Genomic DNA, 57,671 nt, shown 5'->3' on the forward strand with positions numbered 1-57,671 from the left:
GTTCACCAGGTAGCCGGGCGTCTTGTGCTCGGATTCGTCGTCACCGCGGCCGCGCGCCCCGGCGCCGGGCATCATGCCGGCACCTGCCGCGCCCGGGCGTGCCCCCGCCGCGCCCGAGCCCGATGTCGTGGCCGCGGTCGCACCCGTTCCGCCTGCGGCACCGGATCCCGCTCCGGAACCGATTCCGCCACTGACGATTCCACCGGATCCGTAGCCGCCGAGAGAACCTGCACCCGATCCGCCTCCTCCCCCGGATCCCAGTCCGCCGGCGCCGGCGGAGTAGCCGCCGATTCCCGATCCCGACGTTCCGAGACCGGACTGGCCGAGTCGGGTGCCGTCACCGCCCGACGCCGCCGCGGGCGCAGTCCAGGCGGAGGCGGGCGTGGTTACGGCGTCGGTCTGGTTGGGGTTGGGCGCGAACCGGTCGCTCGCGCCGGGCTCAGCGCCGGCTGCCGCGGGGTCGAACGCACCGACTCCTCCGGGAGCTGACCCGGCGCCCGGGGTTCCGCCGAGCAGCGGGGCACCCGGCATCGGTGTCGGGTTGTGCGGTGATCCCGAGTTCGGTCCTGCGTGCGGCGCATACGGGTTCGATCCGCCGCTGCCGGGTGCGCCGCCACCGGGTTGGGTTCCGTCGAGGTCGGTGGGGCCGTCGCCGATTCGGGGTGGTTCGGGGAGCCTCGGGACGTTGGTGTCGGCCTGCTGCATCACGGGTGTGTAGACGGTGCGCATGATCTCGATCGCCTGCTGGTGCGCCTCGTCCTGCTCGTGGAGGACTCGTTTGAGGATCCCGACGCTGGGCAGCACCCGGTTCAACGCGGATTCGAGGATGCCGCGCTCGGCGACCGGCGGCAAGGTGGCCTTCACCTGGTCGACACCGGTAGCCGCTTCCGTGATCTTGGTGCCGATGAGGGTTCCGGCCTCTGCCAGCTTCCCCGACTCCGTGACGTATCTATTCGTCGCGGCGACGGCGGAGTCTTTCGCGATTCCTTCCCACTTGCCTTCGGTCTCGTGGGTGATGAAGTCGCGGAAGTCATTGAGTGCCTGCGTTAGTGACTCGCCGATCTTCGTCCAGCCTTCGGCACTGGCGCGGAGCGAGCCGCCGTTCATCGCGTCGACGGCGGCCTTGATGTCCTCGTGCGACATAGTCTCGAACGCTTCGGGCGATCCGAGCGCGGGGGCATCGAACTCTCCACCGAACCGGCCGTACAGCCCGGCCTGCTGCAGGTAAATCTCGTCACGCTCGGCATTGCCGGCCGCCTGCTCGTCGCGGACGCGGTCGCGTTCGTTCAGGTCGTAACCCGTCACGAGATCGACCAGAGCATTGCCCGGATCGCGGACGAGCCCGTACGCCTCCTTGCCCAGGTTGCCTATGAAGTCGGTGAATCCCATCTGCTTCCCCCCTCCGCTAGTCCCGGCGTCAGAAGCCGGCGTCCACGTTCGTCAGTGATTGCTGATTGGCATCCTCGGCCGCCTGGTACTGGGCGCCGATTCGCTGAAACACCATTTGCATCTCACGCACCACCTCGATGTGGTCGGAGATGGCCTGTTCCAAGGGATAGTCACCACCCGATGCCTTGAGACCGAACTTGCGAGCGAGCGCGATACCGGACGGCAGTTGGTCGCCAAAACCCTCGACAACAGACAGACCCGCAGCTCTGGCCCGAACCTCAGACAGCGCGGCCATCAGATCTTCGCATCGGCCCGCGCACGCGTCAGCCACGCCGGGTTCCAGGTACAACGTACCGCCGTCGACGGCTGACACGAGCTCCTGCCAGGCCGACCTTTGACCATCAGACATGTCTACTCCCCTGGTTCACGCAGGTACGTGAGAAGCGATGGTGCCCGCCGCGCGGGTCGCTACCTCACACGGTTCCTGCTGATCTCTGGGCTTGGTCTTGCCATAGAAGCCAGCCTGCACGATGACTGCGCCGCCGTCCGAACTCAACGCGACGTCACAGCGCTCCCTGTTCCGGTCGGACACCTGCCGATACAGGACGCCCGGCCGCCCTTCCACATCGACTTCAGCGAACTCTTCGTTGTTCGCGTTCGAACGGACATCGTCGAGCGTGTACGTGGTCGCAAGCACGGTGACGTGGAAGGCCGGACCCCGCCACATACAGATATTCCATCCGGGTTGCTTGACGTCGTAGATGTCTTGCCCTTCGGTTGCCGGGTCTACCCCGACGGCACGCAGTGTGTCATCCGGAATGTCGTCGCACGGACTGAACGCGGGCTCCCCCGACGCGACTGCCTCCGGGTCAGCCGTCCCCGACACGGTTCCCGAACCACACCCCGCGAGCGCCAGTCCGGCACCGATCAACCCCACCGCAGCAACCCAACGCACCTGGCACCCCTCCCTCAACGCAGACCCGCTCCACCCTAAGCAGACGCACCACACCCGCGTTCGGTTCCATACCGATGGCGAATCGGATCCGATCGCTGTCAGAAACCGCCACCCGCGGTGGTCAAGGCCTGCTGGTTCGCGTCCTCGGTCGCCTGATACTGGGCGCCTATCTTGGCGAAGAGATCTCGCATCTGCTCGACTTGGGCGATGTGATCGGCAAGCGCTCTGTCCAGTGAATAATCGCCGCCTGAAGCTTTGCGTCCGAACTTCGCTGCCAGCGCGACGGCGGACGGGAGTTGGTCACCGAAGCCATCGATAGTCGAGAGTTCGCGGGCACCGTCCTTGACTGTCCGAAGCTCACTAATCAGCTGCTCACACCTCTCGGCACAACGCTGGGCCACGTCTCGGTCGAGAACCAGTTCTCCAGCGTCTGCGGACGACGCGAGCGAGTGCCACTGACTTTCGGACATCTAAGTGCCTCTCCCCTGCAAGCTCCTAGTTTCGCGAATCAACCTGGAATCACTGGTTCCAGCGTCGTTGCTGTCTGAATCGCCAACTGACATGGATCTCCCGATTGTTGGTTCACCTCGAACAGCCCGATGCGGACGATCGTTGTGCCCTCACCCGCGCGGAAGGCGACATCGCAGGTTTCGCGGCGAGAATCGGTGGCTTCGCGGTACGTGAAAGATTCGCGTCCGCCGATGCGTTGATCGACGAAGTCGACGTTCCTTGTATTCGCACGGACCTCTTCGACCGTTCGGGTGGTCGCCAGAACCGTGACTGAGTGATCACTCCCAGGCCATCGGCAGAGCTTCCATCCTGGCTGTGCCACCCCAAGGATGTCGCGCGACTCGGTCGCGGGGTCCAGCCCGAGTTTTGTCAGCAAGCCATCCGGAATTTCATCGCACGGGCTGAACACCGGTTCCCCCGCGGCGACGCCCTCGGTTTCAGCGTCGCCCGACACAGCCTCCGAGCCGCATCCTGCCAGTACCAGTCCCGCACTGATCAGCCCCACGACCGTCACCAAACGCACCCGGCATCCCTCCCTCGATCCAGACCCGCTCCACCCTAAACAGACGCACTGAAGTCGCGTTCGGTTCCACCTCTAGCGAACTGTCCCATTCCACCAACGCGTGGTAGCGGCAACCCCTCACACCAGCGACGACAGTGAACCGTCGGGGAGGTGTATCCAGCCCTCACGCTCGGCGGGATCCCGGTCGGCCGGCGCAGGCAATCGTGTCCGCCCGATCGCGGCTGCCCTCGCGATCACCGCCGCCGCCACGGCGTCGAATGCGTCGTCCGACTTCACGCACAGTGCGTGGAACTCGCCAAGTTCGAGCCCCGGCAGCGCTTCCTCGAACCGTCCGACCAGCTCCTCGAGTCTCGCTCGATTGGCCACACCCTTGTATCCGCGAAACGGCAGACCCCAACGCTGCAGCGCAGCCGCCGGATAGACCTCGACCACCGTCCCGTCGACGCGGTTCACGTCGACCCCCGACGCCGCGAGCTGGGCCAACAGGCCCGCGCACCGCAACGCCACGTGCGCGATCAGGTCCGCCGAGACACTCAGCGGCACGATGCCGGTCACCTGGTGGACGACGCGGTCGGTACGCCGCCGCACGAGCGGCAACCGGCCGGCCCGGCTGTTGAGCTCGAGTTCGCGCGACGACTCCCGTCGATGGTGTGCGACCACGAACTCGACGAACGCGTCCGGCCACCCGAACGGAGCGTCGATGCCGCACTTGTCGGCGCCCGCCACGGCCTCGATCAGTTGATCGTCGGTTGCACCGAGTCGCAGATCGACCACCCGCGCAGTCTCACCCTCCCAAACCACGCTCGCGACTGCGGTTTTCGACGGTTCGGCGGCCAGATCGATGCCGACGGTTCTCATACCGTCACGGTAGCGGCCACGTCACCGCATCACCGGCAGCACCTGACCGTTCGACCGCCCCGATGCCGCCTCGATGAACGCGCGCGGATCCGGCACCGCCGCCAGCACGTCGCGGGTGCGCTCGAGCGCCTCCGTCTCCGGTGCCGGACCGCCGACCGCGTCGATGACGTCGAGCAGATGCACCGTCGCCTCGAGGATCGCCATGTCCATGAACGCGCCCAACGACACCGAGCCGAGGATCGGGTGCGGGATGACGGTCTCGCGGGTCAGTCCGGTCAGCCGCGCGAACGCGTCGGGCAGTTCGACGTCGAACCGCTCGACCAGCGTCTCCCGTCGGGCGTCGGCCGCCAGCTCGCGGACCATCTCGGCGAGCTGCGCGTGCATCGGTTCCGCGACGACCGGGTCAGCATTGAAGACGCGGAGCATCTGCGCCGCACTCGTCACCTCCGCGACACCGTCCGACCCGGGCGCGGCGAGCATCGCAATCATGACATCGGGCGTGACGTGGACGTAGAGATCGCGCACGGTCCAGCCGGGCAGTCGGGTCTCGGTCGTCCACTGCTCGTCGGACAGCTCGCCGGCGCGCTTCGCCCACGCCCGCCACAGTCGGATCAGCAGATCCCGGTCCCCGTCGAAGCTCGATGCCACAGCGTTCCCCCTCTGTTCGGTTTGGTTTCCGTGTCCGACGCTAACGGCAGCGGATCGCCTCCGGTCGAAAACCGGGCATCCGGGGGATGATGGATTCATGACGACGGTCGATCCCGCTCTGCTGGACGAACTCATCGACGCACTGCCCGACGGTTCGGTGCTCACCGACCCGGACATGATCGCGGGCTATCGCCAGGACTGGGCCGCGGACCCCAACGCCGGCACCCCGATCGCCGTGGTCCGCGCGACCTGCACCGAGGACGTGCAGGCAACGATGCGGTGGGCGTCGGCCCACCGGGTGCCGGTGGTGCCGCGCGGGGCGGGGTCCGGGTTGTCGGGCGGGTCGAGTGCCGTCGACCGCGGCATCGTGCTCAGCACCGAACGGATGCGGGAGATCACCGTCGACCCGGTCACCCGCGTCGCCGTCACCCAGCCCGGCCTGCTCAACGCCGAGGTCAAGCAGGCCGCCGCCGAGCATGGGCTCTGGTATCCGCCGGACCCGTCGTCGTTCGAGATCTGCTCCATCGGCGGCAACGCGGCCACCAACGCGGGCGGCCTGTGCTGTGTGAAGTACGGCGTGACCACCGACTACGTGCTCGGCATGCAGGTGGTGCTCGCGGACGGCACCGCGGTGCGCCTGGGTGGGCCGCTCCTCAAGGACGTCGCCGGGCTGTCGCTGACGAAGTTGTTCGTCGGCAGCGAGGGCACGCTCGGCATCATCACCGAACTGACGCTGCGCCTGATCCCGGCGCAGCCGCCGGCGTCGACGGTCGTCGCCTCGTTCGACTCGGTCGAGTCGGCGGCCGACGCCGTCCTCGCAATCACCCGCGAGCTCCGGCCGGCGATGCTCGAGTTCATGGACCACGCGAGCATCAACGCCGTCGAGGATTCCGTCCGCATGGGCCTGGACCGCAACGCCCGCGCGCTGCTGCTGGCGCAGTCCGACGCGCCCGGCGCCGCCGGCACGCAGGAGATCGCGACCATCGTCGCCGCCTGCGAGAAGCACGGCGCCACCGAGGTGTTCGCGACCGACGATCCCGCCGAGGGCGAGGCCTTCACCGTCGCACGACGATCCGTGTTCCCTGCCGTGCAGGCGATGGGCAGCCTGCTGCTCGAGGACGTGGGCGTCCCGATGCAGGAGCTGCCGCGGCTGATCACCGGGGTCGAGGCGATCGCCGAGGACTGCGACGTCCTGATCTGCACCGTCGCCCACGCCGGCGACGGCAACACCCACCCCCTGATCGTCTTCGACCCCACCGACCCCGACATGACCGACCGGGCGCGCACCGCCTTCGCCCGCGTCATGGAGTTGGCAATTGCCCTGGGCGGCACCATCTCCGGTGAGCATGGCGTCGGACGGCTCAAGCGTGACTGGCTACCCGGCCAGCTCGGCGAGGACGTCATGGAGCTGAACCGGCGGGTCAAGACCGCGCTCGATCCGCTGGGGATCCTCAATCCGGGTGCAGTGCTGTCCTGATCCCGGGTCCTACAGCGGTGCCCCGAACGTCGAGCGTTGCGCGAGAGCAAGGTCGACGACCCGCTCCGCCAGATTCACCCGCTCGGACAGCGGACCGGTGAGCAGCACCCAGGACCGCCCGGTCGCCGTCAGCGCGTCCTCGAACCACCGCGTCATCTCGGCCCGCACGTGCTCGCCGTCGCGGATGCCGTCCTGCACGAAGGGCACGTCGATGTGATCGGTGAGCAGGTAGAGCGCCCGCCGGTCGGCCACGCCTTCCCAGGCGCGCCCGCTGTCGGTTCCGAGGTAGCGCCGCTCCCAGACGGTGGTTGCGAAGGCGTCGGTGTCACAGATCAGCACCGGCGAGCCGGTTCGGGCGGCGCTCTCTTCCATCCGTGTCTGTTCAACGGCGATGTGCGCGAAATCGTCACCGGTCCAGGTCAGCTCCTCCACCGCGACATCGGGGCGCACCGCGCGCAGTTGCGCAAGTTTGTCGTGGGTGGCCTGCCGCCCGTATTCGGGCACCCATCCGGTCCGCGACCATACGCCGCCGCGGTCCCGATAGCGGTTCGCCAGGGCTCGGCTGACTGTCGTCGTGCCGGTCGACTCGGCGCCGAGCACCACAATGCGGGTCGTCAGTCCGGCGCGGGCAGGTTCCTCGAGCTGGTCCCACTGGCCGGCGAGGTCGGCGCGGCACCCGGTCCCTGACACGCGGTGCGCGACCCGTTCGGGGTCGATGCAGACGTGGGTGGCCGAGAACCACCGCGCCAACTCGTCGCCGTACTTCTCGCTCGACACCACCGCGTCGATCGGTGTGGCGTCGACCTGCCGCACGGCCGCACGCATGCAGGCAACCTGGGCCGCCCACACCGCGGTCGATTCGAGATCCATCGGTGCGTCGCAGGCGATTCCGGTCACCCGCACCGCCGGATCGCTCGCGTGCGTCTGCCGCATCCAGGACACCCGGTCGGCGAGCGGGATCGACTCCGCCGCCGACGCCATCACCACGACCGTCACGCGATCCGCGGTCCGCGCGGCCGACCGGACCAGGTGGTGGTGTCCGCGGTGCGGCGGATAGAACTTGCCGATCACCAACGCGTGCCGGTACATCGGGGTCATCACGCCACCGCCGGCACGAGTTCGGTCGCGCGACTGCGTCGCCAGGCGAGCAGGCCGCGAATGCACAGCAGCAGGAATCCGGCGTAGAGCAGGGCGGTCAGCGTCAGTTCCTTGTGCAGGTACAGCGGGATGTAGATCAGGTCGGCGGCGATCCACAGCAACCACGACTCCCACCGCTTGGTTGCCTGCCCCCACGTCGCGAGCAGCGACAGGACCGTGGTGACGGCGTCCCAGAACGGGACCGTCGACGACGTCGCAGTCCCGAGGAGCACCGTCAACGCGGCGGTTCCGGCGATCCCCGCGGACGCGAGCCAGACCCATTCGGTCCCGGTGGTGCCGGTGACGGGCAGAGTGTCCCCCGCGCGCCCCTGCACCCAATTGCGCCATCCCCACACCGCGAGCGCGATGTAGACCACCTGCAGCCCCGAGTCCGCGAAAAGCCCTGCGGTGGCGAACAACAGGATCCATACCAGGTTGTTGGCGATGCCGATCGGCCAGTTCCATATCGACTGACGACCCACCAACCACACGCACCAGGCTCCGGTCACGAAGCCCAGCGCCTCCGCCCAACTCGTCGGCGCACCGAACGCGGTGAACGCCGTTGAGTTCAGAAAATCGATCATCACCCCTCCTTGGATCTGCACTGCCCGAACATTAGCGCACATCTGCGCTAACTCGGCATCCGGGTAAATGGATGGTCCGCGAACCTCGTTCGATACGACCCCCGCGCCGAACTGAACCAACGACGATTCGCGACTGCCCGTCGTTCCCCGGGCTGTCGAGCGTCCTGCTCGTAGACGACGCGAGGGCGCTCGTCTGGACGCGGCGCTCCCACCTGCTGCGCGGACACGACCGCGCAGCGATCAGTACGTTCTCTCACAGGGCGAATCCGATTCTGGGCCGCTCCGCCACTCGCTTCAGCTGATCCAGAAAGATGGCGTGCCCGCCCCGGTCCGTCACATCACGTTCTCTCGATGCCGGGAGAGTTCACGAGCAAGCACATCAAACCGTGGATGCCGCGACCAGGCATCACGGTCCCCGATGACGTACAGCCGCTTCTTCGCCCGGCTGACCGCAACGTTGACCAGATTCGGTTTCGATGCGGCCCACCGTTTGGCTCGACGCTCGTCACCGAGGTCGCGTCGGTCCACGGCGGCGCTCCCCGGGTCGTGGGACGCTCGATTCCCTGGACGATCGTCGTCGAACCGGGATCCGCACCCGTCAAGCCGGGACAGCCGCCGATCTCCCAATCGTGGATCGACTTCGGTGCGCCCGACTCGCCGCTGGTCGCACGACAGAGCCCCGACGCTCCGGCGGTGCTAGATCTGTCCGCCGCCCGGCCGATGCTGCTGCTGAACAGCGCGATTCCCGGGTTCCAGGATCTGTTGTCGTCGGAGACGGCGAAACTCGAGCGCCGGCGGACGAGGGAGCTCCTCGGTTCGCAGATCGCGAGATACACCCTGGCGACGCTGTTCCGTGCCGCGGCAGTGGAGATCGCGAGCGAGGACGACGAGCCGTCGCCGCCCTCCGACCCGCTGTTCCGCCAGGTTTGCGAGGCGGTCGCCGACACGATCCCCCACTTCGCTTCCGTCGACGAGCTGTATCAGCGGCTGCACGACTCGCACGGCAAGCGTGCCGAATCCGCGGAGTTGTGGACCCATATCGACGTCGCGATCGACGTCCTCGCGGGTGTACCGAACACCCTGGCGATGGTGACCGAGGAGATCCGCCGTGGCTGACCACGAAACCCTGCGACGCTATGTCCGCCGCCTCGACCCCGCTACCCGATCCCAGCTCATCGTGGACAACGCGTGGCTCAGCGATTCCGAAACCGTCGCGCGACGTGGTGGGGCCGCGATCGGGATCGGCGTCCTCGCCGGACTCATGGAAGAGTTCTCTGCACGTCTCGACACGTGGCGTGATCCGTCGACCAGTGACGGATGGCTGGCGCCGCGACTGCACTACGCCCTGCGTCTGACGCGGGCTGAAGCGTCCGATCCCGACGTGTGGACCTGGCTGGCGGTCCGATTCCACTGGTACGTCGAGTGGCGTTGGGATGGCCGTAAGGGCATCGTCGAGAACCGTTGGCGCGGCGAGATTCACAAGCAGGCGTTCGCACTACTGTGGTGGGGCGCCGAACTGTTCCGCAACGGCGCCGACTACGGTCCCGTCGTACGCGCGTTCATTCGCCAGGATCTGCCCAACAGCTACCTCCATCGCCCACTGGTCCGGTGTCGTTCGCTCGCTCTCGCCCTCGTCGACGTGATCTTGCCTAGGGACGGAGAGACCGCGCTATCAGCCGATGACGTGAACGACCTTGCCCGCGTGCTCAATCTCGTCACAGCTGGCTCGCTACCGGAGGTTCAGACGAACTTTCAGCGCGACGATTCCCGCAACCTTCAGACTTGGGTGCGCAACGGGGCGTCGGCGGCCGACTGGGACGAACTGCCCGTGGGTCCCCCGTGCGCCGACACAACAAGCGAATCACTCGCTGGTGGGCGAATGCTTGCTGAGCGGGGGCGGGAATTCGCCCACGAAGCGGCAGAACGTCTCAACACTCGATCCGCGAAGCGTCGAGCCACAGCGACTCGGTGAGATGCCGAACCCGTGGCTCCTGTCCGACATTCTCAGGCGTCAAGCATCCGACCGTCACACGCTTGATAAGTTCGTCCGGTCTTGAGTGAGATTCGCGAAAGGAACTGATCAGGGTGGGGACTCCAACCGACGACGAGTTGCGGGAACGATTTGCAGGCAAGGCGGCCGATCCTGTCATCACGGAGATTCGCTTCCCCCGATACAAAGCGTTGGCGCCGAACCTCACAATCACCTTCACTTTCCCGATCACCGCGCTTGTCGGCCCAAACGGCTCGAACAAGTCGTCGATTCTTCACGCGCTGTATGGCGCTCCGAGCGGGAAGAGCCTGTCTGACTTCTGGTTCTCAACAGCTGTCGACGACATCGACAGTCGCACTCGCGCCAATGAGAGCACGCTGCAACGCTTCATCTACAAATTCCGCACACACGTGAAGGATCGATCGATCATCGGCGAGTGCCGGAAGGCACGAGGCAAGAAGCCGTATCGCCAAGTCGAGGTTCCGAAAGCACTCGCAACGAAGAAGGACCCGGACTACTGGGAGTCTACGAAGCGGGTGGCGGTCGACCACATGGCCGACATCCCTGTTGATGATCCTGAAGTCGCGCACCTGCTCTCCGACACGAAGGTTCGTTGGAATCCAGTCCCGAAAGATGTCGAGTATCTGGACTTTCGGTCTGAGCTCTCTGCATACGACAAGTACCTCTACCATGCAGCGGAGGATCAGTGGACCAAGATGGCCAACGGCAAGAAGTTTCGCGTACTCGACAGAGCCGAAGGCCTCGCACGGGCCTTCGAACAGCGAGCACGAGCAAAGGACAATGAAAGGATCCTGGAGCCCGTCCGTCATCTTTCCGATAGCGTGGTCAGCGACATCTCACACATCCTCGGGAAGAAATTCGCATCCATCAAGATCGTCAAACACAAGTTTTATTCTTCGACCGGCTACTCCGCGAAACTCCGCCTCGCCGATGGCGAGTATTCCGAAGCGCACGCCGGCAGCGGCGAGTTCGCGATCGTGCGGCTTGTCGACGCAATATCCGAGATGGACAACAACGGGCTTCTCCTCCTCGACGAACCCGAGGTATCGCTGCACCCGGGCGCCCAGAAGCGCCTCGTCAACTTCCTGAAACGACAAGTAGTCCGTAAAGGCACACAGGTCGTCCTGTCGACCCACTCCCCTTCCATCGTTGAGGAACTCCCAGCCGAAGCGATCAAGCTGCTGAGCGCGGACCCAGAGACCGGTGAGGTCTCCCTGATCTCGGATGAGACGCACCCGAGTCAAGCCTTCTTTCACATCGGACATACGACAGGGCTGAAGAACAAGCGAATCATGGTCGAGGACGCACTCGCCGCTGAGATCGTCTCCCGCGCAATCACTGTCCACTGCGACGATCTCCGCGGCATTATCGCGCCCGTGATTTTCCCTGGGGGTGCAGGAAACCTTGTCACGCATTCCCTTCCTGCACTCGCACTCGCCAAGGCCACTGACGTCGTGATGCTCCTCGACGGCGATCAGCGTACTGACAGCGCCGACTGGACGGAATGTGACCGAATTCCTGCCACAGCGCAGAACCGCGAGCTTTGGCAAGAGTTGGCAAAGAAGCTCCTCGGATGCGTACCAAAGCACTTCGCGAACACCAAAGGGCAGGAGGTTGACGACGAAAGCGTCGTGAAGAACCTTCGCGACATCCTGTTGTGGGGCCGTGACAACATCTACTACCTCGACGGCAAGGTTCCAGAAGCCGCGGTCCTGGCTGAAACCGAGGACTGGGATCCCGAGTCAAAGACCCGGGAGTCCAAGGCCCGATTTGTTGAGATCGCCAGAGAGACCTTCGGACACTCCGCGTCTGCTCGCGTGTCGTCCACCGACATCCTCAGCGCTCAGCGCATTCGACTGAGCAAGCTCGACGAGTCGAGCCCACTGATCAAGTCCGCTTACGCCGCGATCGACGCAGTGCGCTAGGTCTACAGGGAGGTGGTGGCGAGCGTGGACAGCTCCTCCGTCCACACCACCGCCAGTCTCTCCCGAGCCCGCGAGCCCGCGACGTAGAGGACGTTCCGCAGCTTGCTCTCTTCCAGCTCTCGCGCCGGGCCGGTCATCTTCTGCACATAGTAGGGAGGGAACGAGTCGGCGCCGAGCCGAGCCAGCATGACTGCGCGGAACTCCAGGCCCTTCGCACGGTGCATGGTCATCACGCGGACCGCGTCGCCGAGCTTGTCCTCGTCGGACTTGTCGGTGACGACGACGCTGCCGATCCCGCTGGCCTCCAGCGATTCGGCGATCTCGCCGACGGCCTTGTTGTCGAAGGCGAAGACGGCGACGTCGGACGGCGCGATTCCTTCCTTGATCCACTCGTTGATCTGCGCGGCGATGCCCTTGTCCTCGTCGCCCTGGCTCTTGAACTGCTCGGTCTCCGGATCCGGCCCACCGAACACCGATCGCGCCCCGGCGAGGGTATCGGAGGCGAGGTCGAGATCATCCACGTCCTGATCGACGACCTGCAGGCACCACTGCAGGATCTCCCTCGAGGTCCGATAGTTGACAGTGAGCCGGCGTGAACGACCGCGCGTCTCGATCCCGTAGCGGGACAACGGCGCCGGGCGCCCGTAGATGCGCTGGTGTGCGTCGCCGACGATGAACAGGTCGTCGGTTGCCGGCGCGATGAGGGCGCGCAGCAGCTTCCAGTGCGCGGGGTGCAGATCCTGCGCCTCGTCGATCACCGCGTGGCGGTAGCCGATCTGGTCCCGCAGCGCCGGGTCGGCGACCAGCATCGCGGCCGCCTGTGAGGCGAGCTGGGTGAAGGTCATCAGCCCCTGCGATCGCATCAGGCGTTCGAACTGCTCGATCACCTGCCACACATCTGCACGCTGAGGCCGGGTCAGGCGCTGACTGCGGCCGCTGCGGGTGACGCGGAGGTAGCCGGCCTCGTCCACAATCGCGTTGCCGAGAACGACCTGCGACCACTCGTCCGAGAGGAACGTCGTGTCCCACTGGCCGACCGCGACCAGCGCCGCGCTCGACCAGAGGTCCCGCACCTCGTCGGAGTCGGCCGCGACGAACTTGACGGAACTGACGGCCTTGCGGCGCGCGTCCGAAGCGGTGACCACGCGGCGAGCGAGCGAGTCGATGTTGACGACGTCGACCCGATCGACGATCTTCGGCCCCGCCAGCTGCTTCAGCTGGGACTCGATCGCGCGGGACAGGTTCTTGGTGAAGGTCGTGAACAGCACCTTCTGCGTGGACGAGTCCGCGTCGAGCCGACGAGCGAGATGGCGCGCCCGATGGATCGCGGTCACCGTCTTTCCGGTGCCCGCTCCGCCGGTCACGCGGAACGGCCCGTTCCAACCAGAGTGCTGGGCGAGCTTGCGCTGCAACGGATGCAGCCACACCCGCCACTTCGCGAAGTCACCCTCGAGGACGGCGCGGAGCTCTTCCTCGTTCTCACCCTCGTACCTGGTGAAGCTCAGCCGCGAGAGTGGACGCTGCAGCGCCGCCTCGATGTCGTCGACGTCGACCTCGCCCGGATCCTCGATCACCAGGTCGGCCCACACCTCGTCGGGGCTCTTGCCGTAGGCGAGGTCGAGGACAGCGTTGCCCTGCGAGGACGGCAACGCGTCGGCGATCGCCATGAGGTCGTCCTCGTCGGTCACCTTCTTGAGCTGCTCGGCTATCTCGGGATCGACACCGAACCGTTCGAGGTCCTTCTGCCTGACCTTCGCGGGAATGATCGGCTTCGCGGACGGTTCCGCCGCCTCCGCGCTACGCGCCTTGCCGACCGCCTCCTCGAGCGCGATGGCGTCGAAGAGCTCGGCGGCGCCGGTCTTGGCGTTGACCTGGAGGGTGAGCTTGCTCGCGTAGTCGTAGGCGGCGTCGTGCTTCTTGACCGCCACGAGGTACAGGATGCTGGTGCCGTCGTCCTCACCCGCCGCGACCAGCACGGCGCGGTAGTGGTCGGTCACGCGTGCCGTGCGCACCCGGTTGTTCTGCGCAAGCTTCGGGATCTTGAAGTCGAGTCCGGGAGCCTCCGGATCTCGCTGGATCTTCATGATGAAGTCCACCACGCGCTGCTTGACGCTGCCCTCGAGCCGGTCGTACGAGCTGTCGAACAGGTCGTGCATCCGCACTTCGGCCTTCACTGCGTACTCCCCTTCACCGCATCCTCGATCTCGCGTGCAAGAGTATCCGGCTCGAACGCCCCCTCCGCGGAGGCCACCGTCCACCCGTGCTTCTCGAGCCACTCGTCACGGTCGGCATCGATGTCGACGACGACCGCGACCCTCGTGTCCGGCCACGCCAGCTCGACCTGCCACACGGACTCGTCGGGTCCGACCTCGGCGCCCGCCTCGGGCACGTCGACGCCCTCCCGAGCCATGATCGCGATGAGCTGCGAGAGAACAGGGTCGGTGTAGTCGCGCACGAGCGACCACTCGGGACCCAGCTCGAGCCCCGCGTCCTCCGACTTGCCGAGCACCGAGCCCGCCAACGGGATCAGCGTGCCCGCGAATGGGTCGTCCGACCGCCGGGTCCAGATCTCGACCATGCGCATCGGCAGTTCGTGCCCGAACCGGGGGCGTGTGAGGAACTGCAGAACGTTCGACCACCGCAGCCAGTCACGCCAGTGCGCGACGTGCGACGGGCCACCGACCTCGGACGGACGGTCGTCGAGCACGCACAGCATGCCGAGGGTCGAGACATGATCGTTGGGGTCCGCGACGATCACGAGCGGCAGCCCACTCAGACCGGCACGAGGCACCACCATCACCGACCCGGCGGGATCGGATGCGGGCGTCTCGCCCACCACGAAGGAACTCAGGCCGGCCACGAGTGAGCTGGGCGCGAGCATGATCGGCGGCTCGAACCCGTGCTTGCCCGGGTTGACGATAGACAGCACGGTTCCGTCCGCACCGGCTCCCCACACGTCGGCATCGGGATCGGCAAGATACTCGATAAGGAAGTCGATCGGGTTGCCCCACAACGCCTTCAAGTGCGGATCGTCGATACCGACGCTCGCCGTGTTCTGCGCCTGCTGGTGGAGCAGATCGGGCACCGCCGCCTTGAGCGACTTCGACACGAACGACTGGACGTCGTCCCAGGCGATCGACCACACCCTGCGACCGTCGCGGCGCAACGCGTCCCGCTTCCGCGCGTCGTCGTCGGTGATGTTGTGCTCGACACTTGCGTGGTACTTCTGGCCGTCGAGGTAGACCGCGACATCGCATCCCTGCGCATCACTGCGTGTGAACAGGAAGTCGGGCTGCGTGGTGATCGAGCCGGCCGTGAGGTCCACCAACGGGCGCATCCGCCAACGCCGCGGCTCGCCGCCGGCGTTCGCGAGCCGCAGGTCGAGTTCCTCGCCCTTCGACCCGACGGCGGTCTCCACGGACCAACCCTCGCGGCTCGCGATGCGTTCCTTAAGCGCCTCCCGGAACTGCAGCTCGAGCTCGCTCAGCTGCACCTTCGCGATGTCGACGGTGCTGACCGTCGGGATGGTCTCCACCTCCCAGCCACCGAGGAACTCGTCGAGCAACTTGAGCGCGGATTCGCGGGAGGCGTGGGGCATTTCGCGGGAGGACAGGACGCCGTAGAGGCAGCGGTGGCACGCGGCGCGTCCTTCGAGTCGGCACGGGCACGTGGCGAGCAAGTCGCGGGCGAGCGTGAGGATGCCGCGCAACCGGTCGGGCTGGCCGAACCGATCGAGGTATCCGGTGCCGCCGGGGACGGTGTCGTGAAGGACCAGAAACCGGCGCACCGATCCGGAACCGTCGCTCATGCTCGACGCGACGACGTCGAGATGTTGCGGGTCGCCGCCGAAGTCGCGGCGCAGCCCAAGCAGCAACGCGCCCTTGAACGACGTCATCGTCGTCTCGAAGTGCAGCAGCGACACCGGCAGCAGCAACCGGACGGCCTGGGTGCGCAGCTCGTGGGAGAGCAGCAGGCGCTCCCACTTCTCGGCGGTGCCGCGGCGGGTGGCGCAGTAGCCCCGGTGGCGGGTGCGGTCCTTCTCCGTCGGCCGTGTTGTGACGACACCGCAGTGCGAGCAGGTGGTGAAGCCAGCGGCGGCGACCGTCTCCCCCGCGATGATCGCCTCGCTGCCGGGAGCGTCGCCGGGCCCGACGTTGAGCGAGCGGATGACCGCGGAGCGCGCGTACTCCGCCCCGAATACCGTCGCCTTCAGTTTCCACGCGTCGACGATGTCGGCGGGGTCGATGTCGACGCCGGTGACCTTCGTGAAGAACGTGCGGGTGCGGTCGTCTGCGTCGTCGTCGATGAGGACGTCGTCGAGCCGGTGCACCGCCGAAACCTTCTGCAGCGGAAGCACCTTGTGGACGGCACCGGAGTCGGTGACCGCACTGCTGTGACAGCGCGGGCAGGACGCAAGCGAAGCCTCGACGTTGGTGGTGCCCCATCCGCAGGACGGGCAGAGCCGGGTCCGGGACCACAGCGGCTGGGACAGCGGCCCGACGTCGACGGCGTCGACCTGGACGCGCTTACCGTTCGCATAGAAGTAGGCGCCGGGCGCGAGTTCGGTGAGGGCGGCACTGCTGCTGCGCTCGTACGTGAGGTCGAGGGCCTGCGGCTCGGGCGACTGGCCGCCCTCGTTCGCGGTCCACCACAGGTGCACGTCCAGGGTGGTGGCGTCGTCGAGGAGGTTGTAGTTGGGAAGCAGGCCGACGCCGCTGAGCCCGGTCAGGGTCTCCTGGCGACCGCGTTCGCGCAGTTGGTCGCCGAGTGCCCGCGACTCCCCCATGCAGCGCTTGCGGTCGTCCTTCTGCTGGTCGTCGAGGTGACCGTGCTTATCGAGTTCGGAAACGGTCTGGGCGAGCTCGTTGAGCCGCTTGCGGATCTCGTCGGTCTCGGTCTGCCACGTCAGCGCCACGCGTGCGGCCTCGTCCCGCAGGCCGGTTGCCGCGAAAGCACGGACCGCCTGCTGCGCCTCGGGAACAAGGTTGTTGCCGAACAGCGTGAGGAACTCAGCGCTCAGCGCATCCGCGTCTGTGGTGACCGCGTCGACCACGGATCGGAGCCACGCCCCGTCTTCCATGCCTCCGCCGAGTGCCGTACCGAGCTTGGACGGCATCGCCGGGAGCGTGCCGAGCCCACCGGCAGCGAGGCGGTCGAGCGCGAACGCGAAGAACTGACGGTGCAGCAACTCAGTGGCGTTGAGGTAGGCGCCGGGCGGCAGCACCTCACCGGCCAACAGGTGGGTCGGCTCCGCGAAGTAGTAGAGGTCCCGCGGCGAGCTGGGTACGGCCGCAAGGACGAACGCGTTGCCGGTGGAACGGCCGGCGCGGCCGATCCGCTGGAGGTAGTTCGCAGTGGACCGCGGCAACGATGCGAGCGCGACGGTGCTCAAATCACCGATGTCGATACCGAGTTCGAGGGTGGGCGTGCAGGCGAGGATGTTCGGGTCGACGGGCGAGCCACCCATCTTGAAGCGTGCCTCGACTTCCTCCCGCTCCTCACGGTCGAGCAGGCCGGTGTGCTCCTCGCTGACGATGCGTCGGATGCGGCCCTGCTGGTACATGGTCCGGTAGAAGTTCGTCGGCTCGATCTCGACCGGCGCCAGGGTTCCGGGGCAGCGCATCCGTGGGCAGGGCGCGCCGTCCCAGAGGGTGGAGCGGTTCGAGGCGGCGGGTTGCACGTGGTGGCAAACCGGACACTGAAGCCGTTCGATGCCGTTGGGATCGAGGATGACGTGCTCGGCCGTGAGCCCGTAGATCTTGGATCCCTTTTCGCCGCTGCGGCGTTCGAGCGGGCCGTCGTCGCCCGCGAGGACGTCGACGACGTCGGCGAGGAGGGCGCGGGCCTCAGGCGCAGTGACGCCGAGGCACCGGCGGGTCCAGTCGGTCAGCCGCGATTCGCCGCGTGGGCCCAGCGCGATGAAGTCGGTGTCGCCGGCGGCGCCGGTGGTGAGGAAGCCGGGGGCGGGGCGCCCGGCGGGGAACTTCGGCATGCCCTCGGCGCTACCGCCCCAGATGGACCACCGTTTGCCTTCGTCGCGGATGTACCGCGCGAGCCACCGGTGGTGAATGCCACCCGTCGTACGCAGCTGCTCGAGCAGTCCAAGGATCCAGATGTCGTACTGGGGGTTGGGATGCGCGCCACCCAGGTCGAGGCTGAGTTGCGGCAGGTTCTGGTGGATGTCGCGGGCTATAGACGCGAAGTGGCCCAGATCGATGTCGACGTCGACCGCGACCGCCCCGGTCAGTTCGAGCGTGCGGCCCATGCGGGCGTTCAGGCCGGTTTCGAGATGCGCCTGGAACGCGATGCGCACGTCGAGCAGATCGCGTAGCCATCCGTCGGAGTCGTGGTCGAGCCAGGCGCCTTCGACGCCGGTGCGGCGCACGAAGTCGGGTGGGGTGATCGAGTACAGCTGCGCGACCGGGGTATCGGAGAACAGGCGCTGGGACGCGGCCTGGAGCGTGGTGCGTTCGCCGCGGGTGGCTGCGAGTAGCGCGGAACGAAAGTTGAACTGGAAGGCGCGGCCCTCGATGAACGCGGCGCGGTGGGCCGCATCCTGCACGGAGTCGGTGAAAACGAGGGTCTTCTTCTCGTCGTCCGCCAGCAGTGGGGAGCCGAATTCGCTGGTGAGGCCGACGCTGAGGAGAGTGGCGACACTGGATCCGAGGAAGCGGATCGCATTGCGCGCACCGCACGCGGGGCACGTCTGCTCGGCCGCCTGCTCCTCGTCCGGAGTGCCGTGCACCGCGATGGTGTTCTCGTTCGGAGTGGAGGCGGTCTCGAGGGTGTCCGCGTCGACGAAGGCGACGCCCTGGTCGGCGGCGTCGGCCAGGAGCAACGTGCGGGTCTTGCGCCGATCGGCGAGGCGCGCGCTGTCGCGCCAGATCGCCTGCGGGTCGTGCGCGAAGGAGTCGCCGAGTTCGGTAGTGGAGGTCATCCACCCCGAATGCCCGCACACCCGGCAGTGCACCGCGGGCAGGTAGGTGCCGTCGGCGGGTGGGCCGTCGTGCCACCAGTCGAAGCTCGGCTCTCGGGACACCTGGCGCAGCATCCGGGTCAACTCCCGCACCCACAGCTGCACCTGCACGTTGAGCAGGGGACGGAGCGAGCCGTGGTCGTCACGGATGCGGGCGACGGACAGGAGTGCGAGGAACTTCAGCAGCGCCTGCTGCACCTCGGCGGGTCGGCCGGCGTTGTGCACGCCCCACGGCAGGACGCCGGCCTGGGTGATGCGGGTGACGGCCTCGGCCGGGGTGACGGGTTCACCGCTGAGGGCGTCGATGACGGCGCGGGTGAGGAAGTGGGTGCGCAGCGCGTTGCCGATCTCGACGGGGTCGGCGTAGTCGATGTCCGCGGCATGGGCGCCCGATTCGGTGGCGGGCTCCAGCACTGCGCGCGCCAGCGGCTCCCATGATCCCTCCGCCGCCGCATCCGGCGTCGGAGCTTCGAGAATGACCTCGACCGGCGGAATGTCGAGGGTGAAGTCGACGTGCGGGACGACGTCGGCGGCGGTGAGAGACGTCTCGGTGACGAGGGATTCGGGTGGGAACGCGGTCCCGAAGATGGTCGCGGCGAACTCGCGCAGCTCAGGCGAGCGGCTTCCTCCGCCGAGTGTCGCGGAGGTGGCGACGGGGGTGACGCGGCCCAGCGGGCGGCCGGTCTCGGCGACGCCGATGCGCGCGCCGAGCCGGCGGATGAGCATGGCGACGTCGGTGCCCTGTGCACCGTCGTAGGTGTGGAACTCGTCGAGAACGAGGTACTGGAGGCTCGATGCAGTGTTGTCCCACAACGGGTTGTCGCCTGAGCGGAGGAGCAGCAGGTCGAGCATCTTGTAGTTGGTGAGCAGGATGTCGGGCGGGTTCTTGCGCAGCTCGTCACGGTTGTCGACGAGCTGGTTGCGCGTCGGGGTGCGGCGCCGGCCCTGTCCGCCGATGTAGACGCCGGCCGTGACGTCATTCAGCTGCGGGTCGTCGTGCAGGTAGTTCGCGAGGCGACGGGCCTGGTCGGTGACGAGCGCGTTCATCGGGTACAGGATGATCGCCTTGATCCCCTGTTCGCCGCGCGCGGCGGCCCTGCGTGCGTGGTCGAGGAGCGGGACGAGGAAGGATTCGGTCTTACCCGAGCCGGTTCCGGTGGTCACGATCGTCGGCTGTGCCGCACCGTCCCGCGTCGAGAGGCGTTCGAACGCAGTCGCCTGGTGTTGAAAGGGATGGAACCCCTTGGGCATCCATTCCAGTGGCGACGTCCACTTCGCTGGCACCTGCTGGTAGGGCGTGCGCACCTTCAGGTACGGGCCACGGAAGATCCCTGTTTCCGGGTGCCGCAGGAACTCGCCGAGGGCTGCGCCGGCGTTCGGATCGGCCAGCGCGAAGGTGGTGGCAAGGTACTCGGTGATCGAGTCCTTCGTTTCCTCGGCGAGCAGGGACGGGAAGGTCGGCGCCGCGATGTCACCCATTCAGACCGAGCCTCCGCTCGAACTCTGCGTAGGCCGTACGCATTTCGGCCTCACGGTCGGGCTTGTAGAACCACGGCGTGTCATGGTTCGCGTCGAGCGGGAACGGCGTGTAGCGGTCGAGCAGATCGCCGCAGTCTTCGCCTTCGAGGTAGGCCTGCAGGAGCTTGTAGTCGTCCTTCTGCTGCTTGACTCCCTGCGCATGGTGGTCCTTGGCGATCTTGCGGCCGTTCGCGTCAAAGTACATCTCGTATTCGTACTTGCGGAGAACCGGGAACTGCGCCCGGAACATTAGAGCCAGGTGATCGGCCGTAAGCCCGAGCATCAGCGCGGCGAGAGCGTCGATCTCCACCAAGGCAGCGCGGCGCTCGAGCTCAGTCCGCAGCGGAGTGCTCATCGACCAGGCCCGCTCTCCGACGCCGAGATCAGCGAGAGATCCAAACGCCTGTGTCCATGTGTCGCGTGCGTACGAGTCCTGATGCAACCCCTCCCACAGAGGTGAGTAATCGCGGGTCAGGCAGTTCATCCGGAGTGTACGAAGAAGGAGGTACTGCCCCGCCGGGTGGTTGATCGGTGCAGGGAACCGGTCGACCAGATCAGCGTGCACATCAGACTTGCCACTGACCTTGACCAGGTAGTCAAATGGCAGCGATGCCCACAGTCCCGCGACCAGTGCCGTGTTTCGCGAGTCCTCGGCTCGAATCGACAGGTTCGAGCCGGTATGGACGGGTGCAGCACACGTCGATACCGCGCACGTGTGCACGGTATGGACGTGTGCTGCACCGGGTGGAATCAACGCCGCGTGCAGTGAGCGCTCCAGCCCGGGCTGCGTCATCCGCCGCCATGCGATGCGCCAGTAGTCCGTCGCGGGACGCTCATCCCATTGTGGGAGGCCCGCGTTGTAATCTCCACGCTCAGAAGCACGCTGGTAGTTGGTGCGTGGAATCACAGACTCAGGAATCTCCTCCAGATCCCACGTAGTGTAGTCACCCTTGCTTTTGCATTCCTCGTTCGGCTCCTTTGCGAACGGGCTTGCCACGGTGAAGTGCGGTCCCTGATAGACAACGTCGTTCCAGCCACTCGGATACTCGGTTCGCCACTCGATATATCCGTCCCGCTTCGCACCCTTTTCGTGCCAAAGACTCGACCAGCGGTAGCCCACGTCGCCCAGCCGGGTGTCGTGTTTCGCAATCACCCTTAGCAGCTCAACATGCTCACGGGTCAGTGGCCGCAGAAGCCTCGCCCGTGTAGCCGGCGTTCCTTCCGGATCGAAAAGCTGCACCCAATCATCAAGTACGCCTCGATCGATCACAGCGATTCGAGACGCATGCGGACGCAAATCCCAACCACCCCATTCATACTGAAGACCCGGAACCTCACCGTCGGAATCATTTCCCCCGATCGAGCCATCGACAATGGCCGGATGCACGAGGTTACTTGAGTTGAGGAAGCAAATATCGGCCTTTGGTCCATAAACGGAAATACCGAAGTAGGTTACAGCCGCAACCTCCTCGAACAACGCAAGGTGATTCGAGAACTGCCAATGACGTCGAAGGCGCAGATACAGTTGCTCCCGCAAACGCCCCGCCTTTGGATCCGTGAAGTGACTCTCAGGGTGTATCAACCCGGAAACACCATCGACGCAGGCATTCCGCCATGCTCGCTCGATGAAGTTGGTATACAGATTCGTCTGCACACCGGCGAGGACAGGATGCTCGACTGCCGACCCCAGGTGCTCCGCGGTACCCGCCCACGCGTTTAGATCACCAAGGTATCTAGCCTTGACTGGATCAACTTCGAGCACTGCACTTCTCCGCGCGTTGAATGTCTTTTCGGGAATCTTCTCCTGCAGGATGAAGTACGGATCGTGCTCGGCGAGTGCGATATCGTCCTTCCACACCGGCCGCACCCACGGCGGATTACCCACCTGCAGGTCGAATCCGCCGCGCTCGAAGATCTGCGCGAAGTCAAGTTCCCAGTGGAAGAACCCCTGCTCCTCGGCGATACCTCGCGTTGTACCGAGCCACTGGTGCTTCGTCACAAGATTCGCCACGGACTGCATGCCATAGAAGCCCCGCTCGAGCTCGTCCACCTTGGCCAGTTCGTCAAGACTCTCGACAGTCTCGTGGAACATCGCTTGGTCGGCCTCAACCTGGCGAATTCCATCAGCACCGAGGAGCCCTTCCATGGTCGCGAGCCACTCGTCGAAGCTTGGCGGCCCCGGATGTCCGTCTTTGTCTTTGGGGTACGAGATCTTCAGCGGCCCCGTCAGCGGCCAGAACCACATGGCACACCAAGTGTCCATTGCAAGCCGCAAGCGCATATACGGCCCCTCTGGATCAAGGAGCTCCGATTCGACTCGTTCACGAGAAACCGCCGATTCGACCGCGGGGACGACTGCTTGCCACACGTCAATCTGACGCGCGACCTCACGTTCGCTGATCTCGAGGCGCCGCAGCGTCAGCTCCCACAGGCGCTCGACTCGTCGAGAAAGCGCACGCAGCTGTTGGAGCTGCTTCTTGTCCGGCTTCTTCGACACCTCATTGCGCCATTCCTTTAGCGCCTTAGCCGCTTCCGGCATCAACTCCTTGGCATGCTTCGCATCGGCGACAGCGGCCCAACCGCTGGCTGGCAGGAGGAAGTGATGGATCTCGCCGTCACCGATCGGGCCCGCGGCCAGTGGCCGGTCGGTCGGCGGGGTCGTGAGCCAGCTCTTCTTTGCCTTGCCGAGCGACGTGAAGTCGTAGGTGGCACGCCGGGCACCGATCAGCGAGTTGCCCCGTCGCAGGTGCAGACCGAACCACGGGGCCTGCAGGCCACGATGCATCACGTTGAGCCACAGGGACACCTCGGCCAGTTCTACGGCGGTGGCGTTGAGGTCCACGCCGTAGGCGCGGTGCAGGGCCAGGTAGGCCTTCACCTTCTGCAGTTCGGTGGTGTACTGCTCGGGCTCAATCCGCTCCCCCAGCTCGTTCTGCCGACGGACCAGGTACTCCGTGGCGAGCTGGTTGATCGCCTCGTTGAGGAAGGCGCCGCTGCCGAGCGCCGGCTCGCAGATGCGGTACTCGAGAATGTCGGCTGCGGTCGTCTCGTCGGTGATGAGTTCCGCGAGGGCGTGCTTGACGACGGTCTTGGTAAGCACCTCGGGCGTGTAGTAGGAGGCGCTGCGCTGGCGGTCGCGGCCGGAGAGCCGGAACACGAAGCTGCCCTTGGCATGCCGCACGATGTCCTTGCGGCCGGTTAGCCGATCCTCGCGCCACACGATGTCCTCGGCTGCGTAGTCGCCCGACTTAATGGACGGCACCAGCCACGAGCCCTTGTCGGCGTTGCCGTCCTTTGCAACCTCGACCATGTCGTCGTCGGCGATCAGGCCGGAGTACGACATCAAACCCTCGTACACGGCACCGAGCTGGTTGATGCCGAGCTGGGCATACGAGATGTAGCCGCGCTGCTTGTTCTTGTTCTTCGACGGCTTCGACAGCAGCAGGAGGGTGAGTACCTCCTGCAGCACCCGGTTGCTGATCTTGACATCGTCAATCAACGGGGTGCGGGCTGGATCGAACAGATCCGAGCGCATCGCCTCGAACACCAGCCCGTCGCCATCCTCGACTCCGGCGCCATGGCCGTCGTTCACGAGCCGGAACAGCAGATCCAGCGACTCGTGCAGGTGATGGCCGTCCGCGGAGCGTCCGGTCAATGGAACCTGGATGATCTCGCGGAGCCGGTCCAGCCCGTACCCGGACCCGTACTCGGGCGCGCCGACGGGAAGGATACCCAGTTCCGGGCGAGCTTCGGCGAAGAGCAGAAACAGAATTCGGTACAGGAATCGCAGCGACTGGATCGTCAGATCCTTGGGGAGTTCCTGGATACCCTCGACAGGCAAGCCGGCCTCACGGCGCTGTGCGAGCACCTCGTTGGCGAGCTTCTCGATCGAGATCCGCAGGCCCTCGCGGAGATCCTCGCTGACACCGACAGCGTGCTTCTCGGAATCCTCACTGAACGCGTCGAGGGTCGCCTTGCCGTCGTCATTGGGCAGCAGCACATCCGCGGACCAGAGGCCGGCGTGATGGGCGAGCTCACCAGCGGCCTTCTCGTCGCGGCGGTCCAGGGCGGTCGCGACGTCGAAGGCGAGATAGCGGCCCTCCGACCACCGGGCGGCGTCAGTGAGCAGCACCGTGCCGCCGGCGAGCAGCAGGAGATATCTAGGCGCGTGGTCGCTGACGAACAGCTGGGTGATCGCCTTGGACACCGACACGAGCTCTTCGGTCTTCTCACTGGTGATCGTCAACTGCAGCGGGTGCAGCAACTCGGCGTCGACGGAGAACAGGGAGTCGGCGTCGGTCGCCGGCACCGCCTGCAAGATGTGCAACGCGTCGGTGTCTGACGCGCCGGAGAATCGCGCGATCAGCGGGACAGCGATCGGCGTCTCCCCCTGGAAGGTCTCCAGGATCGTCTCGCTCGTCTCGAAGCCCACCGCGCGCAACAGATCCCGATGCGCTTCGCTGACGACCGTGGGGTAGTCCGGATGCTCCGGGGCGGGAAGCTCGCCGAGCGCACGGAGGTAGCTGCCGCTGACCGCCACCAGCCCCTTGAGCGGGGTCTCCTTGCCCTGGGTCGCGCGCTCCTTCCAGTCCTTGCCGAGATCCTTGAGCTTGGTGGGAAAAACCTCCGCGAGCCAGTGCTCCGACAGGTAGTCGTTGACGTTGGAGATGGAGTCGAACATGGCTCAGCTACCTGCTTTCGGCACGATCACGGCGACGACGCGAACGAAGGGATCGCTGCTGGCGGCGAGGGCATCGATGAGAGCGGTCGACTGGTCGACGGTCGCCTCGATCTCGAGCCTCGACCCGGTGCGGCGGCCGCTGTCGGTCACGATGCCGAGAGCGGTTTGCTCCCAGCCCTTCAGCCCGCGGCGGTACTCGTCGATCCGTCGGAGCAGATCGGCTTCGAAGTCGTCGCGACATTCACGAATGTGTTCGGTCGCGGCGTCCACCGCGGCGCCCACCCGGTACTGCAGCGCGTCGAGGTCGACGTCGGCGAAACCGGCGTTCGATGCACCCTCCCGGATGCCGGCCTGGTCGAGCGTCTCGTCGAAGTCCCCGACCTCCGGGTGATCGGGAAGCCCCCGCACCGCACCCCAGTGCGCAATCGCGGGCTGGCCAAGCGAGTTCGACCACACCGCCTGGGTGAGGAACACAGGCTCGCTCACGTTGCCGGACAGGACCGGAATCTCGTTGCGCCCGAAGCGCGAGACGGATCGGTCCGCTGCCCAGTCCAACACCGGGTGAATGGGGGCGAGGAAGTGCACGTCCGGCCATGCGCTGTCCGTCGACTTCCGCGCCTTGTCCAGACGCTCCTCCGAGAACTCGTTGCTCCCGGACAGCCGCAGCCGCTCGGCGATCTTCTGCTCGTCGAGGTACTCCGACGGCAGGTCGCGGAACCGCGGCACCAGATCCGACGGCGGGTTGAACGCGATCATGTCCTTGTCGTCGTCCCGGGAGACCTCCAGGGCATGCCCACCGGGCTCGGCGGCGACGTCCGCGAGCGCGTCGGCGAGGTAGTTGTCGTCGTCCTTGAACAGCGACCGCCGCGGCACCTCCTCCGGCGTCGGGTCACCCTCGTGGCCGCCGGCCGTGACCTGTAGGCGGGCGAACGGGTTGTTCAGGGCTGCCGGCGTCGGCTCCGGGACCACCGCATCGAGATCCTTGCCGTCGCGGATGGCCTTCATCACCGTCTGCTCTTCGATCTCCGCGTCATGCACATCGAGGAGAACGCCCGCGTCGCCGAGCGCCTGGTTGGCCTCGTGCTCCTTCTGCAGCAGCTTGGTGACCACCCGCAGATCGCTGGGTACGTCATCGACGTCGCTGGTCAGCGCCAGGGCCGCGATCTGGGGTTCGTGAAGCTGTCCGTAGCGGTCGATGCGGCCGTTGCGTTGCTGGATCCGGATGAATGACCACGGCAGGTCGTAGTGGACCAGCTGATGGCATTCCTTGTGCAGGTTCAGCCCCTCGGAGGCCATGTCGGACGCGAGCAGGATGCGGATGTCCGAGCTTGCCTGCCCGAAACTCTCCACCACGGCCTGCACCTTCTCGTCCGGCAGCCCGGCGTGGAGCACCTGCACCGCCTTGGCCGGCAGCTTGAGCCGCTTGGCCACCTCCGCCCCGAGCCAGGTGAGGGTGTCGATCCGCTCGGAGAAGACTACTGCGCGGGTGGGTGAGCCCTTGCCGACCCCCATCTCGGTGAGGTGGTCGATCAACTTCACCAGTTTGGAGGGCGTCTTCGCGTCCGCCGCCTCGGCGAGCTCGTCGAGCCGCAGCAGCGCCTTGGCCTCCGGGGACGTCGTGGAGTCGAGGGTCTTGAGGCGGCGTTCGACGCTCGCGCGCAGCGCCTTCGGCGACGACAGGAAGGCCTTGAACAGCGTCCACGGAAAGAGCTGACGCCCCTGGCCCGTCACCACCGAGCCGCCGTCGGGATGCAGCCAGGTGTCCTCGAGCTCCCGCAGCACCGCGATCTCCGCGGCGTTGGGCACCACCTCGACCACCTTCGGGGTCCGGCGCTGCTTCCACTTGTGCGCGACGTCGAGCTTGACGTCGGGCGAGTTCCGGTGCCGACGGACGTAGAGGTGTTCGATGTCCTTGGCCGTGTACTCGGTCCGGTCGGCGATGGCGGTCGGGTCGAGCAGGTTCACCAGCTCCGCGAACGACTCGGGCTTGCCGTTGTGTGGGGTGGCGCTGGCGAGGATCAGCGCATCGGTCTGCGCGGCAAGGAGTTTCGCGAGTTCGTTGTTCTGAGTTCCGCGATTGATCAGATTGTGGCACTCGTCGATCACGACGGCGTCCCACTTGTGATTCTTCAGGTGGTGCTTGTACTTCGCCGGGTTTTTGAGGGTGTCGATCGAGACGATCACCCGCTTGTAGTAGCTGAACGGGTTCCGGGAACTCGGGAGCGTCTGCTTGACCTTCTGGATGCCGCCGGAGTCCAACCGGACGAGCGGGATCGCGAACCGTGTCCACAGCTCGTGCTGGAACTGCTCCAGCACCGCGCGGGGCGTAACCACCAGGATGCGCTCGCCCCGGCCGCGCCGGATCAGCTCCGACAGCAGGATACCGATCTCCAAGGTTTTACCGAGACCGACGGCGTCGCCGATCAGAATCCGCGGTCGCAGGTTCTGCAGCGCCTGTGCGGCCGGGCGAAGCTGGTAGTCCATCCTGTCGAGGAGACCGCGGTGGCCGACCGCGATGCGCGTCTCGGCGGCCGGTACCGGGCTGCTGCGACGCACCGACTCGAGCCATAGCCGAGAGCGCCGGAAGCCCGCCGATTCGTCGAGCACGAGCTTGCCGTCACGCGGGTCGAGCCGGTCGATCGTGTCGAGGGAATCGAAGAAGACGGCGTCCTGGTCGCGGACGAGCTCGCCGATTCCAGTCACCTCGACGCGCGTGCCGTCACGCTCGGTGGTCCGCACCGACCGCACGAGCCACTCCTCGTCACGGACCACAACGCGCTCACCAGCGGCGATGTCTGCCACTCAGGACTCCTTCGAACATGGAACTATCGGGGTCAGATTAGTCGTCGGACAGCCCGCGGTAGCGCAGGCTCCCACCCGGGAGAGGCGGCGGGACGAGAGCTGCCCGTCCCGCCGCCCCGGAGGGTCAGCCTGCGGCTACGAACGTGCTGAGTAGGCCAGCGTCCGCCTCGTCTTCCTCATGAGTGCCGAACAACAACGCACGGTCGAGGAAGGTATTCGTGAGCTCGCAAGACGTTTCCGGCACCAGCACACACGCGTGGCAGGCCGCCAGGTTGAGCGCGTCGGCGCCGGACGCCTTGGACTCGATACACACGGGGTCGCATGAGCACCACGAGAGCCGCGTCAACCCTTCGCGGAGTGCGTCGGCAAAGCTGTCCGGCGACGCCTGAGACGCCACGCCGCCGAGGCTGCCCGCCGAATCCGAGCTCGCCGTGTACACGAGAATGCCTGCCATTTCGTCGTCGACGTAGAGGCGCTCGCGCAGCGACGCCGCCGGGTAGCCCGCATCCAGCGACAACTGATCGATGAGGACATGCGCGAGGGTGTGCACGGCCACCTCCACGATGTCGATACGCGGCGCCGGACGCCCGAACTCCGCGGCCCGCCGGTCGGCGGCCGACTGAAGCAGCTTCCGGCGACGCTGGGCAAACCGCTCCTTGGACCAGTTAGTGAGCTCACCCCGGTCCAGCGCGACGAACACACCTTCGCCGATGACCTCGATCGCCGGCAACCAGTGCTGTCGGGTGCGGGACAGATCGCACAGCCCCTCGGCGCCGAGCTCCGTCACACCGTCCAGGCGGGAGAAGCCATACAGCGCCCGCACCTCACGCAGGCGCGTAACCTTGCGCACCTCGGTTACCAGCTTCGGCAGCGACGAATCCAGCCGCATCGGCAGGCACACGAAATCGGAGTCGATGCCGTTTTCTTCCCGACCTGCCATGAGCGCACTGAACTCGTCACGCCGCAGCGCCGACTCGCTGAAGTCCGCATCCTTCTCCTCGCTACGCCGACGCTCGAGTTCCGCGGTGATTTCCTCCGCCGAGTGCTTGCCGTTGGACGACTTTGCGATGTTTTCGATCAGCCTCGGCGTCACGGCGTCCGGGTCTTCCAGCGAGATCCAATGCTTGTCGACGAACTTTGCCAATGCCTCCGAGTAAGGCGGGATCGAGATCGCGGACCGCACTGCGGGGAACCACACGTTCGACGCACCACGCTGGAGGACACGAGGAATCTCCGCGCAGTCCTGCCGTGCCTCCCCACCCAGCCAGGGCCGTGCGCCGCTGCACGTGCCGAACTCGGCGAGCGCCTTCGGGCCGAAGGTTCCGTCCAGCGACTTCGGCTTCACCCCGCAGGTGCACTTGAGCACGAGGTCGGCGAGCGACGACGTCCGGCCGAGCGACGTCATCGTCATCTCGTGCTTCGCGCCGTCGGCCGACACCGTCCCCTTGTGCAGCCACCGGAAGTAGGGGAACTCGTCGATGTGCCCCTTCGCGCACGCCGTGATGAGACGGAACGGCGTCAGCAGCGCCTTGTCCTTGCACTGCGCACACTTCGCGACGTTCCAGTCCTTCGCGAGGTCTGGCAGTGACCCGATCCGACGACAGGACGGACAGACCTGCGTCAGCGGGAACCGGATCACCGGCACGTCCCGTGCCGTGCCGGCGGGTGGCGTCTTGAGGTCGCTCACCCGCAACGAACGGGCGAGCCGAGGCTCACTCACGGGACGCGCGCGGTTCTCGTTCCACTCGTCCAAACCGACGATCATGTAGCTCGTCGTCTCCGACGGAAAGAGCCCGCCGATCCCGTACGTGCTGAGAAGTTGACCCCTGCGGGCCTTCGCTCCAGTCGTCATTACTTCCTCTTCATCGCAATCTGGTACAGGCCGCTTTCCGCATCGACTTCGCGCATGCTGCGCATCGTCGGCCAGGGAGCCTCGTTCTGGGAGTACTCGATGTGATCGTGGATCAGGGCTGCCGCGGGGTCGACGAGCAACGCCGCATCGAGATTTCGAACGTTCTGGTAGCGCATGTTCGGCTTCGCCTCACCGGCCTCCGACCACACGTCCAACAGCGCATCGACCTGGTCGACCGTGGCGGCCAGTTCCTCGGCGGCTTCCTCGTCCCCGTTCTTCGCCGGATCCTCGAGCACAGTCTTGGCTCGGCGCGTGAGGATGTCGGCGATCTTGCGAAGGTCCTCCCAGTTGTCGTCGGCAAGGTGCGCCGCAGTGTCCGGCGCGAGACCCGGAACCAACAGCCTTGCGAGCGACACCAGCACGCCGTGCAAGCCGCGGTCCCGGGCGCGGGCCGCGAATGGCGTGGCGCTGGTCGCCTCGACCGCTCGATAGAGGGCCTGGTGGTACGGGACGAAACTCTCGTAGTGCGAACGATCACGCGAACGAGCCGCGTTGAAGATCGTCACGACCAATCCCGGGAACTTTCGCCCGACGCGGCTGGTCGCCTGGATGTACTCGGAGCTGGACTGCGGCTGCCCCATCACGGTCATCAACCCCAGACGGTCGATGTCGACACCGACCGAGATCATGTTGGTCGCCAACACGACATCGTCCGGCTTGCCGTCCGCCAACGTGGCTTCGATCCGCTTGAGCCGCTCCGGGATCTCGGAGGACGCGACCCGGCTGGTGAGTTCGTTCGCTGGCTTCAGCTCACGCGCCGTCGTGTCCTTTCGGTTCGACACCACCCGGAGGCGCTCACGGACGTCACCCTCCACCTGAAGGTTGGCGCTGCCGAGCACCCGAAGGCTGTTGAAGTAGCCGAGGAGCGTCCAGTACGGATCGCGTGTGGCGTCGTCGCCCTCGATGTCCTTGGCCGCCTGCAGCAGCGCCGCGTACACGCGGACCAGTAGCGTCGCGTGGCTCGTGGCCGGCGACATGATTCCGACGTACTGCCGGGTGCCGTGCGTGTCTCGCGGCGCGGGCTCGGCGAAGAACGACTCGTCGGGGTTGATACCCGGCGGCGGGAACTGTGCCGCTGTACGCGCGAATACCGAGCGGATCTGCTTCTCGGCCCGACGGATCGTCGCGGTCGAGGCGATCACCTTCGGCCGGCCCCGATCTTCGGACTCGGCGAGCGGATCCACCGAACACGCTGCATCGACGGCAGTTTCGTAGAGTCCCACCATCGACCCCAACGGTCCGGAGATCAGGTGCAGCTCGTCCTGGATGATCAGGTTCGGCGGATATCCGATGCCGTCTCGGGCGAAGAGCTTGCCGACGTTCTCGTTCCATGCCATCGCCGCGAACTTGTCGACCGTGCCCAGGATCAGCTCGGGACGTTCCCGATAGATGTCCTCGTCGACCAGATGCACGGGTAGACCGTCCGTGAAATCGCAGCCGGCAGTTCCGCATCCGATGTGCAGGTGCCGGTCGGGATGCTTGAGCACCGCATAGTTCTTGTGGTCGAGTGCCGTTCCGCACCACGGGCACTGCGTCAGCTGCACCGGGTTCTTCTCCTGCAGCTCACGACCCGATGCAAGATCTCGCAGCGATCGCCTCGCTTCGTCGAATGTGTTCGGCGTACCGCCGCCGCCGACCCACAGCCCGATCGAGAACGGTCGTGTACCGATGTCGGAGTTGGCCTTCCGCACCGTCTCCAGCGAACACATGAGCATCGTTGCCCGCTCGAACTGCTGGATCGTCAGCAGCCGCAGGGTGTACCGCATGATCACGGCCACGCCCTGCGCCTCTCGATCCTGCAGTCGGCGGTGGAGGATCGAGAACGCCACCAACCCCAGGTAGGCCTCGGTCTTGCCACCGCCGGTCGGGAACCACAACAGGTCCGCGGTATCCCGGTCCGGATGATTCCGGTCGGCCAGCCCCGGCAGGTTCAACAGAATGTATGCGATCTGGAACGGATACCACCGGTCCTCGGCGCCGTCACCGACCGCCCCCTTGGCCCCCTTACGGACCCAGTCCTGACGGGCACGCTGCAACTGCATGGCCTGATTCGAGAGTCGGAACGCCCGCATGCTGACCGGGTCGTCGCGCAGCAGGTCGATGCCGGCCTCGATGCGGTCTGCTGCAACGCGCGCGGCCTCGACGTGCCCCCGCGCCGTCTCCAGCAACTCGTCTCGGACATCTGCGTCCCCGGACGTCAGGTCGCTCTCGAGCTGCTTGATCCACTCGCGGTAGCGCACCGCCAGGCCCCGCAGGCTGGCGACGACCTCTTCGTCGGAACCGTTCGCCAAGAACGACATCCGCAGGTTGACGGACTCGTCGAGGAGACCTGGTCTCGCCCGCGACACCTCGTAGGTAGGAAGGAACGTCGTTGCAACGTGGTCCACGGACTCACCGGCAGATGCCGTGTCCCACTCCGCTGCGCATCCATGACCGATCGCGAAGGTCCGCTTGTTGCGATAAAGCAGAGCCGACGTGTCCAGGTCGGGGTCGTGCCCGACATTCACGTGGCCGCTCCGGTCGACAATCGCCGGCACCGCGGTCGAGACGCCGATTCCGACCTGGAACCACGCCTTGTCGTCCCGGAGCTCACCCTTGACAGCAGGCTTGGTGTTACGCAGCGCGACAGAGATCGTCGAGACGCCGTCACGCGGCGGCCGGACGTACACGTACAGCTCGAGACCGTCGACGACGGCTTCCTTCGGCCCGCACAGCCCCGGTTCTGTGATGGACACCGTAACGGGATCCAGTGCCAGCGGGACTCGCTGCCAATCGTCGGATCGCTTCTTCTTGGCCTCGACGTCGTCACCTTCAACCGCAACGGCAGTGTAGCTCGCGCCCGCGATCGCGATCGTGATCTCGCTCGCGTCGGCGAGCCGGACGGAGAACGTCAGGCCGACCGACGACGGGTACCGCATCAACGCCTGCGCCACCGGGCTGTCCTCGGTCGGTTCGGAACCACCGGATTCCTCACCGTCCGGTTCAGGCGTCTCCTGCCGGCGGTCGTCGACCGGCCAGAGGGCACCGATGATGTATCGGTCGAGCGGCGCCTCCGAGATGACCTCGTTCTCACCGCCGCCCGGGCCGATGACGTCGCGCGCTAGCTCCTCGACCATCTCCGTCCTGAACCGGTACTTCTCGTCCAGAGTTGTATCCAAATTAGAACTCACCAGCATCTCCTACCTACTCGACCAATCAGGCTGTGCGAGACCGACAACCCTCGGGGCAAGCCACAACCCGGAGCAGCTCACATCCACACCCTGCGACAGTCGTGGATCGCCACCGACCGTCTCCACCGACACCAACGACAGGCCGAAAACGGTCTCCGGCCAGCTTCCTCCACCGACGTTGAAAGCCTTGACAAACGACTCGTTGAAGGCCTCACTTGTGCGCCCGACCACACGGCCGTCCTCTGTAGTCAGGACGTATGACGGGTAGTCGGCGGTCGACCGCTCTTCATCGAGATGCCCCTCCAGCCGTGCACCCACAAGGTCTTCCGCTGCAAGGGTCTCCTGTACCGCTCGCGCATCGCTCTGGCCGAACGAGACAGGTACCTCGACCTCGACGTCGCCGTACTGGAACTCGACAGACGCTGTTCGCCTTGTGGTCGACTTCCAGTTCTTGACCCGTTCCTGCAGTCGGCCCGGCAACCAGCGCATTTCTTGGTACAGCACGTACGTCTTGGGTAGCTCGCACCGGAAGATCTGGTCCCGCGCCCGGCTCAGAGCAACGTATCGCGCACGGATCGTCGCCCACGGGTCTTCGTCATCCCGCGCAAATGTCCGCTCGACGAGAAAGACCCGATCGAACTCGAGCCCCTTGGCCCTGTGCACCGTGGAGACGATGACGTTGCTCGAGTCGGGCTCTGTCAACGTGAGCGGAACGGTGCCAGATTTGACTAGCGACCTGATCCGGGCCACGTTGAGCGCGTCAATTTGCTTCGCGTTTCCTTCCGCCGCCTTCAGGAGATACCAAGCGTCGTCTCCGCGATCCTCGCCGAGGATCCGCTCGAGCGCTTCTTCGACCTCGGACCGTCGAACAACCGTCCCGTCCAGCGAGCCCAGGGTCTGCGCCACCCACTTGGCGGCACCGAAGTCCTGCGCCTGACGCCGGACCGCATGACGAATCCCCCTCTCGTTGAGGAACTTCGAGACCCTGAGCACCTCGCCGTTCGTTGCACACAGGACCGCGGTCGTCACACCGTCGACCGACAGCATCTCGGCCCATTCGTCGATCTCCCCCAGCTCGAGCAAACTCGACTCGAACTCGTCCAGCGAGTCTTCGGCTTTGCTAGCATCCGACATCCCGCGCAGCTGGTTGCCCAACTCGACAACCTTCTGGGGATCGGCACCCCGCGCGCGGTAGTTCTCGCCCAGCCCGAGAGTCGTCGCGCCGAACTCCGACCGCAGAGCCTCGAAGACCTGCTGCGAGGACGTCTTGCTCTTCGAGTCGCCCAGCTGGAAATCGTAGATGCCCTGGAGTGGATCACCCAGCGCGGTGATGCCGACGTCCGGTTCGAGGCGACGCAGCAGTGCCAGCACGAAATCCGCCCGGTCGCCAACGAGGTCCTGCACCTCGTCCATGACGATGTGACGAAGGTCCTCGACCTCGAAGGGCGCCTCGTCGGATTCGTCGAGCACCTTGGTGGCCTGGCGGATGCGCGCCTCGTACGAGCCCATCGGCTCGATGTCCGCGTCGAGCAGAATCTGCCCGGCGAACGAATCGAAGGTGCGCACGTTGGCGGCGGCGACCTCTCGCCGTTCCAGACGCGTCCGCACCGCGGACACCGCGGCTCGAGAGAAGCTCAGTACCAGCACCTCAGTCGAAGCCGACAGCTGCTCTTCCTCCACGAGGAAACCGATCCGTGCCGCGACAACCTCGGTCTTGCCCTGGCCGGCACCGGCGATCACCACGAGGCGCTCGTCTATGGGAGCCTCGACGACAGCACACTGCTCGTCGTTCAGTTCCAACGGTTCTGCCATTGCTATCGCCTCCATAGCCCATCGAAGTGATGGAACGCCAACTGGGTTCCGAACGCATCGATGTTGTCTTTCACGTTCACGATGAGTACTTCCTCCGAGCCACCGTTCGCGGGTCCGCGCAGTCCGCGGCCGATCATCTGCTGATATCGGTTGGGACTGAACGTCGGTCGCGCAACGTAGACGGCACCGACCTTGGGGGCGTCGAAACCCTGCGACAGAACGTTGTAGTTCGTCAAGACGCGAATCTCACCGGCGCGAAACTTCTGGATCAGCCGACGCCGCTCCGGTGCGGGGGTGTAGCCGTCGATCGACGCCGCAGGCACGCCACCGCTGTCCAACACCGCGGCGAGCACCTGGGCGTGCTGGACGGAAGCAGCGAACACGAGCGCCGTCATGTCGGTCGGCAGCTTCTCCAGGGAATCGAGAATCCCCTTGTTCCGGTCATGGTCTGCCGCAACCGCATTGAGGTCGATACGGTAGTCGTTGAGGTGCATCGACTCCGCCTCCGACGTCTTACGCGTCTGTTCCGGAGTCAACGTCATGCCGTCGAGCTCGAGGTGCTTGACCCGCGCCAGGATCCCCATTTCCTGCAACACCTCATGCGGGTCCCCGTCGAATACGCCGTCGGTCAGCAGATTGGCGTCGTAGCGGTTGATCAGGCCCTTGGTCTGCTCCTCGTTATGGCCGCGGTACGGGCTGGCCGACAATCCGAGCAACGCCCGGTCGCGTTCCTTGGCGCCCCGCTTGAGCCACTTGAACAGCTCGGTATATGTCTTGCTGATCGAGGTGTGTGCCTCGTCGACCAGTACGACCTCGGCGTTGGTCAGCCACTCGTGATTGCCCTTGCGCGCCAACGACAGCAGTTTGGCGTCGGTCGCCACCACGAGGTGAGCACCATCCTCTGAAGGTGCGGCGTCGTTCGCTCCCCACAGCCGACTGATGGTCAGACGCGCACCGGCAGGGGCCAGCGCCGACCACGTGTACGACCAGGTGTCGACGGCCTGCTCGCACAGTTCCTCGGACTGCGCGATCCAGATGATGAGTGGCTCGGTCTCGGACTCCTTCACGAAACGGATCAGCGATTCGACCGCCACCCGCGTCTTGCCCGAACCCGTCGGCAACGCGACGATCCCACGGTTCTTGCCACCCGGCTGCAGCAGCTTCAGGACGTTCGTCACGACCCGTTCCTGATAGTCGTGCAGCGGCGGCAACGCGACCGGTCCGATCACCTGGAACCGAGCTGCCGGCGCGGCGACACGTGCACCCGCGTAGTCCGGCGACAGCCCCAGCTCCTTGACCGCGGTAGAGGCCTGAACGCCACCCGACAGCTTCGGAAGAACGACGCCCTTTTCCTCGATCGCCGGGGCGAGGCGACTGAGCAAGCTGGCACCGCGGGAGGCCCGGGCCATGCCTGCGATTTCGTCGGGTGTCAGCTTCTTTCCGCGACGACGTTCCGCCAGCGCCTTGGCACCGGCCGGAATCTCCTTCTCCAGCGCATCGACGCCGGCCAACATGACGAACTTGCGGTTCTCGTCCTTCTCCGCCTGAACCTTCCGGCGGAGCTGGCTCGCGGCGCCCCGGACCCCGATCTGATGAACCTTCGTCTGGTCTGCCGCGGACAGCGAGAGCCGGAGCTCGCGAGCCAGACGCTCGAGCAGCACCTCGTCCGACATGTCGTCGCGGAAGTACACGCACCGCTCACCGTCCCGAAGAAGATCGTGATCGGTCACGGTGATCCCCGCGCTGTCCCCCGTTCCGAGCTCGACCGAGATCGCCGAACAGGGAACGAGATCCACGTCGGGCGGCGAGGTGACGAAGGCACGGATACCCGGGAACTTGTCCGCAAGCGCGACAGGCTCACCCGATGCCGCCGTGAGGACCTTACGGCTGATGACTGTGCGCGCGTCGATCAAGCCCCAGCGCTCGATGAGCATCACGACATGCCGATCGTTCTCAACCAACACCGCCGGGTACCCGTTGTCGACCAAGGCATCGTAGTCGGCGGAAGTGCACGTCACGTACGTCTCGGACGGTGCAGCCAAGGTCGCTCCGGACGACGGCGTGACCCCGAGCTCATCGGGGGTGGGTGCACCCGCTTCCGCCGCATAGCCGTAGAGCCGACTGACATGCTCCTGGTCGAGGACTCGCCACGGGTTCACGAGGATACGGGTCCACCGACGGGCGTCGATGTCCTCTGCAAGCTCGAGCGCACTGGCGTGTTCCGGGGCGACACGCGCCACCGGAAGCAGGTCGTCAGGAATCCCGGGGATCGACGCGACCGTATCCGTCACCGAACGACGACCGTAGGCGGTTTCGAGCACACCGTAGCGCTTCAACCACCACACCGCGGGGTTCACGAAGGACATGACGGAACCGTCTGCACTGCTGGTGGAGTCGAGCCTCCACGGCGTCGTCGATGTTCGGAGCACATACGTCGTCAGCGCCGCACGCCCATCCTCACTGAGCTGCGCCGCAACGTCCAGGCCGCACACTGTCGTGCCGGCCGAGATACGGATCTTCGACGCGGTGACCTTCACGCCGCGCCCTGACTGCCACTCCACGTAGGCCGAGCGTGCGGCCTCGGTCCAGTCCGCGAACCACTGTTCCTCCTTGTCGGGCACCCCGACCGGAGGTTCAGAGGAGGCGCCCAGTTGGCGCAGGAGTCCGATATCTGCCGCGTGGAACGCGGTATCGATCGCGAGCGCGCCGTCTCGACTTCCGTCGGCAGGAACCAGTACACCCGGCAGCAGCACGCGACCTAGCTGCTCGACACGTCGGGCGAGTGTTCGCACGGGAATCTCCGCGATGCCGAACCCCGCGGTGAGCGCCTTGGCGGCATCGTTCACCGGCAGTCCGCGGGTGAGGTTCCACAGCTGCTCGACCATCGGTCCGGTCGTGGACGTCTGGCGCATCCGTGCGACCTGAGCACGCAGACGTCCGAGTTGGTCAAGGCGTCCGATGCCGAGGCGAACCAGCGCCCCGACAGCCTCCGCGTCCGCCGCGACAGCGGGGTGGACGTACTCGGGGCCGGTCTCGTCACCCGTCTCAGGGAGGAAGATGAGACCGGATCGCGGCAGCTTCAGGGTCCCGTCGGCCGCGAGAACGAAGGCAGCCTTCCGCATTTCGACCATGTGCTCGGCCGCGTCCGAGTCGATCAGTGCCGCGAGCTTCGCGGCCTCTTGCGAGCCGACGACGCCTGCGCTGGCGGCGAGGTCGTGGAGCCATTCCCCCACACCACGAGGCTTCGAGTCCGCGAATACCAAGAGCCGCTCGGCCTTCGCGCGGCGTTCCGCCGTGCGATCGACCGATCCGTGAACCCAATCCGACGGTCGACCGTCGACCGCGGCCCAGCGAGGCTTCCAGGAGCTGAACTCGGAGAGGAAACCGGGCTGCAGCTTCACCTTGTTCGGCCGGGCCAGACGGCCGTCCATGTCCGGGAGACAGGGGACCTGGGCCACAGCCCTCATGATCGGCTCGTTGACCGCATCGTCAGCCCACGAACGCTGCTCGCGTCCACGGCTCGGCAGGATGTCGAGGATCGAACCGGGATCCTGGACGTCGACGAGCTCCGCGAGATTGGAACTGACCAGATCCGGGAGGACGCTGGTCAGGACCTCCCGGTTGTACAGCCCATCAAGGATGTCGTGCCGATCCTCGTTGGTCTTGAACGGCGCGTTGACGATTCCGGCAAGACTCGTCCGCGAGTTCGTCGGAAAATAGGACCAGAAGGAACCGACCCGCCCGCGCCCCTTCTGGGGCACCGCCCACGCCAGGTCGATCCGCCCCCGGCCCGAGATTTCACCCGCATCTTTGCGGGCCTCGGGACTGGGCTGATGGGTGACGCGGAAGACGTTCCACACCTCGTTGCCGCCCTCGGCCACGAGGGTGACGCGGGAACCGTCGCGCTGCGCACGCCACGATTTACCAGTCTCAGTGTCGTCGTTCCGGAGGTCCAGGCCGTCGACATGTTCTGCGAACAAGAGGAACTCGGCAGGAAACTCAAGCAGTTTCGCCCCGAGCCAGTCGATCCCTTCCTTCAACGGCAGACGAACGACGGTGGTCGCCCACTCCATCAGCTCGCTCAGCACCGTATCCGACGCAGCCTCGTCGCTCGGATCGAAGGGAAACCCGATCCGCAGCACCGGAGTCCGCGGAACACCCGGATTGATGCTGCGTACCATCTCTTCGCTGGCGCCTCGGTCGAATCTGATCGAGACGTCGCGACTGATGATCTCCGGTGTGTCCGAGATCCCGAGTACGGACTTGAAGCCCAACCCGAATCGGCCGATCTCCTCGTCACGCTTCCGCGAGATATGGGAAGCCATGAGGGTCTCGATACCCGAACTCGTCAGCGGCGCACCCTCATTCGCGCAGTACAGGTTCCCGTTCGCGAGAACCAACGCGATGCGACCACGGGTCTGCACCATCGCATCGGCAGCATTCTGAACCAACTCGTACAGCTGCTTGCGCCCGTATCCACCCTCGACATTCGAGAGCTCGATGCCCGCATCTTGCTCGATCAAGTTCGGCTTTGCCCTGTAGGCAGCCAGACACTGTTCGGTCTGGCTGCGCACGTGATCCGCCAGCCCGCCTTCAGCTCCAGCCCATTTCCTTGCCATCGTCCCACCCTTAGGTCGCACAGTTCTCGTCAGCCGCCCCCGACCTGCGCCGTCTGCGGAATGTCGACGATCGAGGGCAAACCGTTACGGGCATAACGGGCAATCGGCGCCGAGCCCTCAGACATTGCCACAACCCACCGACAAATCGGGGCGAAATCTCAATCCTTGGAGAAGAACTGACTGGGAAGCGGTGCCGTACGACATCGGCATCCGGATGACTGCAACCCCGTCTAGCGGGTGGCTTCTACTTGATCGGCTTGTTCCACGGGCCACGCACTGTCGCATCAAGGAGTTCAGTATCGAGCGTGCGCCCGAGAGCAGCGGCAAGAACGTGCGTACCGAGGCGAGGCGGAATCGCATTGCCGATCTGCTGTGCGAGATCCTTTCCGGACCAGGGGTAGTCGATCGGGAACGTCTGGAGGCGTCCGGCTTCCTGGTGGGTGAAGCGTGGAAGCTCGACGTTGTCTGGTGTTACAAGGCGGTTGCGTGACACTTTGCCAGTTACCGTCGCCGCGGGCTGGTAGGAATGCCGCCTTCCACGCGCTTTGGGATCGCCGCCCGAACCGTAGTTGGAGATCACGACGAATGGCTCCGGCCTCGAAGGTCGGTTGCCGTACTCCCAGGACTGTCGTTCGAGGGCCTCACCAAGCGTTGCCCACGGCAAGCGGTCTTTCCGACCCTCTTCCCGCGGTACATCCTTTCGGTACCTCCGGTGAGTCGGGTCGGGCAACCGCGCGGGCTTCTTGTACCGCGCGATCAGCACGGCCCGGCGACGTGTTTGCGGTACGCCGAACTCCTCGGTGCGCAAAATATCGCAGTGGACCTCGTAGTCGATCGACTCGAGCACCTCACCAATGGCTTCCCACACACGAAGGACAGCCGGAACCTGTTCAAGGACTATTGCCTCGTAGGGCTTCTCCTCTTTCTTGGCTTCCAAAGCCCATCGGAGGGGCTCCAGCACAAGGCCCGTTCGTTCGTCCTCAAGCTCGGCGACGTCCGCTCGGACGTCCTCGCCGATGCCCATCCGCTTTACGAACGCGAGAACTTGATCGAGAGCACGGCGTCCACTCCCCGATCCCGCGACAGTGAAGGTCTGACACGGCGGCCCACCGGCGAGGATCGTTGCCTCCGGAAAGTCTGAAGGGCCGAAGTTGCGCACATCGCCGAATCTTGTGCGAAGGCCTGCCGCCTGTCTGGTCGCATGAGCGTTTGCGTCCCACTCGACGCCTGTCGCAGGCACCCCCAGCCAATGCGCGGCGACGTCGAGTCCACCGGGTCCCGCGAAAAGATCCACGATCTCGGGAGGAGCAACATCGAGTGATCGCGGGAGAGCTGGGGTCATGGTGGGGATTTTATCGGCTCTAGGCCTAGTACCTTCCCAGTAGGACGGAATGCGCCCCTGATCGTCGTCGTTCTCGAATAGGCCAGTACCGATAGGCCGGTCTGCGCTCAGCACGTGTCTGAGAGCATCGTCACAGGAGCCCCATTCGGTGGACGTCCTCAGGACAGGATCGTGAGTCCGCCGCGATATCGTGGACACTTACCGACCACCGACTTTGCAGCGCCCGAACCGTAGATCCGGCCGGCGCCGGACAGGGGAATGATGACCGAGCACGACACCACCGAACAGCCGCTCCAGCTCGATGGCGCCTTCGCGATCGCCACGGAGGAGCAGGCGCAGCTGCACAGCCTGTCCGTGCGGACGCTGACCGAGCTGCTCGGGAGCGCACCGGAGACCGACGAGGACGGCGACATCGCGATCCCGGTCCACGGCTTCGGCGTCTACGTCACCGTCGCGGAGGACGGCCCGCAGCTGCACGTCTGGTCCTCGATCGTCACCGACATCGCCGACCGCGCGAAGGCCGTCGAGCAGCTGGTCGAGCTGTCCAGCGAGTGGCCGCGTCTGCGTTTCACCCTCGAGGACGAGCACCTGCTGGTCTCGACAATCGTGGACGCGGATCCGTTCGCGCCGCAGCACCTGATCAACCTGGTCGACGAGATCCACGAGCTCACACACGACCTCGACGACGACTTCGCGGCCAAGTTCGGCGGAGTCCTCGACTGCGACGCCGACGACGACTCCTACGCCGGCGGTTGCGGCGGCTGCGGTGACGACTGCGCCTGCGGCGACGGACACGACGCCGGCCACCTCGGTGACTCGATCCCGATCGGCCAGCCGAACAACTGACCGACCGCCAGCGCGCGGGTGAGTAGCTGCCGAGCTACTTGCCCGCGCGCTGCGCGTCGGGCTGCAGGGACATCCACGCCGAGATGAGTGCGTCGATGTCGGTCCGGGCGGCGGGCAGCGCCGCGTGTTCCGGTTCCGGTTCCGGTGCCGGTCCCGTCTTCAGGAACGGCCGGACCAGGTCGAGCGGCAGCGGGAAGACAACGGTGGAGTTGTTCTCCCCGCTCATCTCCCCCAGGGTCTGCAGGTAGCGCAACTGCAGGGTGGTCGGGTTGCGGCTGATCACGTCCGCGGCCTCGGCGAGCTTCGCGGACGCCTGGAACTCTGCCTCCGCGTTGATGATCTTGGCGCGCCGCTCGCGCTCGGCCTCCGCCTGACGGGCGATGGCCCGCTGCATGTCCCGCGGAATCTCCACGTCCTTGATCTCGACGGTGGTGACCTTCACGCCCCACGGCTCGGTCTGCTGGTCGATCACCTTCTGCAGGTCCTCGTTGAGGCGTTCGCGCTCGGCGAGCAGCGCATCCAACTCCGCCTTGCCGAGGATCGACCGCAGCGTCGTCTGCGCGATCTGCGACGTCGCCGCGAAGAAGTCCTCAACGCCGACGATCGCGCGGTCCGCATCGACCACCCGGAAGTACGCGACCGCGGTGACCTTGACCGGCACGTTGTCCCGGGTGATCACCTCCTGCATGGGGACGTTCAGCGTGACGGTTCGCAGACTCACCCGCACCATCCGGTCGACAGCCGGAATCAGCAGGACCAGACCGGGTCCCCTCAATTCGACGAGCCGCCCCAACCGGAACAGCACACCCCGCTCGTATTCGCGCAGCACCCGGACGGCCGCCGACGCCACGATGACGGCGAGCAGGGCGACAACGATGACAGCAAGGGCAATGGTCATCAACATGACAGCTCCCACGGTTCACGACGACGCACGCTCAACGTGAGTCCACGGACGTGCTCGACGACGACGCTCTCCCCCGCTCGCGGCGTCTCGGTGTAGCCGAACTCCATTCGGGCGCGCCACAATCCGCCGTCGGCCTCGACCTGACCGTGGCCGCCGTCCCAGCTGCGGACGGTGGCCTCCGACCCGATCATCGACTCCGCCCCCGTCCGCACAGGTTCGCGCCGCGCGCTCAAGACCTTCCGGCCGGTGACGGCAACCGCCCCGACTCCGACGACGGCGACACCCGCTGCGGCGGGGACCGCGATCTCCATGCCCAGCCCACCGGAGGTGAACAACAGCCAGACGCCGGCCGCGGAGAGCAGCGTGCCCGTGATGCCGAGCGCGCCGAAGGTCGGAACGTGCGCCTCGATCACGATCAGCAGCACGCCCACGACCAGTGCCAACACACCCAACGCAGCCATCTGTAATCACCCGCGAGGGCCCGGTCGGCTCGCGTAGCCACTCGCGATCGAGCCCTCATTGTCAAAGGTAGGCGCGCTTCCTCGGTACTGCCACCCGCCCGCATCGGCACGGCCTGCCCCGCGCTGTCGGCAGGTCGTGACAGCATGGTCGCCCGAGAGACCTCCGACTCAGACACCCACCAGAGAAAGGAACCGCATGTCCGCGACCAGCGACGTCCACCGGTTCCTGGACCTACGCGCGGACAGCGCCGGGTGGGCGCTGCTGCGCTCCGACAACGCGGCGGTCGTGCTGGCCCTGCTGAGCCGGCACTTCGACCACGGAACCCGCCGACTGCCGGCACCGGAACTGTTCGCGCTCCTCGACGCCGACCTGCTCGAGCTCCGCGAGGCCGGGCACGATCTGCCCCGCACCGGCCAGGGCTACTGCGCCGACTGGGTTCGATCGGGCTTCCTCCTCCGACGCACCAGCCAGGCCGCACGCGAGGAGACCCTCGAGCCCACCGACGGCGCCTTCGCGGCGATGTCCTTCGTCTCCGGCCTGGACGCGCAGATCACCGCGGTCACCGAATCCCGCCTCACCACCCTCTCCACCCAGTTGCAGGCCCTGGCGCGCGACTCCGATCCCCGCAGCGAGAGCCGGTTGGCGGCGCTACTGGCCGAGCGCGACGAACTCGACCGACAGATCACCGTGGTGCAGTCCGGCGATTTTCCGGTCCTCGACGGCGACCGGGCCGTCGAACGGTCCGCGGAGATCCTGACACTGGCGTCGGAGGTCCCCGGCGACTTCGCGCGGGTGCGGGCCGAGCTCGAGGAACTCAACCGGAACCTGCGAGCCCAGATCCTGGACGAGGACGGCGACCGGGGCGAGACGCTGGGCGACGTGTTCCGAGGCGTCGATCTGATCGGCCAGTCCGACGCCGGACGCAGCTTCACGGCGTTCTACGACATGATCCTCGACCCGGCCCGCTCGTCCCAGCTCGACGAATGGATCGACACCGTCCTCGGGCGCCCGTTCGCCGCCAGGCTCACCGCCGACCAGCGACGACGGTTCCGCACGCTGCTCACGGAGATGGAGACGGCGGCCTCCGAGGTCCACGCGACGATGACCTCGCTGTCGCGGTCGCTGCGACACTTCGTCCAGTCCCGCAACTACGAGGAACATCGCCGCCTGCAGAAGCTGCTACGGTCGGCGCAGCAGCGAGCGGTCGACGTCGTCGGCGGCCTGCGCCCCTTCGACGTGCTCGACATCGAACTGGTGCGGATCGGCATGAGCATCGAATCCGTTGCGGCACTGAAGCTTCACAACCCCACCGACGATCTGGTCACCGAACCGGTGCAGACGCAGCCGTCGGGTGTGGTCGACCTGGCCGACCTGCGCCGGCTGGTCCGCGAGTCGGAGATCGATTTCGACGAGTTGACCGACAACGTGGCGGCCACGCTGCGCACGCACGGCCGTGCGTCGATCGGCGACGTGCTGCGTGAGCATCCCGCGACCCAGGGCCTCGCCAGCGCTGTCGGATTGATGGTGCTCGCGACCCGGCACGGACACCCCGTCGACGGCACCGAGCACATCGAGTGGGTCTCCGCCTCAGGCGTGTCCCGCCGTGCCACCATTCGGCGTCTCGTCTTCGATCCCACCGCCGACGAGTTCACCAGCCGCACCGCCCGCACCATCGAGGAGGCCGCCCCGTGACGACGGAGGAGACGCTCGCCGCCGCACGCTATCCCGGAGACACCGGCGAGCTCGACCTCGAGACCCGGCGGGCGCTGGTGCAGCTACTCAAGGGCCCGCTGATCACCGCGGCCAAGCATCCCGAGGTGTGGCGCACGGTGATTCGCGAGGAACGATTGCTGCGTTCGCGCCTCGCGGACGTGTTCCTCGACCTGGTGGTCGACGACGAGAACGAGCTCGCGTTCACACGCCCAGCCGAGACCGGGGACGACAAGAACCCCACTGTGCTGCGCACCGAGCGGTTGACCTTCATGGACACGGTCATGCTGCTGGCGCTGCGCCAGCGCCTGCTCCGGGCCCAGCCCGGCGAGCGGGTGATCGTCGACCTGGACGAACTGCGCGAGCAGCTCGAGATGTACCGGCCCGAGGGCGACACCGACCCCGCCGGCTACGCCAAACGAGTGAATGCGTCGTGGAAGAAGCTCGACAAGTACTCGCTGCTGTCGAAGACCACCACCGACGACCGGATGGAGATCTCCCCGGTGCTGCGCCAACTCTTCGATGCCGACCAGATCGCCGCCGTGGAAGCCGAATTCCGCCGGATCGCCGAGGAGGACGAATCGTGACCGCTCCCCAGATGCCGGTTCACCCCGGCCAGCGCCGCCTTGCCCGCGTCCAGGTGGTCAACTGGGGAACCCTGCACGGACACCACGACCTTCCGGTGTCCCGCAAGGGCTTCCTGATCACCGGCAACTCCGGCTCCGGCAAATCCACGCTCATCGACGCGATCTCCGCGGTCCTGGTGCCCGGTGGCCAGGTGCACTTCAACGCCGCCGCCCAGGAGTCCACCAAGTCGGGACGCAACTTCGTCAGCTACATCCGCGGCGCGTGGCGGCGTGAGGCCGGCACCGACACCGAGGGACTGAAAACCGCGTATCTGCGCGACGGCGCCACCTGGAGTGCGGTCGCGCTCACCTACCGCACCGATACGGACGCCGACCCGGTGACCTTGATCAAGCTCATGCACCTCGGCCGCGGCCAGAACGCCGCCTCCGACGTCACCCACCTGCACGTGATCCTCGACCAGGAACTCGACCTCACGGAAATGGCGCCGTTCGTCTCCCGTGGCATCGATACCCGTGCCATCCGGCGCCGCTGGCCCGATGCCGCGGTGAATCCGTCCTACAGCCCGTTCGCGCGCAATTTCCGCTCCCGCCTGGGCATTTCGAGCGAAGCCGCGCAGCGTCTGCTGCACCGCACACTGTCCGCGAAGAGCCTCACCAGCCTGGACCAACTGCTGCGCGACTACATGCTCGACGAACCGGCCACCTTCGCGATGGCCCAGCGCGCCGTCGACCAGTTCCACGACCTGCGCGAGGCGCACCGCGTGGTGGTCGACGCCCGACAACAGATCGAGGCCCTCGAGCCGCTGGTGGAGTTGGCGGCCACCCGCGGCCGCGCCGTGCGGATCCAACGCGATACCGACGAGGAGATCACCCACCTCGACGCCGTGCGCGCCCAGCGCGCCCTGGCACTGCTGCAGGACGAGCAGCTCGAGTTGCAGGCCAACACACCACTGCTCGAGGCCGGCGCCCGCGAGGCCACCGACGCCGCGCACCGCGTACGCCAGGAGACCATCGACCTCACCGTCCGACTCGAGGGTATCGAGGGCGGCCGGCTGTCGGTCCTGCGCGCGCAGCGCGACGCCCAGACACAGACGAGCGAACGGGTGCGGGCGCGGCGCCGGCAGGTCGCCGAGGCGGTCGCCGCGTGGGACGGCACGGTCCCCGACTCCGCGGAGGAGTTCGTCACGCTGCGGGCGCACCTCGAGGACCAACTCGCGCAGGCCGCGACCGGCCACGAGGTGCGACTACACGACCGCTACGAGATCTCGGATCGACGGGGCATCGCGGCCCGCGAGCGCGAGCGCCTCACCGACGACCGCGAGGTGCTGGCGCGACGTCGGTCCAACATCGACCCCCTGCTGCTCCGCGCCCGCGAAACGATTTGCGCTGCAGCAGGATTACCCGAGGAGACACTCCATTTCGCCGGCGAGCTGATCGCGGTGCGCGACGAGTTCACCGACTGGACCGGCCCCATCGAACGCGTCCTCGGCGGGTTCGCCCGCACCCTCCTCGTGCCCGACGACGCCTACCGCGCCGTTGCGGCCGCGGTGGACGCCACCCACCTCGGTGCCCGCCTCGTGTACCGGCGGGTGCGGCTCGTCGCCGGTGCCTCGACCGCGGCGCGGACCGGACCGCACTCACTGGTCCGACGACTCGACGTCACCGAGGGTCCGCTGGCGGGCTGGATCCACCAGCACCTCGCCGAACGCTTCGACTACGCGTGCGTCGACACCGCCGCCGAGCTGTCCGAGCACGACCGCGCGGTCACGCGAGCGGGCCAGATCCGGCACTCGCAGCAGCGGCACGAGAAGGACGACCGCAGCCACATCGACGACCGCGGCCGGTGGGTGCTCGGCTTCGACAACGAGGCCAAGCTCGCCGACATCCGGCGGCGCATCCAGGAACTCGACGCCACCGTCGCCACCCTCACCGCCCGCCTCGACGATCTGGATCGGCACGACCGCGTCATCGCACGCCAGAACCAGGCGGCGCAGACCATCCTCGACGCCCGATGGCAGGACGTCGATCTGCGCGGCGCGGAGGCGATTCTCGCCACCCTCGACGAGCGGCTCGCGCGGTGGCAGCAGGACAACCCGGAGCACACGGCGCTGACCGCGGCCCTCGACCGGGCGCGCGCCGCCGAGACCGACGCCGACGCGGCCCGCTCGGCGGCCGACGCGGCACTGACCATGCACCGCAAGCAGCTCGTCGAGCTCGACACGAAGATCCGTGAAGCGCGGCACGCCGCCACCGAGCCGGTTCCGGCCGACGTCGCCGCCCGTCTCGATGCCCGATTCGCCGCGGTCTCGCGCCGGCTCACCTCCGACAACATCGACAAGAAGGCGTACGAGGTCAGTCAGGGCATCAACGAGGAGAATCGGCGGGCACAGCACACCATCTCCACCACCAGCGCGGCGATCGTGCGACTGCTCTCCAAGTACCTCGCCCGCTGGGAGGCCCGCGGCGGGGAGCTGCGCGCGGACGCGGGCTACGTCGACGACGCGCTGGCCGTGCTCGCGCGGCTGCGCGCGGACGGCCTGCCGCAGTTCGAGGACCGCTTCTTCCAACTGCTGCACGACCAGTCGGTGCGCAACATCGGCGAGCTGGCCCGTGCGATCCGTAAGGCGCCCGGCGAGATCCGGGCCCGGATCGACCCCGTCAACGAATCCCTGAGCCGTTCCCCGTTCGATGTCGACCGGTGGCTGCGTATCGATGTGCGCGAGCGACGCTCCCCCGCCGCCGCGGAGTTCCTCGACGAGCTGAACCGGATCAACAGCGGCAGTTGGAGTGCCGAGGAACGGCCGGACGCCGAGCAGCGTTTCGAACGAATGGCCGTCCTGCTCGAACGACTCTCCTCCGGTGAACCCGCCGACCAGCGGTGGCAGCGCCAGGTCCTCGATACCCGACTGCACGTGGGCTTCATCGGCGTCGAGGTCGACGGCACCGACGAGATCCGCAACTACCACGACTCGAGTTCCGGGCTGTCCGGCGGGCAGGCGCAGAAGCTCGTGTTCTTCTGCCTCGCCGCGGCACTGCGATACCAGTTGGCCTCCGCCGGTGAGGATCTTCCGCGATACGGCACCGTGATCCTCGACGAGGCCTTCGACCGGGCCGACTCGGCGTACACCCGCCGGGCACTGGACGTGTTCACCCAGTTCGGTTTCCACATGGTGCTCGCGACGCCGCTCAAGCTGCTGCAGACGCTCGAGGAGTACATCGGAGGCGCCGCCGCGGTGAGCATCCGCGACAACCGGTACTCACAGATCGCGCTCATCGACTGGCAAGACCGCGGCCCCGACATGCACGAGGGAGACGACGCCGCATGACGCGCGCCGCGTGTGTCACCCCGTCCGCCGTCACGGCCAAAGCACTCACGGCCTACAACGCACGCCGGCGCCGCTGGCTCGCCGACTCCGCCAACGCGGACACCGACTCTCTGGTGGTGGGCCTGGCTCCGCCGTCGGAGGCGACGGTGGCCGCGGATCCCGACGCCGTCGTGGCCTGGACACGCGACTGGCGCGCGCATGCCGGTGCGGGCCTCGTGGAGTGGGAGACCCGCCGCTGGCCGAGCTTCGGGTCCCAGGAGATCCCGGTCCGGGTGTCGTTCCACGGCGCCGGACAGATCGCGGCCGCGGCCGGCCGGGGGGCTCAGTGGCGGCGGCTCAGCGACCGCCGCGACCGGCTCGTGTCCGGCATCGCCCCGGCCGCACCGGATCTTCCAGCCGCGGTGTCGTCGACGGCCACCACGTGGGAGTCCTTCGACGACAACGACTTCGATCGATTGATCGACGTGCTGCGATGGCTCCTCACGAATCCGCCGTCCGGCATGTTCATCCGGCAACTCCCGGTGCCGGGTGTCGACACGAAATGGATCTCGCGCCATCGGCGCGTGATCGAGACACTGGTCGCCGGTGTACGCGGCGACGGCGGCCTCGGGGTACGGACGGCGCCGCGCATGCACGAGCTGGCGGTGCTCGATCGGTGCCTGCTGCCCGGCGGGCCGCGGGTGTTCGCGGCCGCCGTCGACGAGCTGGGCGCGCTGCCGTTGCAACCGGCCCGGGTCCTGATCCTCGAGAACAAGGAGGGTCTGCATGCACTGCCGGACATGCCCGGGACCGTCGCGCTGCACGGTGGCGGCTACACCGTCCACGAACTCGCCGCCCTGCCCTGGTTGACGGGGCCGGATGTCTGGTACTGGGGCGACCTGGACAGCCACGGATTCGCGATCCTCGATCGCCTGCGCCACCACCTGCCCGCGGTGCGGAGCCTGCTGATGGACTGCGAGACGCTCCACCGGTGGCGCGAGCTCGCGGTCACGGACCCGTCCCCCGCCCCCGGCACGTTCGGACTGCTCACCGCCGGCGAAACCGCGGCACTCGAGGCACTCCGCGCGGGGGAACTGCGACTGGAGCAGGAACGCATTCCGTGGCCCTACGCGCTCGAACAACTGCGGCAGGCCTGGACTGTGCCGAACTGACCTCCCCGCAATCCGGCGGGCGCATCGTCGACACCGCGGCCGTGTCGCGCGCCGCCGCGTCGGTGGTTGGTGCGATCATCGCGGCATGCATCTGCTTGACGAGGGGTTCGAGCCGCCGGAGGCGTGCGTGCAGTGGTGTAGCGCCCGCGCCTATCCGCTCCATGTGCTGGACGACGGCGTCCAGGTGGACCTCAACTGGTGGAACCACCATCTCCGTGATAGCAAGCACGAGATCGTTCTCCACGGACGGGATCTGGACGGTCGGGTCGTCAACCGCGGCACCGCGATCGTGCAGCGCAACGATCTCCGGCTCGACAGCGAACTGTTCGACGCCGATCACAACGGACTGGGCCTGCTGTTCCTGTGCGCGGCGTGGCGCAGTGCCCACCGCAGCCGGCGCGCCACCCGACGCCTGCCGGACGTGTTCGACGCCTACACCCCGAAGGACCCCCTCCGGAAGATCAAACTAATCCTCGACCACTGCGCCACCTCGCGGACGCTGCCGCCCGCGTCGAGCAGCAACTGGTCCGGCTGGCCCGACACTCCCGGTGTCGGCGTGTCCCTCCTGGCGGTCTACCTGTGGGCGGTCGGTGTGACCCGGGAAGGCATCCGGGCGCAGATGATCGACCAGCACGGCGTCTCGACGCTGATCCACGAGGGCTGGCTCGAGGAGCCGTCGGTCAGTGGCTTCACGCTCCGCCGCTACGACCGCTACCAGGAGCTGCTGCGCACGTGGTCGATCCAGGCCCGAACCCACCCGGAGCTGATCGAGATGTGGCTGGTTCAGCGGTGGAACGCCCGGGTCCAGGAGGCCCGCAGCGGCGCCCGGGCCGAGCCGACCCTGTTCTGAGCGGTCCATTCCGTACTGACCTGTCGGTGCTGTCGGGGAGACTGGCCTCATGCCCACCAATCCCGTCACGATCACGGTCACCGGCCACGCCGAGCGCTCGTTCATGCCCAACCGGTGCGTGGTGCGACTGAACATCGCGTTCGACGGCGCCACCCGCGCCGAAGCCGCCGACCCCGCCGCGAAGTCTGCGGCGGCCCTGGCCGAGCTGATCCAGGAACTCGAGAACAACTCGGCGCGACTGCTCCGGCGGACGTCGATCGATCAGGTCCAGCACACCCGGTATCGGCCGTATCACCCGCAGGGCAAGAAGCTGCCGTGGAACTACCGCTCGACGGCCACCGGTTCGGTCACCTTCCGCGACCTCGACGCTGTCGTATCCTTCGTCGACCGGGTGTCGGCGATCGAGGGCGTCGACGTCGGGCATCTGCAGTGGACGCTCACCCGGAAGGCCCACGCCAAGGCCCTCACCCGGGTGCGCGATCTCGCGGTCCGCGACGCGCTCGCCAAGGCGAAGGGCTACACGCAGAGCCTGGGCTGCAAGCGCATCGAGGCGGTTGCCCTCGCCGACCCGGGCATGCTGAACCCCGGACAGCGCCCCGACTACGGCCCACCGGCGGTGCGGATGATGGCGGCATCGGCCGCGGCCCCGGACAGCGCCGACACCGGTCGCCCGGCGATCGAGCTGACCCCCGAACGCATCGGCATCAGCGCGGACGTCGAGGCCCGGTTCGAGGCGTCGTGAGAGGGCTCGACACTGCGCGGGAGACAAGCAGCGACACGGACGCCGGGCCTGTGCTCACCAGTCGGTGCCCAGGATCGGCGGCCGGTCATCGAAATACTCGTCGTCACCGTCCGCGGGAGCAGCGGCGATCGAGGCTGCGTACTCCTCTTCGATCCTCCGCTGCCCCTGCGCTGCAAGCGCTTCCTTCTCTTCGGCGCTCAACTGTGACAACTCGGTGAGAGATCCGACAACCAGCGGATTGACGACACCCGAGAAGGTGGTCGAGTCGACGACGTCGCGCAGACTGATCCGCCCCGCGAGGACCTCGGTAACCATCGTCTTGAAGGCCTGATCGGGTGTGGCATCCGACAGAGTCTGTAGGGATTTCCTCAGCTGCAGCGCCATCGCCGGATCGTTCTCGAGCGAGGGAAGCAACGGACGCTCTTCGACCACTGTCACACCCCGCCTCGATCGGAGGCAGCGCCGGGCAGGGCCGGGAGCTTTGCATCTCCGATAGCGCCCATGTAGCCGGTGATCAGGCCGGTAACGGCCTGCGCACCCTGAAAAGCCTTGTTGAGGACGTCGAGGATCTTCTGGATCGTTTGGAAGACCTTCCACCCGGTGGCGAGTGCCACGGCCCAGGCACTCGCGGTGATGATCGCACCGACTCCGGTGGCAGCTGCGATGGTCGAGGCACCGGCCGCGGCCAACTCGATCAGGAACTGGATCATCAGATCCGTGGCGATCGCGAGCAGTCCCTTGATGGACTGTGAGAACTCATACATGCCGAGTGCCACAGTCTCCAGTTCGTCCCCCATCGAATTGATTGCGTGCTGCTGAGACTCGACGGCGCGAACCAGCTCGTCGAAGTAGCCGGCGGCCGAATCTGCGGCGTCGCCCTCCCATGACTGCACAGCGGTGCTCGTCGCCGACGACAGCGCCTCGGACATCAGTGCGGTGAAGCCACTGAGGGACTTCACTGCACGACCAGCCTCCTGCACTGCTGCCCAGTCACCGGCGACCGAATCCGCGATCGTGTCGATCGGGTTCTGTTCCACCCCAATGATTCCGAGTGCCCCCATGACGGGCGCGGTCAGCCAATAGGTCGGGCTGAGATAGGAACCGCTGAGCGCGTTCTCGAGCGGATCCGGTACCGGATCCTCAGCAACCGGTTCCTGCAACGCGCTCCGTGGGTCATCAGTCATCGGGTCCCCCCTTCCGACGGTTCTTCAGTGGCGCTCAGTACACGCGGTCCAATGCCGTCGCGTTCGTCGAATCGGTTGCCCGGTACTGTTCGGCGGTGCGGGCGATCTCCTCACCCGACACGGCGACCAGGCGCCCGATCGCGGCGGCGTTGTCCACCAAAAGCGTCCGAAGCTCGGAGACCGTGGGCGCAACCGACAGGAAGATGCGACCGTCGGCCATTCCGATCGAGAGGTGCTCTTCCAGATAGGCCGTAGCCTCCGATACTTGCCCGGCGAGTTCCCCCAACCTGGCAGCGAAAACATCCAGCGCATTCGGATCGACCAGCACCGCATCCCCCAATCTCTGGCCGCGGCCCTCCCCGGCCCCGGTCACGTTCGCAACGTACCAGTGGGGCCGGGAATACTTGCACTGGGCCACGATCGGAGGCTATGCATACCGATCATGGCTCCCTCAACGACGGACCAGGTCGCTTTCCCTCTGCGTGAAGGGTCTGACGACGAACTCGGCCGATGGAAGGATCATGCTCAAATTCGAAAGGTGATGCGATTCGCCGCGGTACCGATGCCCGAACTCTGTGTGGCGCACGGTGAACCGGGGACGTGGTCGAGGCGCTTTCGATGCTATTCACGGCCCACGACCGACTTCGATCTCAAGCCTCGTCGATCGCAGTTGCTGCACGATCTCATGTTCGGCTGGGCCCGAATCCATCGAGGAATGGACCGCCTGGCAACGGCCTATTCGGCTACCGTCACGACGCATGGCTGCGTCGCATGTCGGCGCTGGCTCCGCCGACGGCGCGCCCGGTCCGCCGCGCTACTCGCGGTCACCCTGGTCCTGCTCATCGCCGTGCCGAGAGTCCTGGTCGAATCCTCACAAGAGGGCCTCGCCGCCCTTTCGCTCTTCGCCGGGCTCTTCCTGCTGGTCGTCACCGCCGCGGCCGCGCGTTGGATCCACGAGTTCGCCCGAGCGACCGTCAGCGAGGACGGCACCCGTCTGATCATCGACAACCCCCATCCCGACTACGCGCGCGCCGCGGTGCCGATGGGTGCCGAACGAAGCCCGCTCCGCACAGGTGAAAGCACGAACGAGCAGTAGGGGTCACCACCGCCGCAACCCACTCGCCCGCAACACCCGCCGCCCCACGGCAGCCCGAACGGCCTCCTCGGTCCCGACAATGCGCACGTCGGTCCGGGCGCGGGTGATGGCGGTGCAGAGCAGCTCCCGGGTGAGCAGGGACGACTCCTCGCCTGGCAGGATCACCGAGACCACCTCGTACCTGCGGCCCTGGCTGCGGCGGATCGTCATCGCATAGACCGTCTGCACCGACGCCAGGTGACTCAGGTGACTCCGAACCCATCGGCATCAGCGCGGATGTCGAGGCCCGGTTCGAGGCGTCCTGACGGACCACCCGAATGCGTCGGGCATGTGTCTCGGCGTCAGGCGGTCTGACCCCAGAAGTCGACGAGGACCTTCGTCAGCTCCTCGGGCTTCTCCTCGTTCGGTGTGTGGCCGGCCCCCGCGATGATCTCGAACTTCACGCCGAGCCGAGACGCGACGTCCGCCTGGACCTCCACTGAAATGACGTCCTCCTCGCCCGCGACGACCAGGATCGGCAGACGGGTCGCCGCCAGCTCCTCGACGCGGTCCGGCTCGGCGCTCATGGAGAGGGCGATGCCGGCGATGTTCGCGGTCTTGGTGGCCAGGATGCGGCCCCGCAGGAACTCCTTCACCGGTGCCGGGAAGGCCTCCTGCAGGGCTCCGAACATGGCCTCCCACAGGGCCTCGTTGCCGCCTTCCTGCAGCAGTGCCGGGATCTGGCCCATGTCCAGGTCCATGTCCAGGTTCTGCCCGCTCGGCGGCGAGTCGAGGATCACGTAGTCGAGGAAGCGCGCCGGGTCGTTCAGCACGGCGGCCCGGGTGACGAGACCACCGAAGCTGTGGCCGAGGAGGTGCACCTTCTCGTCGGGCGCGACCTTGTCGAGCGCCTCGGCGAGGTCCCGGGCGAACTTGGCAATCGTGTACTCGCCCACCGCATCCGGGCCGTCCGGGCCGTCCGAGTCGTACTGGCCGAGCTGAGAGTAGGAGATCAGGCGGTAACCGGCGGCGGTGACGAACGGCGCCATCGGGAGGAAGTCCTCCCGGGAGCCGGTGAATCCGGGGACCATGACGACGGTGCCCTTGACGTCCGTGCCGGCCTCGGGCGTCGCCTCGAAGAAGGACAGCTCGCCGCGCGAGATCGTGATGCGGGACAGATTGACGGTCATATTGCGTTCTCCTCGTTGGGGTTCAGGGGTTCTTCGGGCGAAAGGTGGGAGTCATCAGAGATCCCCGGCTCACACCGCCGAGTCCTTCAGTTCGATCTCGGTCGTCAGCCGACGGTCGGAGGCCGATCGCGCCGCGACCAGCGTCCGCGAACCGCCCGCGACCCGCCACGCCGCCGCCGATTCGTCCCACCGCGCCAGGATCCTGCGGTCCACGGTGATTCGCGCGGTCGCCGACTCCCCCGCGTCGGCGTTCACCGACGCGAAACCGACCAGCCGCAGCGGGTCGTTCCCGTCGGCGCCCTCGCCGCCGAGGTAGAGCTGGACGACCTCGCGTCCGGTGCGCACGCCGGTGTTGCGGACGGCCACCTCGACCGTCACCGCACCCGATTCGGTCTCCGCGGCGGTGATTCCCTCGTAGTCCCAGGTGCTGTAGCCGAGACCGTGCCCGAACGGGTAGGCCGGGGCGATCGCGGCCTTCTCGTACGCGCGGTACCCGAACGTCGAGCCCTCGGCGTAGTCGATGACGCCGTCGACGGGTTGGGTCGACAGCACCGGCGAGTCGGCGCCGACCGCGGGGAAGGTGGTGGGCAGCCGGCCGCCGGGCTCGACGACGCCGGTGAGCGCGTCGGCGATCGCACCGCCGCCTTCCTGGCCCGGCAGCCACGCCCACAGCACCGCCGCAACCTCGTCCCGCCAAGGCATTTCGACCGGCGCGCCGGCGTTGACGACCACGACCGTCTTCGGATTGACCGCGGCCACCGCCGACACCAGCTCGTCCTGCCGACCCGGAAGCAGCAGATCGACACGGTCGAAGCCCTCGCTCTCAACCTCGTCCGTGGTGCCGACGAAGACCAGCGCCACGTCCGCGTTCCGCGCAGCCTCGACGGCGGCGGCGAACGCCACATCCGCAGCCTCGCGCGGCGCCTCGTGGTTGAGGCCGAACATCACCATCGGGTGGTCCGGTGCGACCATCCGCATCTCGACGTTGATCGTGCCGGCGACGAGCTCGGCCGAAACGCGATGCTCCGGCGGCTTGACGAGATTCTCGATCGGGTCGTCGTCGGCACTGGTGAGCGAGATCGCATGCGGCTCGGCCGCGCCGATCCTCAGGGAGTAGTCCCCGGAACCCGACACCGAGAACTGGTGGGTGCCGCCCTCGGCGACGGTCAGATCGGTCCGGACGCGGACCTCGGCGGTGCACGGAGGGACGGTGCCCATGAACACCAGACGCGACGCGAGCCGGCGCTCGGTCGCGAGAACGGTGCCGTCGGCCGAAACGAAGTCGACGCGAAAGCCCGGCTCGCCGGTCTCCGGGTCGCGGGCGACGTCCGCCGGGATGGCGGGAAGGATGCGCTGCGTCGAAACGCCTTCCCGGTAGTCGATCTCGACCGAGTCGCCGAACGCCTCGCGCAGCCCGGCCAACGGACTGGTGATGTGCGTGGGGTTGACGTGCGCGGAGCCGCCACCCTGCGCGGTCAGCACCGCGGCGTTCGGGCCGAGGACGGCGACGCGGCTGCGCGACGAGGGAGCCAGCGGCAGGACGCCGCCCTCGTTGCGCAGCACGACCATGGCGCGCGCCGCGATCTCCCGCAACTGCTCGCCCGCGTCGGCCGGGGTCGTCGACGGGGCGGGTCCCGCGAAGCCGTCCAGGTAGCCGGTGCGAGCGGCGAGCCGAAGCACGCGCAGCACCTTGTCGTCGACGACGCTCTCGGCGACCTCGCCGGCGCGGACCGCGGCGACGAGCGCCTCGTTCCACGGGCTCTGCGGACCCGGCATCGCGACGTCGAGGCCCGCGTTCGCGGACGCGGCCGTCGAGCGCGTCGCGAACCAGTCGGACACGACCGCGCCGTCGAAGCCCAGTTCCTCCTTGAGGACCTCGGTGAGCAGCCGCCGGTTGTCGGTCAGGCTCGCACCGTTGACCGAGTTGTACGAGGCCATGACGGACCACGCGCCCGCGCGGACCCCGGCCTCGAAGGGCACCAGGTAGACCTCCCGCAGCGCCTTCTCCGAGATCCGCGCGTCGTACGTCATGCGCTCGGTCTCGGACTCGTTGCCGATGTAGTGCTTGATCGTCACCGCGACGCCGTTGGCCTGGACACCGGAGACGAAGCCCTCCACGATCGCGGCGGTCAACTGCGGGTCCTCGGAGTAGCACTCGAAGTGCCGGCCGCCGAGCGGCGAGCGGTGAATGTTGATGTTCGGGGCGAGGAGCCACGCGACGCCCTTGTCCCGGGCCTGGGCACCCATGAGGGCGCCGGCACGCCGGACCTGCTCCGGGTCCCAGGTGGCGGACAGCGCCGAGGGGTTCGGGAACAGCAGGCTGGTGTCACGCTCGTCCCAGGTCGTGCCGCGGACGCCGTTGGGGCCGTCCGAGAGGAGCACCTTGCGCAGGCCGATCTTCTCGATCGCGTCGAGGGACCAGAAGTCCGCGCCGGTCAGCAGACCGACCTTCTCCTCGAGCGTCAGTTCCGCGAGGAGCTTTCCCAGCTTGCCCTCGTCCACCGCAGTCACACCGTCTCGGCTGTTCACAACCGGCACTCCTTCGAACGTCACGCGGACCGGGTCTGTTCGACCGCCGGAATCGAGGCTAACCGCAAATACCGAGTACGTACTAGGTTTGTTATCTCGCCGTTACATTTGCCCGCCTACAGTGAGACCGTGACCACCCGCGAGAAGGGCAGAGATGCAGCCACCCGTCCTCGACGGGGCGGCAGCTACGCCGTCGGCCGGGCCCGGCGCGCCCGGATTCTGCACGTCGCGATGGAGGAGTTCGCCGAGAACGGCTACCGCGGCGC

Annotated in this window: 39 protein-coding genes and 1 pseudogene (1 of these 40 running past the window's edge); 13 read left to right on the plus strand and 27 right to left on the minus strand. The window is 66.8% G+C overall.

Features of this window, described 5'->3' with window-relative positions; all coding sequences use genetic code 11:
- The 7 genes from DEU38_RS28505 to DEU38_RS15320 form a co-directional block, all read right to left on the minus strand.
- The coding region (locus tag DEU38_RS28505; RefSeq protein WP_181818796.1) for a hypothetical protein at positions 1–1,389 on the minus strand (1,389 nt) is incomplete at its 3' end.
- Positions 1,390–1,417: 28 nt separating this feature from the next.
- Positions 1,418–1,798 (minus strand): hypothetical protein, encoded by a 381-nt coding sequence (locus tag DEU38_RS15295; protein ID WP_114722259.1) that lies wholly within the window; start codon positions 1,796–1,798, stop codon positions 1,418–1,420.
- Positions 1,799–1,813: 15 nt separating this feature from the next.
- Positions 1,814–2,326 carry a DUF3558 domain-containing protein gene (locus DEU38_RS15300; RefSeq protein WP_258557926.1) on the minus strand — a complete coding sequence of 171 codons (513 nt, stop codon included), beginning with the start codon at positions 2,324–2,326 and terminating at the stop codon, positions 1,814–1,816.
- Positions 2,327–2,442: 116 nt separating this feature from the next.
- Positions 2,443–2,814: a hypothetical protein gene (locus DEU38_RS15305; RefSeq protein WP_114722260.1), complete on the minus strand. Its 372-nt coding sequence runs from the start codon at positions 2,812–2,814 to the stop codon at positions 2,443–2,445.
- A gap of 38 nt (positions 2,815–2,852) precedes the next feature.
- Complete coding sequence (locus tag DEU38_RS15310) at positions 2,853–3,377, minus strand: DUF3558 domain-containing protein (protein WP_114722261.1); 525 nt, start codon at positions 3,375–3,377, stop codon at positions 2,853–2,855.
- Positions 3,378–3,494: 117 nt separating this feature from the next.
- On the minus strand, positions 3,495–4,235 hold the full coding sequence (locus tag DEU38_RS15315) for a DUF429 domain-containing protein (RefSeq protein WP_114722262.1): 741 nt from the start codon (positions 4,233–4,235) through the stop codon (positions 3,495–3,497).
- Between the two features lie 21 nt (positions 4,236–4,256).
- Positions 4,257–4,883, minus strand: coding sequence for a maleylpyruvate isomerase N-terminal domain-containing protein (locus tag DEU38_RS15320; protein ID WP_114722263.1), 627 nt, complete (start codon positions 4,881–4,883; stop codon positions 4,257–4,259).
- 97 nt (positions 4,884–4,980) lie between these two features.
- Here DEU38_RS15320 and DEU38_RS15325 point away from each other — a divergent pair, with 97 nt between their 5' ends.
- Positions 4,981–6,360 (plus strand): FAD-binding oxidoreductase, encoded by a 1,380-nt coding sequence (locus DEU38_RS15325; RefSeq protein WP_114722264.1) that lies wholly within the window; start codon positions 4,981–4,983, stop codon positions 6,358–6,360.
- Positions 6,361–6,369: 9 nt separating this feature from the next.
- On the opposite strand, the gene DEU38_RS15330 is transcribed toward DEU38_RS15325, so the two are convergent.
- From DEU38_RS15330 to DEU38_RS15340, 3 genes are all read right to left on the minus strand, one after another.
- Complete coding sequence (locus DEU38_RS15330; protein ID WP_114722319.1) at positions 6,370–7,449, minus strand: AAA family ATPase; 1,080 nt, start codon at positions 7,447–7,449, stop codon at positions 6,370–6,372.
- 8 nt (positions 7,450–7,457) lie between these two features.
- Positions 7,458–8,084 (minus strand): nicotinamide riboside transporter PnuC, encoded by a 627-nt coding sequence (gene pnuC, locus DEU38_RS15335; protein WP_114722265.1) that lies wholly within the window; start codon positions 8,082–8,084, stop codon positions 7,458–7,460.
- Positions 8,085–8,414: 330 nt separating this feature from the next.
- Positions 8,415–8,609 carry a hypothetical protein gene (locus DEU38_RS15340; RefSeq protein ID WP_114722266.1) on the minus strand — a complete coding sequence of 65 codons (195 nt, stop codon included), beginning with the start codon at positions 8,607–8,609 and terminating at the stop codon, positions 8,415–8,417.
- Positions 8,610–8,627: 18 nt separating this feature from the next.
- Here DEU38_RS15340 and DEU38_RS15345 point away from each other — a divergent pair, with 18 nt between their 5' ends.
- The 3 genes from DEU38_RS15345 to DEU38_RS15355 all read left to right on the plus strand — a co-directional run bounded on the left by DEU38_RS15345 (position 8,628) and on the right by DEU38_RS15355 (position 12,017).
- Complete coding sequence (locus DEU38_RS15345) at positions 8,628–9,197, plus strand: hypothetical protein (protein ID WP_114722267.1); 570 nt, start codon at positions 8,628–8,630, stop codon at positions 9,195–9,197.
- Positions 9,190–10,053 (plus strand): DUF6339 family protein, encoded by an 864-nt coding sequence (locus tag DEU38_RS15350; RefSeq protein WP_114722268.1) that lies wholly within the window; start codon positions 9,190–9,192, stop codon positions 10,051–10,053. The genes DEU38_RS15345 and DEU38_RS15350 overlap by 8 nt, the downstream gene beginning before the upstream one ends.
- 113 nt (positions 10,054–10,166) lie before the next feature.
- The gene (locus DEU38_RS15355) at positions 10,167–12,017 is read left to right on the plus strand and encodes an ATP-binding protein (RefSeq protein WP_181818798.1); all 1,851 of its coding nucleotides are present in this window, start codon (positions 10,167–10,169) and stop codon (positions 12,015–12,017) included.
- A gap of 2 nt (positions 12,018–12,019) precedes the next feature.
- On the opposite strand, the gene DEU38_RS15360 is transcribed toward DEU38_RS15355, so the two are convergent.
- The 9 genes from DEU38_RS15360 to DEU38_RS15400 all read right to left on the minus strand — a co-directional run bounded on the left by DEU38_RS15360 (position 12,020) and on the right by DEU38_RS15400 (position 40,849).
- On the minus strand, positions 12,020–14,191 hold the full coding sequence (locus DEU38_RS15360; protein WP_258557927.1) for a UvrD-helicase domain-containing protein: 2,172 nt from the start codon (positions 14,189–14,191) through the stop codon (positions 12,020–12,022).
- The gene (locus DEU38_RS15365) at positions 14,188–20,472 is read right to left on the minus strand and encodes a DEAD/DEAH box helicase (protein ID WP_114722270.1); all 6,285 of its coding nucleotides are present in this window, start codon (positions 20,470–20,472) and stop codon (positions 14,188–14,190) included. The genes DEU38_RS15360 and DEU38_RS15365 overlap by 4 nt, the downstream gene beginning before the upstream one ends.
- A complete protein-coding gene (locus tag DEU38_RS15370) occupies positions 20,465–25,192 on the minus strand; it encodes a restriction endonuclease subunit M (RefSeq protein WP_114722271.1) in 4,728 nt (1,575 codons plus the stop codon). Before DEU38_RS15370 ends, DEU38_RS15365 begins: the two co-directional genes overlap by 8 nt.
- A 3-nt stretch (positions 25,193–25,195) precedes the next feature.
- Complete coding sequence (locus tag DEU38_RS15375) at positions 25,196–27,994, minus strand: DEAD/DEAH box helicase (RefSeq protein ID WP_114722272.1); 2,799 nt, start codon at positions 27,992–27,994, stop codon at positions 25,196–25,198.
- Positions 27,995–28,118: 124 nt separating this feature from the next.
- The gene (gene drmB / locus DEU38_RS15380) at positions 28,119–29,846 is read right to left on the minus strand and encodes a DUF1998 domain-containing protein (RefSeq protein ID WP_258557928.1); all 1,728 of its coding nucleotides are present in this window, start codon (positions 29,844–29,846) and stop codon (positions 28,119–28,121) included.
- Positions 29,846–33,076: a helicase-related protein gene (locus tag DEU38_RS15385; protein WP_258557929.1), complete on the minus strand. Its 3,231-nt coding sequence runs from the start codon at positions 33,074–33,076 to the stop codon at positions 29,846–29,848. The genes drmB and DEU38_RS15385 overlap by 1 nt, the downstream gene beginning before the upstream one ends.
- Before the next feature lie 9 nt (positions 33,077–33,085).
- Positions 33,086–34,888 carry a UvrD-helicase domain-containing protein gene (locus tag DEU38_RS15390; protein ID WP_258557930.1) on the minus strand — a complete coding sequence of 601 codons (1,803 nt, stop codon included), beginning with the start codon at positions 34,886–34,888 and terminating at the stop codon, positions 33,086–33,088.
- Positions 34,889–34,890: 2 nt separating this feature from the next.
- Complete coding sequence (locus DEU38_RS15395) at positions 34,891–39,411, minus strand: DEAD/DEAH box helicase (RefSeq protein ID WP_181818799.1); 4,521 nt, start codon at positions 39,409–39,411, stop codon at positions 34,891–34,893.
- Between the two features lie 340 nt (positions 39,412–39,751).
- Positions 39,752–40,849 carry a DNA cytosine methyltransferase gene (locus DEU38_RS15400; RefSeq protein ID WP_114722321.1) on the minus strand — a complete coding sequence of 366 codons (1,098 nt, stop codon included), beginning with the start codon at positions 40,847–40,849 and terminating at the stop codon, positions 39,752–39,754.
- 261 nt (positions 40,850–41,110) lie between these two features.
- On the opposite strand from DEU38_RS15400, the gene DEU38_RS15405 reads away from it, so the two are divergent.
- Positions 41,111–41,695 carry a T3SS (YopN, CesT) and YbjN peptide-binding chaperone 1 gene (locus tag DEU38_RS15405; RefSeq protein WP_114722322.1) on the plus strand — a complete coding sequence of 195 codons (585 nt, stop codon included), beginning with the start codon at positions 41,111–41,113 and terminating at the stop codon, positions 41,693–41,695.
- Between the two features lie 34 nt (positions 41,696–41,729).
- Here the strand turns inward: DEU38_RS15405 and DEU38_RS15410 are convergent, their stop codons facing one another.
- Complete coding sequence (locus DEU38_RS15410; RefSeq protein WP_114722277.1) at positions 41,730–42,593, minus strand: slipin family protein; 864 nt, start codon at positions 42,591–42,593, stop codon at positions 41,730–41,732.
- Positions 42,593–43,060 carry an NfeD family protein gene (locus DEU38_RS15415; RefSeq protein ID WP_114722278.1) on the minus strand — a complete coding sequence of 156 codons (468 nt, stop codon included), beginning with the start codon at positions 43,058–43,060 and terminating at the stop codon, positions 42,593–42,595. Before DEU38_RS15415 ends, DEU38_RS15410 begins: the two co-directional genes overlap by 1 nt.
- Positions 43,061–43,256: 196 nt before the next feature.
- Here DEU38_RS15415 and DEU38_RS15420 point away from each other — a divergent pair, with 196 nt between their 5' ends.
- From DEU38_RS15420 to DEU38_RS15445, 6 genes are all read left to right on the plus strand, one after another.
- Positions 43,257–44,753 carry a DUF3375 domain-containing protein gene (locus DEU38_RS15420; protein ID WP_114722279.1) on the plus strand — a complete coding sequence of 499 codons (1,497 nt, stop codon included), beginning with the start codon at positions 43,257–43,259 and terminating at the stop codon, positions 44,751–44,753.
- Positions 44,750–45,358: a DUF4194 domain-containing protein gene (locus DEU38_RS15425; protein ID WP_114722280.1), complete on the plus strand. Its 609-nt coding sequence runs from the start codon at positions 44,750–44,752 to the stop codon at positions 45,356–45,358. Before DEU38_RS15420 ends, DEU38_RS15425 begins: the two co-directional genes overlap by 4 nt.
- 11 nt (positions 45,359–45,369) lie before the next feature.
- On the plus strand, positions 45,370–48,684 hold the full coding sequence (locus DEU38_RS15430) for an ATP-binding protein (RefSeq protein ID WP_114722323.1): 3,315 nt from the start codon (positions 45,370–45,372) through the stop codon (positions 48,682–48,684).
- Complete coding sequence (locus tag DEU38_RS15435) at positions 48,681–49,835, plus strand: DUF3322 domain-containing protein (RefSeq protein ID WP_114722281.1); 1,155 nt, start codon at positions 48,681–48,683, stop codon at positions 49,833–49,835. The genes DEU38_RS15430 and DEU38_RS15435 overlap by 4 nt, the downstream gene beginning before the upstream one ends.
- Before the next feature lie 85 nt (positions 49,836–49,920).
- On the plus strand, positions 49,921–50,685 hold the full coding sequence (locus tag DEU38_RS15440; protein WP_114722282.1) for a hypothetical protein: 765 nt from the start codon (positions 49,921–49,923) through the stop codon (positions 50,683–50,685).
- 49 nt (positions 50,686–50,734) lie between these two features.
- The gene (locus tag DEU38_RS15445; RefSeq protein ID WP_114722283.1) at positions 50,735–51,427 is read left to right on the plus strand and encodes an SIMPL domain-containing protein; all 693 of its coding nucleotides are present in this window, start codon (positions 50,735–50,737) and stop codon (positions 51,425–51,427) included.
- 54 nt (positions 51,428–51,481) lie between these two features.
- Here DEU38_RS15445 and DEU38_RS15450 read toward each other — a convergent pair whose 3' ends face one another.
- The 3 genes from DEU38_RS15450 to DEU38_RS15460 are packed head-to-tail and all read right to left on the minus strand — an operon-like array spanning position 51,482 to position 52,939.
- Positions 51,482–51,865 carry a hypothetical protein gene (locus DEU38_RS15450; protein WP_147283517.1) on the minus strand — a complete coding sequence of 128 codons (384 nt, stop codon included), beginning with the start codon at positions 51,863–51,865 and terminating at the stop codon, positions 51,482–51,484.
- Entirely contained in the window at positions 51,862–52,611 is a 750-nt protein-coding gene (locus DEU38_RS15455) for a hypothetical protein (RefSeq protein WP_147283518.1), read from the minus strand. Before DEU38_RS15455 ends, DEU38_RS15450 begins: the two co-directional genes overlap by 4 nt.
- 34 nt (positions 52,612–52,645) lie before the next feature.
- A complete protein-coding gene (locus DEU38_RS15460; protein WP_181818800.1) occupies positions 52,646–52,939 on the minus strand; it encodes a type VII secretion target in 294 nt (97 codons plus the stop codon).
- A 387-nt stretch (positions 52,940–53,326) separates the two neighbouring features.
- On the opposite strand from DEU38_RS15460, the gene DEU38_RS15465 reads away from it, so the two are divergent.
- Entirely contained in the window at positions 53,327–53,707 is a 381-nt protein-coding gene (locus tag DEU38_RS15465) for a hypothetical protein (RefSeq protein WP_147283519.1), read from the plus strand.
- A gap of 3 nt (positions 53,708–53,710) precedes the next feature.
- On the opposite strand, the pseudogene DEU38_RS15470 reads toward DEU38_RS15465, so the two are convergent.
- The 3 genes and pseudogenes from DEU38_RS15470 to DEU38_RS15480 all read right to left on the minus strand — a co-directional run.
- Positions 53,711–53,956 (minus strand): annotated as a pseudogene (locus tag DEU38_RS15470) (ATP-binding domain-containing protein); the annotation flags it as partial.
- Between the two features lie 92 nt (positions 53,957–54,048).
- Positions 54,049–54,876 carry an alpha/beta fold hydrolase gene (locus tag DEU38_RS15475; RefSeq protein ID WP_114722288.1) on the minus strand — a complete coding sequence of 276 codons (828 nt, stop codon included), beginning with the start codon at positions 54,874–54,876 and terminating at the stop codon, positions 54,049–54,051.
- Between the two features lie 69 nt (positions 54,877–54,945).
- A complete protein-coding gene (locus DEU38_RS15480; RefSeq protein WP_258557931.1) occupies positions 54,946–57,405 on the minus strand; it encodes a beta-glucosidase in 2,460 nt (819 codons plus the stop codon).
- A gap of 129 nt (positions 57,406–57,534) precedes the next feature.
- On the opposite strand from DEU38_RS15480, the gene DEU38_RS15485 reads away from it, so the two are divergent.
- On the plus strand, positions 57,535–57,671 hold the 5' portion of the coding sequence (locus tag DEU38_RS15485) for a TetR/AcrR family transcriptional regulator (protein ID WP_220181924.1). 520 nt of this gene lie beyond the right edge of the window; the window shows 137 of its 657 coding nt (coding positions 1–137); it begins with the start codon at positions 57,535–57,537; its stop codon lies off the right edge, out of view.

Source organism: Rhodococcus sp. AG1013, from assembly GCF_003350365.1.
In the GTDB taxonomy this organism is placed as follows: domain Bacteria; phylum Actinomycetota; class Actinomycetes; order Mycobacteriales; family Mycobacteriaceae; genus Prescottella.

Coding starts and splice junctions, on each gene's coding strand:
- DEU38_RS15295 (WP_114722259.1), bottom strand. CDS start 1,798: ATGTCTGATGGTCAAAGGTCGGCCTGGCAGGAGCTCGTGTCAGCCGTC.
- DEU38_RS15305 (WP_114722260.1), bottom strand. CDS start 2,814: ATGTCCGAAAGTCAGTGGCACTCGCTCGCGTCGTCCGCAGACGCTGGA.
- DEU38_RS15315 (WP_114722262.1), bottom strand. CDS start 4,235: ATGAGAACCGTCGGCATCGATCTGGCCGCCGAACCGTCGAAAACCGCA.
- DEU38_RS15325 (WP_114722264.1), top strand. CDS start 4,981: ATGACGACGGTCGATCCCGCTCTGCTGGACGAACTCATCGACGCACTG.
- DEU38_RS15330 (WP_114722319.1), bottom strand. CDS start 7,449: ATGTACCGGCACGCGTTGGTGATCGGCAAGTTCTATCCGCCGCACCGC.
- DEU38_RS15365 (WP_114722270.1), bottom strand. CDS start 20,472: ATGGGTGACATCGCGGCGCCGACCTTCCCGTCCCTGCTCGCCGAGGAA.
- DEU38_RS15370 (WP_114722271.1), bottom strand. CDS start 25,192: ATGTTCGACTCCATCTCCAACGTCAACGACTACCTGTCGGAGCACTGG.
- drmB (WP_258557928.1), bottom strand. CDS start 29,846: ATGACGACTGGAGCGAAGGCCCGCAGGGGTCAACTTCTCAGCACGTAC.
- DEU38_RS15390 (WP_258557930.1), bottom strand. CDS start 34,888: ATGGCAGAACCGTTGGAACTGAACGACGAGCAGTGTGCTGTCGTCGAG.
- DEU38_RS15400 (WP_114722321.1), bottom strand. CDS start 40,849: ATGACCCCAGCTCTCCCGCGATCACTCGATGTTGCTCCTCCCGAGATC.
- DEU38_RS15405 (WP_114722322.1), top strand. CDS start 41,111: ATGACCGAGCACGACACCACCGAACAGCCGCTCCAGCTCGATGGCGCC.
- DEU38_RS15410 (WP_114722277.1), bottom strand. CDS start 42,593: ATGACCATTGCCCTTGCTGTCATCGTTGTCGCCCTGCTCGCCGTCATC.
- DEU38_RS15415 (WP_114722278.1), bottom strand. CDS start 43,060: ATGGCTGCGTTGGGTGTGTTGGCACTGGTCGTGGGCGTGCTGCTGATC.
- DEU38_RS15420 (WP_114722279.1), top strand. CDS start 43,257: ATGTCCGCGACCAGCGACGTCCACCGGTTCCTGGACCTACGCGCGGAC.
- DEU38_RS15430 (WP_114722323.1), top strand. CDS start 45,370: ATGCCGGTTCACCCCGGCCAGCGCCGCCTTGCCCGCGTCCAGGTGGTC.
- DEU38_RS15435 (WP_114722281.1), top strand. CDS start 48,681: ATGACGCGCGCCGCGTGTGTCACCCCGTCCGCCGTCACGGCCAAAGCA.
- DEU38_RS15440 (WP_114722282.1), top strand. CDS start 49,921: ATGCATCTGCTTGACGAGGGGTTCGAGCCGCCGGAGGCGTGCGTGCAG.
- DEU38_RS15445 (WP_114722283.1), top strand. CDS start 50,735: ATGCCCACCAATCCCGTCACGATCACGGTCACCGGCCACGCCGAGCGC.
- DEU38_RS15455 (WP_147283518.1), bottom strand. CDS start 52,611: ATGACTGATGACCCACGGAGCGCGTTGCAGGAACCGGTTGCTGAGGAT.
- DEU38_RS15465 (WP_147283519.1), top strand. CDS start 53,327: ATGGACCGCCTGGCAACGGCCTATTCGGCTACCGTCACGACGCATGGC.
- DEU38_RS15475 (WP_114722288.1), bottom strand. CDS start 54,876: ATGACCGTCAATCTGTCCCGCATCACGATCTCGCGCGGCGAGCTGTCC.